At 33.9% G+C, this 57,671-nt stretch carries 53 protein-coding genes and 1 pseudogene (1 of these 54 running past the window's edge); 21 read left to right on the forward strand and 33 right to left on the reverse strand.

The window, feature by feature from the left end; all coding sequences use genetic code 11:
- The 6 genes and pseudogenes from QO182_RS14670 to QO182_RS14695 all read left to right on the forward strand — a co-directional run.
- Positions 1-1,712, forward strand: a pseudogene (locus QO182_RS14670) (hypothetical protein); the annotation flags it as partial.
- 48 nt (positions 1,713-1,760) lie between these two features.
- Complete coding sequence (locus tag QO182_RS14675; protein ID WP_371562377.1) at positions 1,761-4,265, forward strand: beta strand repeat-containing protein; 2,505 nt, start codon at positions 1,761-1,763, stop codon at positions 4,263-4,265.
- A gap of 34 nt (positions 4,266-4,299) precedes the next feature.
- Entirely contained in the window at positions 4,300-9,078 is a 4,779-nt protein-coding gene (locus QO182_RS14680; RefSeq protein WP_371562380.1) for a BspA family leucine-rich repeat surface protein, read from the forward strand.
- Between the two features lie 83 nt (positions 9,079-9,161).
- Complete coding sequence (locus QO182_RS14685; protein WP_371562383.1) at positions 9,162-9,440, forward strand: transposase; 279 nt, start codon at positions 9,162-9,164, stop codon at positions 9,438-9,440.
- A 23-nt stretch (positions 9,441-9,463) separates the two neighbouring features.
- A complete protein-coding gene (locus QO182_RS14690) occupies positions 9,464-10,279 on the forward strand; it encodes an IS3 family transposase (RefSeq protein WP_371562385.1) in 816 nt (271 codons plus the stop codon).
- Between the two features lie 246 nt (positions 10,280-10,525).
- Positions 10,526-11,095 (forward strand): hypothetical protein, encoded by a 570-nt coding sequence (locus tag QO182_RS14695; RefSeq protein ID WP_371562387.1) that lies wholly within the window; start codon positions 10,526-10,528, stop codon positions 11,093-11,095.
- 219 nt (positions 11,096-11,314) lie between these two features.
- Here the strand turns inward: QO182_RS14695 and QO182_RS14700 are convergent, their stop codons facing one another.
- The 3 genes from QO182_RS14700 to QO182_RS14710 form a co-directional block, all read right to left on the reverse strand.
- A complete protein-coding gene (locus QO182_RS14700) occupies positions 11,315-12,259 on the reverse strand; it encodes a tRNA dihydrouridine synthase (RefSeq protein WP_371562388.1) in 945 nt (314 codons plus the stop codon).
- 192 nt (positions 12,260-12,451) lie between these two features.
- Positions 12,452-13,237, reverse strand: coding sequence for an anti-sigma factor domain-containing protein (locus QO182_RS14705; RefSeq protein WP_371562391.1), 786 nt, complete (start codon positions 13,235-13,237; stop codon positions 12,452-12,454).
- On the reverse strand, positions 13,237-13,767 hold the full coding sequence (locus QO182_RS14710; protein ID WP_371562393.1) for an RNA polymerase sigma factor: 531 nt from the start codon (positions 13,765-13,767) through the stop codon (positions 13,237-13,239). Before QO182_RS14710 ends, QO182_RS14705 begins: the two co-directional genes overlap by 1 nt.
- Positions 13,768-13,999: 232 nt before the next feature.
- On the opposite strand from QO182_RS14710, the gene QO182_RS14715 reads away from it, so the two are divergent.
- The 5 genes from QO182_RS14715 to QO182_RS14735 all read left to right on the forward strand — a co-directional run bounded on the left by QO182_RS14715 (position 14,000) and on the right by QO182_RS14735 (position 19,573).
- Positions 14,000-14,650 (forward strand): DUF4331 family protein, encoded by a 651-nt coding sequence (locus QO182_RS14715; RefSeq protein WP_371562395.1) that lies wholly within the window; start codon positions 14,000-14,002, stop codon positions 14,648-14,650.
- A 28-nt stretch (positions 14,651-14,678) separates the two neighbouring features.
- On the forward strand, positions 14,679-15,230 hold the full coding sequence (locus QO182_RS14720) for a DUF4331 family protein (protein ID WP_371538283.1): 552 nt from the start codon (positions 14,679-14,681) through the stop codon (positions 15,228-15,230).
- Between the two features lie 77 nt (positions 15,231-15,307).
- On the forward strand, positions 15,308-16,606 hold the full coding sequence (locus QO182_RS14725; protein WP_371562397.1) for a hypothetical protein: 1,299 nt from the start codon (positions 15,308-15,310) through the stop codon (positions 16,604-16,606).
- A 9-nt stretch (positions 16,607-16,615) separates the two neighbouring features.
- The gene (locus tag QO182_RS14730) at positions 16,616-18,829 is read left to right on the forward strand and encodes a TonB-dependent receptor (RefSeq protein ID WP_371562399.1); all 2,214 of its coding nucleotides are present in this window, start codon (positions 16,616-16,618) and stop codon (positions 18,827-18,829) included.
- A gap of 156 nt (positions 18,830-18,985) precedes the next feature.
- Positions 18,986-19,573, forward strand: a complete 588-nt coding sequence (locus QO182_RS14735; RefSeq protein ID WP_371562401.1) for a glutathione peroxidase — start codon at positions 18,986-18,988, stop codon at positions 19,571-19,573.
- Positions 19,574-19,615: 42 nt separating this feature from the next.
- Here the strand turns inward: QO182_RS14735 and QO182_RS14740 are convergent, their stop codons facing one another.
- Together QO182_RS14740 and QO182_RS14745 are read right to left on the reverse strand one after the other, a co-directional pair.
- Positions 19,616-20,080 carry a hypothetical protein gene (locus QO182_RS14740; protein WP_371538293.1) on the reverse strand — a complete coding sequence of 155 codons (465 nt, stop codon included), beginning with the start codon at positions 20,078-20,080 and terminating at the stop codon, positions 19,616-19,618.
- A 15-nt stretch (positions 20,081-20,095) separates the two neighbouring features.
- The gene (locus tag QO182_RS14745; RefSeq protein ID WP_371562402.1) at positions 20,096-20,593 is read right to left on the reverse strand and encodes an N-acetyltransferase family protein; all 498 of its coding nucleotides are present in this window, start codon (positions 20,591-20,593) and stop codon (positions 20,096-20,098) included.
- 144 nt (positions 20,594-20,737) lie between these two features.
- Between QO182_RS14745 and menD the strand changes: the two genes are divergently transcribed.
- Both menD and QO182_RS14755 read left to right on the forward strand, forming a co-directional pair.
- A complete protein-coding gene (gene menD, locus QO182_RS14750; RefSeq protein WP_371562405.1) occupies positions 20,738-22,399 on the forward strand; it encodes a 2-succinyl-5-enolpyruvyl-6-hydroxy-3-cyclohexene-1-carboxylic-acid synthase in 1,662 nt (553 codons plus the stop codon).
- Between the two features lie 235 nt (positions 22,400-22,634).
- A complete protein-coding gene (locus QO182_RS14755) occupies positions 22,635-22,976 on the forward strand; it encodes a DUF2853 family protein (protein ID WP_371562407.1) in 342 nt (113 codons plus the stop codon).
- 64 nt (positions 22,977-23,040) lie between these two features.
- Here the strand turns inward: QO182_RS14755 and QO182_RS14760 are convergent, their stop codons facing one another.
- Positions 23,041-24,393, reverse strand: coding sequence for a M28 family metallopeptidase (locus QO182_RS14760; protein WP_371562408.1), 1,353 nt, complete (start codon positions 24,391-24,393; stop codon positions 23,041-23,043).
- Positions 24,394-24,716: 323 nt separating this feature from the next.
- Here QO182_RS14760 and QO182_RS14765 point away from each other — a divergent pair, with 323 nt between their 5' ends.
- The 8 genes from QO182_RS14765 to QO182_RS14800 all read left to right on the forward strand — a co-directional run bounded on the left by QO182_RS14765 (position 24,717) and on the right by QO182_RS14800 (position 33,487).
- A complete protein-coding gene (locus QO182_RS14765; RefSeq protein ID WP_371538317.1) occupies positions 24,717-25,571 on the forward strand; it encodes a S1 RNA-binding domain-containing protein in 855 nt (284 codons plus the stop codon).
- Positions 25,572-26,184: 613 nt separating this feature from the next.
- Positions 26,185-27,015, forward strand: coding sequence for a 1,4-dihydroxy-2-naphthoyl-CoA synthase (locus QO182_RS14770; protein ID WP_074724270.1), 831 nt, complete (start codon positions 26,185-26,187; stop codon positions 27,013-27,015).
- An 80-nt stretch (positions 27,016-27,095) separates the two neighbouring features.
- Positions 27,096-27,611, forward strand: a complete 516-nt coding sequence (locus QO182_RS14775) for a PH domain-containing protein (protein ID WP_371562411.1) — start codon at positions 27,096-27,098, stop codon at positions 27,609-27,611.
- Entirely contained in the window at positions 27,611-29,113 is a 1,503-nt protein-coding gene (locus QO182_RS14780) for a PH domain-containing protein (RefSeq protein WP_371562413.1), read from the forward strand. The genes QO182_RS14775 and QO182_RS14780 overlap by 1 nt, the downstream gene beginning before the upstream one ends.
- Positions 29,114-29,171: 58 nt before the next feature.
- Complete coding sequence (gene menA, locus QO182_RS14785) at positions 29,172-30,134, forward strand: 1,4-dihydroxy-2-naphthoate octaprenyltransferase (protein ID WP_371562416.1); 963 nt, start codon at positions 29,172-29,174, stop codon at positions 30,132-30,134.
- A gap of 14 nt (positions 30,135-30,148) precedes the next feature.
- A complete protein-coding gene (locus QO182_RS14790; RefSeq protein WP_371562419.1) occupies positions 30,149-30,826 on the forward strand; it encodes a metal-dependent hydrolase in 678 nt (225 codons plus the stop codon).
- A gap of 128 nt (positions 30,827-30,954) precedes the next feature.
- Positions 30,955-32,157 carry a tetratricopeptide repeat protein gene (locus QO182_RS14795; protein ID WP_371562421.1) on the forward strand — a complete coding sequence of 401 codons (1,203 nt, stop codon included), beginning with the start codon at positions 30,955-30,957 and terminating at the stop codon, positions 32,155-32,157.
- A gap of 274 nt (positions 32,158-32,431) precedes the next feature.
- The gene (locus tag QO182_RS14800) at positions 32,432-33,487 is read left to right on the forward strand and encodes an o-succinylbenzoate synthase (RefSeq protein WP_371562423.1); all 1,056 of its coding nucleotides are present in this window, start codon (positions 32,432-32,434) and stop codon (positions 33,485-33,487) included.
- Here the strand turns inward: QO182_RS14800 and QO182_RS14805 are convergent.
- From QO182_RS14805 to QO182_RS14935, 27 genes are all read right to left on the reverse strand, one after another.
- Entirely contained in the window at positions 33,471-35,204 is a 1,734-nt protein-coding gene (locus QO182_RS14805) for a response regulator (RefSeq protein WP_371562426.1), read from the reverse strand. The genes QO182_RS14800 and QO182_RS14805 overlap by 17 nt on opposite strands.
- A gap of 191 nt (positions 35,205-35,395) precedes the next feature.
- The gene (locus tag QO182_RS14810) at positions 35,396-36,625 is read right to left on the reverse strand and encodes a cation:proton antiporter (protein WP_371562429.1); all 1,230 of its coding nucleotides are present in this window, start codon (positions 36,623-36,625) and stop codon (positions 35,396-35,398) included.
- A gap of 2 nt (positions 36,626-36,627) precedes the next feature.
- On the reverse strand, positions 36,628-37,527 hold the full coding sequence (locus tag QO182_RS14815) for a mechanosensitive ion channel family protein (RefSeq protein ID WP_371538328.1): 900 nt from the start codon (positions 37,525-37,527) through the stop codon (positions 36,628-36,630).
- Positions 37,528-37,530: 3 nt separating this feature from the next.
- A complete protein-coding gene (locus QO182_RS14820; protein ID WP_371538329.1) occupies positions 37,531-38,340 on the reverse strand; it encodes a mechanosensitive ion channel family protein in 810 nt (269 codons plus the stop codon).
- A gap of 58 nt (positions 38,341-38,398) precedes the next feature.
- Complete coding sequence (locus QO182_RS14825) at positions 38,399-40,141, reverse strand: APC family permease (RefSeq protein WP_371538330.1); 1,743 nt, start codon at positions 40,139-40,141, stop codon at positions 38,399-38,401.
- A 222-nt stretch (positions 40,142-40,363) separates the two neighbouring features.
- Positions 40,364-40,720, reverse strand: a complete 357-nt coding sequence (locus tag QO182_RS14830) for a DUF1572 family protein (RefSeq protein ID WP_371562493.1) — start codon at positions 40,718-40,720, stop codon at positions 40,364-40,366.
- Positions 40,721-40,812: 92 nt separating this feature from the next.
- The gene (locus QO182_RS14835; RefSeq protein WP_371562430.1) at positions 40,813-41,286 is read right to left on the reverse strand and encodes a nuclear transport factor 2 family protein; all 474 of its coding nucleotides are present in this window, start codon (positions 41,284-41,286) and stop codon (positions 40,813-40,815) included.
- Between the two features lie 134 nt (positions 41,287-41,420).
- Positions 41,421-42,479 carry a class I fructose-bisphosphate aldolase gene (locus QO182_RS14840; protein ID WP_371562433.1) on the reverse strand — a complete coding sequence of 353 codons (1,059 nt, stop codon included), beginning with the start codon at positions 42,477-42,479 and terminating at the stop codon, positions 41,421-41,423.
- 54 nt (positions 42,480-42,533) lie between these two features.
- Positions 42,534-43,622 (reverse strand): alkene reductase, encoded by a 1,089-nt coding sequence (locus QO182_RS14845; RefSeq protein WP_371538334.1) that lies wholly within the window; start codon positions 43,620-43,622, stop codon positions 42,534-42,536.
- Between the two features lie 194 nt (positions 43,623-43,816).
- Positions 43,817-45,847 carry an outer membrane beta-barrel protein gene (locus tag QO182_RS14850; protein ID WP_371562436.1) on the reverse strand — a complete coding sequence of 677 codons (2,031 nt, stop codon included), beginning with the start codon at positions 45,845-45,847 and terminating at the stop codon, positions 43,817-43,819.
- Positions 45,848-45,918: 71 nt separating this feature from the next.
- Positions 45,919-47,700, reverse strand: a complete 1,782-nt coding sequence (locus tag QO182_RS14855; protein WP_371562438.1) for an Ig-like domain-containing protein — start codon at positions 47,698-47,700, stop codon at positions 45,919-45,921.
- 360 nt (positions 47,701-48,060) lie between these two features.
- Positions 48,061-48,750: a diguanylate cyclase gene (locus QO182_RS14860; protein ID WP_371562441.1), complete on the reverse strand. Its 690-nt coding sequence runs from the start codon at positions 48,748-48,750 to the stop codon at positions 48,061-48,063.
- A 180-nt stretch (positions 48,751-48,930) separates the two neighbouring features.
- Complete coding sequence (locus QO182_RS14865) at positions 48,931-49,266, reverse strand: hypothetical protein (protein ID WP_371562443.1); 336 nt, start codon at positions 49,264-49,266, stop codon at positions 48,931-48,933.
- Position 49,267: 1 nt separating this feature from the next.
- A complete protein-coding gene (locus tag QO182_RS14870; protein ID WP_371562445.1) occupies positions 49,268-49,615 on the reverse strand; it encodes a hypothetical protein in 348 nt (115 codons plus the stop codon).
- Between the two features lie 41 nt (positions 49,616-49,656).
- Positions 49,657-49,950, reverse strand: coding sequence for a YtxH domain-containing protein (locus tag QO182_RS14875; protein WP_371562448.1), 294 nt, complete (start codon positions 49,948-49,950; stop codon positions 49,657-49,659).
- A 36-nt stretch (positions 49,951-49,986) separates the two neighbouring features.
- Positions 49,987-50,139 carry a lmo0937 family membrane protein gene (locus QO182_RS14880; RefSeq protein ID WP_371538348.1) on the reverse strand — a complete coding sequence of 51 codons (153 nt, stop codon included), beginning with the start codon at positions 50,137-50,139 and terminating at the stop codon, positions 49,987-49,989.
- A 71-nt stretch (positions 50,140-50,210) separates the two neighbouring features.
- Complete coding sequence (locus QO182_RS14885) at positions 50,211-50,843, reverse strand: porin family protein (protein ID WP_371538350.1); 633 nt, start codon at positions 50,841-50,843, stop codon at positions 50,211-50,213.
- 207 nt (positions 50,844-51,050) lie between these two features.
- Positions 51,051-51,236, reverse strand: coding sequence for a hypothetical protein (locus QO182_RS14890; RefSeq protein ID WP_371562450.1), 186 nt, complete (start codon positions 51,234-51,236; stop codon positions 51,051-51,053).
- Between the two features lie 258 nt (positions 51,237-51,494).
- Positions 51,495-52,232, reverse strand: a complete 738-nt coding sequence (locus QO182_RS14895; RefSeq protein ID WP_371538354.1) for an MlaD family protein — start codon at positions 52,230-52,232, stop codon at positions 51,495-51,497.
- 23 nt (positions 52,233-52,255) lie between these two features.
- Complete coding sequence (locus tag QO182_RS14900; protein ID WP_371562453.1) at positions 52,256-53,035, reverse strand: ABC transporter ATP-binding protein; 780 nt, start codon at positions 53,033-53,035, stop codon at positions 52,256-52,258.
- 1 nt (position 53,036) lies between these two features.
- Positions 53,037-53,795: an MlaE family ABC transporter permease gene (locus tag QO182_RS14905; RefSeq protein WP_371562455.1), complete on the reverse strand. Its 759-nt coding sequence runs from the start codon at positions 53,793-53,795 to the stop codon at positions 53,037-53,039.
- Between the two features lie 93 nt (positions 53,796-53,888).
- Positions 53,889-54,338 carry a DUF2383 domain-containing protein gene (locus QO182_RS14910; RefSeq protein WP_371538360.1) on the reverse strand — a complete coding sequence of 150 codons (450 nt, stop codon included), beginning with the start codon at positions 54,336-54,338 and terminating at the stop codon, positions 53,889-53,891.
- Between the two features lie 220 nt (positions 54,339-54,558).
- Complete coding sequence (locus tag QO182_RS14915) at positions 54,559-54,942, reverse strand: hypothetical protein (RefSeq protein ID WP_371538362.1); 384 nt, start codon at positions 54,940-54,942, stop codon at positions 54,559-54,561.
- Between the two features lie 249 nt (positions 54,943-55,191).
- A complete protein-coding gene (locus tag QO182_RS14920) occupies positions 55,192-56,103 on the reverse strand; it encodes a YihY/virulence factor BrkB family protein (protein ID WP_371562458.1) in 912 nt (303 codons plus the stop codon).
- Positions 56,104-56,385: 282 nt separating this feature from the next.
- Positions 56,386-56,829 carry a hypothetical protein gene (locus QO182_RS14925; protein WP_371562461.1) on the reverse strand — a complete coding sequence of 148 codons (444 nt, stop codon included), beginning with the start codon at positions 56,827-56,829 and terminating at the stop codon, positions 56,386-56,388.
- Positions 56,830-56,946: 117 nt separating this feature from the next.
- On the reverse strand, positions 56,947-57,420 hold the full coding sequence (locus QO182_RS14930; RefSeq protein ID WP_371538368.1) for a Dps family protein: 474 nt from the start codon (positions 57,418-57,420) through the stop codon (positions 56,947-56,949).
- A gap of 117 nt (positions 57,421-57,537) precedes the next feature.
- Positions 57,538-57,671: the 3' portion of a hypothetical protein gene (locus QO182_RS14935; protein WP_371538370.1), read on the reverse strand. 79 nt of this gene lie beyond the right edge of the window; 134 of the gene's 213 nt are visible here — the last part of the coding sequence; its start codon lies off the right edge, out of view; its stop codon occupies positions 57,538-57,540.

A 57,671-nucleotide genomic window follows, 5' to 3' on the forward strand; every position in this document is an offset into this window, starting at 1 on the left:
CAAATAAAAGTACCGATGTAAGTACTGATGGAACTTCAGATACGAAATACCCAACTGTAAAATCGATAAAAACCTATGTAGATGCAAGTTCAACTTCAGGTTCAACAGCATTAACAGCAGAGATTTCGAGAGCTAAAACAGCAGAAATCGCTAATGCAGATGCTATTGTAACAGAAACTTCTAACCGTACCACTGCAGATGCAACTTTAGCAAGTAACTTAGCTTCGGAAGTATCAACGGCGAGAGCTGCAGAATCTACAAACGCTACGGCAATTGCAACAGAAACTACTAATCGTAGTACTGCTGATTTATTAAAAGAAGATTTAGCTAATAAAAGCACTGATGTTTCAACTGATGGAACTTCTGATACCAAATACCCAACAGTAAAATCAGTAAAAAGCTATGTTGATGCTAGTTCAACTTCAAGTTCATCAGCATTAACTGCAGAAATTTCGAGAGCGAAAACAGAAGAAACAGCTAATGCGAATGCGATTACAGCAGAAACAACCAGAGCGACAAACTCAGAAAATAGTATTTCCGCAAACTTGGTAACAGAAACGAATTCACGTACCACAGCCGATGCAACCTTAACAAGCAACTTGGCAACAGAAGTTACTAATCGTACTACTGCGGATTTATTAAAAGAAGATTTAACTAATAAAAGCACTGATGTTTCAACAGATGGAACTTCTAATACCAAATACCCAACAGTAAAATCGGTAAAAAGCTATGTTGATGCTAGTTCAACTTCAAGTTCATCAGCATTAACTGCAGAAATTTCGAGAGCTAAAACAGCAGAAATAGCTAATGCAGATGCAATTGCAACAGAAACTTCTAACCGTACTACTGCAGATGCAACTTTAGCAAGTAACCTGGCTTCGGAAGCGTCAACTGCGAGAGCAGCAGAATCAGCAAACACTGCAGCAATTACAACGGAAACTACTAACCGTAGTACTGTTGATTTATTAAAAGAAGATTTGGTTAATAAAAGTACCGATGTAAGTACTGATGGAACTTCAGATACGAAATACCCAACTGTAAAATCGGTAAAGAGCTATGTTGAAGGAAAAATCAGTACTTCTGAAACAGCTACACAAACCGCTTTAGATTTAAAAGTAGATAAGGAAACAGGCAAAGGATTATCAACCGAAGATTATTCGACAGTAGATAAAACAAAATTAGCATCAATAACTGGTACCAATACAGGAGACCAAGATTTGAGCAGTTTTGCTACGAATAGCAATTTGGATTTAAAAGCAAATATAGCTTCGCCCACTTTCATTGGTGTGCCAAGTGCACCAACAGCGGTAGCGACAACTAACACCACTCAAGTTGCAACAACTGAATATGTAACTGATGCAGTTTCAACTTCAGGCGCCAATTTTTTACCATTGACAGGCGGGACATTGACTGGGACATTGATCGGGACTTATGGGGATTTTTCTTCTAATTTTAGAGTTTCTTCTTTAACTTTAGTAGGTAATACTAGTTCATGGGATTTTGGCCCTAATGGAAATGGGATTGCATTGGTTCAAGGGGGTTGTTGCAGAAGACTAACCATTGATACGGACGGTAGATTTGGAATAGGTGCAAATTATACTCCTTTATATCAATTGGATGTTGAAGGAGAAGGTCGATTTACTGAAAAAGTTATAGCAGAATCATTTAAAAAAGATGGAGGGACTTCTTCTCAATTTTTAAAAGCGGATTGAAGTATAGACTCCAATAATTATATAACAACTAGTGATAATGCTGAAAATGTGACTGGCATAGTTGCAATTGCAAATGGAGGAACAGGATCAGCTACTCAAAACTTTGTTGATTTAACAACAAATCAAACAATTGCGGGAGCTAAAACATTTAGTAGTGCCGTTACTGGAGCATCCTTTGTTAAATCAGGTGGTACATCTTCACAATTTTTAAAGGCTGATGGTAGTGTTGATTCAAGTACTTATCTGACAAGTAGTGGTAATGCCACCAATGTTACTGGTATAGTGGCTGTTGCTAACGGTGGAACAGGAGTGACTACTTCAACAGGAACAGGATCAGTCGTTTTATCGACTTCACCTAGCTTGGTTACACCAGCTCTAGGAGTTGCAACTGCTACGAGTGTAAATGGAACTTCAATTCCTACCTCAAAAACATTGGTTGTAACTACAGATAAATTAAGTGTATTATCATCAACTACATCGACAGAATTGGCTGGAGTTGTTTCGGACGAAACAGGAACAGGAAGTTTGGTCTTATCAACTTCACCTACATTAACAGGAACACCAATAGGACCAACAGCGACAGCAGGAACGAATACCACGCAACTTGCTACTACCGCTTTTGTTACTAATGCAGTAAGCATTGCTACTAGTGGGGCTTTTGTAGATTTAACAAACAACCAAACGGTCGGAGGAACAAAAACGTTTAGTTCACCTATAACGGTTCAGAGCAACACCTTAAAAGGGGATGGTTCAGGTTCTGTTCGAAACGTAGGTTTAGGCTTGGCTGTATTTAATGCAACTGTATCCGGAAGATGGAACACAGCTATGGGAGCCTATGCTTTTGAACGACTTACGTCTGGATCAAATAATACGGCAATTGGTAATGAAACTCTGAGCTTTGTAACTACTACTTCCAATAATACGGGTATTGGGAACAGGGCAATAATGAATACGACAGGTTCAAACAATACTGCCTTGGGAAGTAATGCGGCGGTTCAACTAGCAACTGGGGATAACAATTTAGTTCTTGGAAATTCGTCAGGTACTCAAATTGCAAGCAACTCCAACCTGACAAGTTTATCCAATAGTGTTTTAATTGGCTCTGGTGCCAGAACATCAGCAAATGGAGATACTAATGAAATTGTAATAGGTTATAACGCTGTTGGAAATGGCTCTAATTCTATTCAACTAGGTAATTCAAGTATTACCAATGTCAATACTAGTGGTTCATATGAGGGTTCAGGATTCAAAACGCCTTCAGGAACTTCCTCACAATTCTTAAAAGCAGATGGATCTGTAGATAGTTCAACTTATTTAACAGCCTTAGGAACAGCATCAAACGTTTCTGGAGTAGTTGCAATTGCAAATGGTGGAACAGGATCGTCAACTCAAAATTTTGTAGATTTAACAACTACTCAAACTATTGCAGGAATCAAAACTTTTAGTACTGATGTAAATATAAACGGACTAACAATAGGGCGAGGTAATTTTAATGAAAATTCAAATACTGCAATCGGACTTGGTGTTTTAGGAAGTAATGCTGGTTATGCAAATACAGCAATTGGTAGGGCAGCCTTAGAAAAAAATGTTGATGGTGGAGGAAATACGGCACTAGGTTATACAGCATTACAGAATAATACTTCTGGTACTGATAATGTCGCAATCGGAACTCAAGCATTAGTTTCAAGTAGCTCTGGTTCAGAAAATACAGCTATTGGTAAACATGCAGACGTCGCTTCTGATGGAATTTCAAATTCAGTCGCTATTGGTGCAAATGCAATCGTTACAGCCTCTAATACAATTCAGCTAGGGAATACTAGCGTAACTGAAGTTAAAACCTCAGGAACTGTAACCTCAGGAACTGTAACTTATCCTAAAACACATGGGACCAATGGTCAAGTATTATCCACAACAGGTAGCGGAACACTTTCTTGGATAACTCCAAGTACAACAGCTACAGCATATAGTGGAACATTACCAGTTGCTAACGGCGGATCAGGAGCAACTACATCAACAGGTACAGGGTCAGTCGTTTTATCGACTTCACCTAGCTTGGTTACACCAGCTCTAGGAGTTGCAACAGCAACAAGTGTAAATGGAACTTCAATTCCAATCTCAAAAACATTGGTTGTAACTACAGATAAATTAAGTGTATTATCATCAACTACATCGACAGAATTGGCTGGAGTTATTTCGGACGAAACAGGATCAGGAAGTTTGGTCTTATCAGCTTCACCAACATTAACGGGAACACCATTAGCTCCAACGGCAGTAGTTGGAACCAACAGCACACAAATTGCAACAACTGAATTTGTAAAAGCGGCAGAAATTACTGAAGTTGCAGATGAGTTTGCTGCAATCGCTTCTCAAACTAGTTTTGCGTTGACAAAAGCACCTGCTACGAAAAGCAAAGTAAAAATGTATGTAAATGGAATCCGAATAAGTAATACCGCTTATTCTGTTACTGGTTCAACCTTAACTTATGTTCCATCAAATAATGGCGGATATACATTGTCAGTTAATGATAGAATTCAGTTTGATTATTTTTATTAAAAGCATAAATTCCAAAATTAGAAAAGAAAATAGGATGATAAGATTTCGTAATTTGATAAGGTTAACTAAAATAATTAAAGGCAGCGTATTTTATTTCTGTTTTATTTTCTTGTTGATCTCGTTTTCTGGAAAGGCGCAGACTCCATTCACAACTACTTGGCAAACAGATGGGGCAAATAACATAATCATACCGTTAACTGGAAATGGTTACGATTTTACAATAGACTGGGGAGATAGTTCTATAGAGACTAAAGTGGGATCATTTGGAAATATTAGTCATACTTACAGTACGGCTGGTATAAAAACAGTTAGTATTACACCTAATGTAATAACAGGGTTTCCTAGGATTTATATAAATAATTTTGGTAATAGAAATTATTTGAAATCAGTGGATAATTGGGGAAGCGGACAATGGTCAACAATGGCAAATGCGTTTTACGGTGCCAGTGTTATGCAAATTACTGCCTCAGATATTCCTGATTTATCTAATGTTTCAAGTTTTTCTAATGCATTTATAAATTGTACTGCATTAACTGGAAATAGTAGTATGGCTGACTGGAGATTTACTACTGATATAAATAAATCGATTGATATGTCTGCTATGTTTCAGTCAGCTTCTAATTTTAATCAGGATATTAGTAATTGGAATATGGAACGGGTAACTAATTTAAGACAAATGTTTAATGGAGCATCAGCATTTGATCAGGATTTAAGTTCTTGGGAGGTTTCTAACGTACTAAGTATGTCCTATTTATTTGGTAATACAACAAAGTTCAATAATTTAGGTAATGATTTAAATTGGGGGGCTAAATTAGCTAATGTTACAGATATGAATAATATGTTCAATAACGCACAAGCTTTCAATAATAATATTAGCGGGTGGGATGTAGGAAACGTGACTAATATGAACGCTATGTTTCAGTCTACTAAAGTCTTTAATCAGGATATAAGTAGTTGGAATGTTGGTAACGTGACTAATATGGCGAGTATGTTTTATGCAGCTCAAGCTTTTAATGAAAATTTAAGTACTTGGGATATTGCAAATGTCACCAATATGAGTAGTATGTTTAGACAAACATTAGTTTATAACCAGCCTTTGGATGCTTGGGGAGTAAAAACTGCTAAGGTAACTAATATGCAAGATTTATTTAGAGACTCAAAAGCCTTTAATCAAACAATCAATAGCTGGGATGTTTCTAAAGTTACTAATATGCAATACATGTTTTATAATTGTGTATTTGATCAAGACCTTAATTCATGGGACGTTTCTAGTTTAACGAATGGGTACGGTATATTTCAAAATAATACCTTATTTAACGGGAACATTAGTGGGTGGCAATTTACCACTGATGTATCAAAATCAGTGAATTTAACTAATTTGTTTGCTAGTGCAGTTAAGTTTAATCAAGACATTACTAACTGGAATGTAAGCAGGGTCACTAATATGAGTGGCATGTTCAATAATGCACAAGCCTTTAGTCAAGATATTAGTGGTTGGAATGTAGCGAATGTTACTGACATGAACAATATGTTTAATAATACTCAAGTATTCAACCAAAATATTAGTGGATGGAATGTCGGCAACGTAACCAATATGAGTTCTATGTTTCGAAATGCAGATGCTTTTAATTTGGATATTAGTGTATGGAATGTGTCAAATGTTATGAACATGTCTTATATGTTTGCTGATAACAATATATTCAATCAAGATTTAAGCAATTGGGATGTTTCAAGTGTTATAAATATGTCGAATATGTTTGATAATGCATCTGTTTTTAATTCTCCTCTAAATTGGGGTTTAAAAACGGGTAATGTAACCAATATGGTAAGAATGTTTGCACAGGCACCTCAATTTAATCAAGATATTGATGGTTGGGATGTATCAAAAGTGACCAGTACAAATTGGATGTTTTATAGAACAAATAGCTTTAACCAAAGTTTAAATTCTTGGAATGTAGGAAGTCTAATTGACCCGCGTCAAATGTTTCAAGAGTGTACTTCTTTTAATGGAAATATTTCTAGTTGGGTTTTTACAACAGATCCTACAAAGAATATTAATGCATCCTCCATGTTTCAAAGCACAACCTCTTTTGACCAAGATATTTCCAACTGGAATGTTGAACGATTTACAAATATGTCTGGAATTTTTCAAAGTGCAACTTCTTTCAATCAAAATATTGGTAGTTGGAATGTTGCGAACGTAACCAACATGAATGCTATGTTTAATAATGCTATAGTATTTGCACAAGACATAAGCGGATGGAATGTTGGCAACGTAACGGTTATGAGTTCCATGTTTCAAAATGCGGATGCTTTTAACATAAATATTAGTGGCTGGAATGTTTCTAATGTTACCAACATGGTTAGCATGTTTAATTCCAATAATATATTCAATCAAGATTTAAGCAATTGGGATGTTTCAAGTGTTACAAATATGGAAGGAATGTTTCAACAAATGCCTTTGTTTAATGCGCCTTTAAATTGGGGAACTAAAACAGGAAATGTAACCAATATGCGTTATATGTTTTATAACACCCCTCTTTTCAATCAAGATATAAATAGCTGGAATGTTTCAAATGTAACTAACTTTAGGCAAATGTTTCATAATGCATTTAAATTTAACCAAAATTTATTCAATTGGCAATTTACTAACGAATCCAGTAAAACAATTGATATGGATTATATGTTTTATAATGCAACGTCCTTTAATCAAGATATTAGTACCTGGAATATTTCAAGAGTAACTAAGTTATACTTTTTTTTAGCAGGCGGTAAATTATCAAGAGCTAATTATGATGCATTGTTACTAAGTTGGTCTACTTTAGATTCTGGCGAAACCTTAGTACCAATAAATTTAAATGCTCATTTTGGTAGTAGTAAATATTCGGATACAGCCTCTGTTTTAACAGCCAGAAATACAACATTAATTGCAAATAAAAACTGGACAATTACCGATGGAGGTATAGATGCGGATGCTATTGTACCTTTTATAGTAAGTAATTCTTTAACATCTAATAATACAACCATTAGTATAACTTTTAGCGAAAATGTCTACAGAACGGATGTAGGTAGTGGCTCATTAGAAACTACCGATTTTTTATTTTCATTATCGGGAGGAACGGCTACATTAAACACAACGGTACCAAGTAGTATTTTAGCCTCTAATAATCTAACTTTTGTGCTAGGACTTGATATTAATGGAACCCCTAATGGCGCAGAAGTACTTACTGTGACTCCGGTATTAAATTCTGTTTTTGATGTTTCTGGGAACGCGGCATCTACTACACAAAGTAATAATACGGCCCAATTAAATGATTTGTCCAATCCCATAATCACCGGCCCAAATAGCGAAACCGGAGTAAGTAGTTCCATTGCGATCAATGAAAATACGGCAGCTGTGCATACTTTTTCGGCAAACGAAACCATAACCTGGACTTTGGGGAATGTCTATGACGAAGCTTTATTTGGAATTGACAGTAGCGGGAATTTAGTTTTCACAACAGCTCCTGATTTTGAAAATCCTTCAAGCACTTTAAATTCAAATACCTATGTTGTAGAGATAGTTGCGACAGATGCTGCAAACAATAGCGCTACACAAACTCTTACCATCACAATTTTAGATATTGCAAATTCTACCTTTGGAACCTTTGCGGCCATAACAAAGCAGTATTTTACAGGGACTCATATTATTGTTCATCCAACTACAAACAATACCAACCCGATTGTCTATACCAGCGATAATTCGGTGGTAGCAACCGTAAGTGGTTCAGTGATTACGTTTACAGGTGTGGGGACCGCAAACATAACTGCCACGCAAGCAGCCGATGCAAACTATGAAGGAAATACTGTCTCTACGTTACTAACGGTTTTAGGAAAAGATTTAGTGTCAAAATACGGAGGCATTTCAAGCACTGGTGTTAATTATATAAGTGCTAATGGAAATGTAGGAGGCGCTTTTGGAATTGATAAATACGGAATGATTAATAACATATATGATAATGCCGATGCTCCAATTATAGGAACTGCCGTGGCTGGAAATACCAAGGCATCAGTTTCGTTTACTGCGCCAGCAAATACTGGTGGTTCACCAATTACTTCCTACACAGCTATGTCATCTCCTGGTAGTTTTACCGGGACTTTAATTCAGTCAGGGAGCGGAACCATAACCGTAAACGGGCTTACCAATGGAACAGCTTATACGTTTACTGTTACAGCTACCAATGCTGTTGGGAATAGTGTAGCTAGTGCAGCATCTATTTTAGTGACACCTCTTCCTCCACCTTCAATAGGCGATTTTAGAGGTGGTGGTGTGGTGTTTTATGTGGCGCCAACCCCTACGGATTTAGATGGGGATGGAGATTTAGATACGGCTTTAGTTTGCTCGATTGTTGACCAAAGTAGCGGCATACAATGGTATAATGGTGTCTATACTTCAACAGGAGCAACAGTTAGTGTAATTGGTTCAGGAGGTGCAAATACAGCAGCTATTATAGCTAGTCAAGGTACTACAACAACAGATTATGCGGCAGGTATTGCACATGCTTATAGCGGAGGTGGTTACACCGATTGGTTTTTGCCGAGTAGTTATGAGATGGCAACAATAATCACTCATAAAGGTGTAATAAGTAGCAAATCGGTTGCTAATGGAGGTGCAGTGGTTAGGACAGATTATCCTAATAATTTCTATTGGTCCTCCACTGAGACAAGCAATACTACAGCAATAGTGTTTCGTATTAACCCGTCTGGTACGCCACCTACATATGGTTGGAATAAAAACTTACTTTATCGTGTGCGTGCAGTAAGAGCATTTTAAGTATTATTATGGTGACCCCCAAAATTCGGACAATATATCCCGACTAATTTAGATAGGAATAAAAACCTTAAATTAGCACAATTATGTCAAGAACAAGAAGAACCTTCGGAAAAGACTTCAAAGCCAAAGTTGTTTTGGAAGCCTTAAAAGAGAAAGATACCATCGAGGTATTAGCAAAAAAATACGAGTTGCTGCCCAATCAAATTTCAATGTGGAAGTCCGAAGCCACACGGAATTTTTCTGCGGTTTTTTCTGTAGAAAAAACGCTCGTTGCCAAAGATGAAATTCCAAGAGAGAAACTCTATGCTCGAATAGGTCAGCTGACTTTGGAGAATGACTTTTTAAAAAAAAGTCTGGGTTAGTATCGATTAGTGAGCGAGTGAAAATGGTCGATACCCAAAATAAATTGAGCATTGTCAAACAATGTAGATTATTAGAAATTCATCGTGGCGGTCTTTATTATAAAGCAAAACAGGAAAGTTTAGAGAACTTGAAAATAATGCAATTACTAGACCAACAGTATTTTAATACTCCATTTTATGGCTGCAGGAAACTGACGTTCTGGCTCAAAGATTTAGGTTTTAAAGTGAATCGCAAAAGGGTAAGACGATTGATGCAAATCATCAATTGGCAAACCATTTATAGGGAACCTAAAACAACAATGAGTAATAAAGAACATAAGAAATACCCTTATTTACTCAAAGATTTGAAGATTAGCCATAAAAATCAGGTGTGGGCAACAGATATCACTTATATTCCTATGGCAAAAGGATTTATGTATTTAACTGCGATTATTGATTTGCATACAAGATTTGTTTTGAACTGGAGCGTAAGCAACACAATGAGTGCCGATTGGTGTGCCGATATTTTGCAAGAAACGATACAAAAGTATGGTGTGCCTGAAATTTTTAATACAGATCAAGGAAGTCAATACAGCAGTGAGATTCATACCAATGTATTATTAAATAATGGAATAAAAATTTCTATGGACGGTAAAGGAAGAGCTATTGACAACATTTTTATTGAAAGATTATGGAGGACAGTCAAATACGACAATGTATATTTACAAGCGTATACTGACGGAATAAGCCTTTACAGAGGACTTAAAGATTATTTTGAATTTTATAATACACGGCGACTACATCAGTCATTAGATTATGGAACGCCTTATAATAATTATTACAAAAAAGAAGTGGCATAAAATCAGAATAACTTTTTTTGGCTTTTTAAAATAGCCAAAAGTTATCTCCGATTTTAACCAAGATAATAGAATATCAAACTAAAAACCTATCTTAAATAGTTGAGATTTCTGTCTGAAAAAAGGGTACAGCATATTATAATAATTAACTAAAAACTTGAAAAACACTTTCATAATATTTTCTTTTAAAAAAATCATCTGTTTAGGACTGATTTTTTTACTATACAATGTTATGGACAATTCACTCCTTTGGGGTTTGAAACTGTTTTTTATGAAGGGTTTGATTATCCTGCAGGTCAAGATTTGTATTATCAAAGTGGTGGAAATGGTTTTACATCTAATTGGAAACAATCTTATCAAAATAAATATTTAGGTGTTCAAAGTAGTGGGTGGACATATCCAAATCTTCAAACCACTGGGCTTAGAGCCGCTTATGATGATACTTGTTATGGTACTTGTAACGTTATTTCTTCTTCAGGAAGAGATGTTCCATCACAAGCAACCGGCATGTTATACTTGCAGTTTTTAGCGAATTTTGGCACTCAATTAAGTGGCGGGACGCCTCATTTGCGACTTTATGATGATTCTGGTTTAAAATTGATTATAGGTGGTAATACCGCTAATAAAGTAAACGAAACTAATTTGACCAATGACAATAGTGGAAATTTCACAAGTCATAAACCGCCTCTATCATCTAGGGCTGGCTCTGGTATTTTTTTTAATGGAACTATTGCCCAAGTATTAATTTATAAAAGAGTACCTACTGCCGAAGAAATTCAACAAAATTTTAATGCTTTAAAATTAAATTATGGACTTTAAAATTAACAAAAAGGGATGTTTTAACCCTTGTAAAAAATGAAGTTTAAAAGTGTTTCAACGAGTACAATAAATAAAAGTAGAAAGCTAATTTTTAATGGAATGAGCTCGATACAATCAACATCGAGGTCCTTCCATTATTAAAAAATTGTCTAAAATTTTGGGTGCAGTCTAATAGGTTTAACATTTTGATTTTAAGATGATTTAAGATTTCAATGAATATTAACCCGCTTTTATAACCTCCTTCACAGCCGCTTCATAATTCCGGATACTCTGTGTCTTTTTTATCTTTTTATGTACTTTGTGTGGATTCGAAAAGATAACCGAGAAGTATTCCCATAAATGATGCATTTTTAAAAGAATGTGAGTGGATCCTGATAAAGATTCACTGTATCCTTGGTACAAAGTGTCATGAAACTCACTTAATAACTCCATTTTGTTTTTGGGATATTCAAACGAATTATTTTTAATCATAGTAGGCAAAAAAGGATCGGCAATTAATCCTCTTCCTATCATCCAGTGGTCGATAGATGGGAAACGCTCTTGCATCTCTTTAAATTTAGCCACAGTAGTAATGTCGCCGTTATAATACAATTTCAATTTGGTGTTGTCAACGCATGCCTGGAATGCATCTAAGTGAACGCCTCCTTTATACAGTTGTTTTCCAATACGTGCATGAATGGCTACATTCTTTATAGGGTATTTTTCTAATATCGGAAAAACATCCAGAATTTCCTCAGTTGTGTCGTATCCCAAACGCATTTTCATCGAAACTAAGATGTCAGATTCGTTGTGTACTTTATGCAAAATCTGGTTGATCTTTTCAGTATTACTTATCAGTCCAGAACCCATTCCACATTTGGTTACCATAGGATAGGGACAGCCTAAATTCCAATTCAATTCTTTATAGCCTAATTCCTGAACATACTTCGATACAAACAAAAACTCATCAGCATCATTAGTAATTATTTGCGGAATTACTTCAAGGGTATTATTGTTCTCTGGTAATAAATCACGCTGATAAGAGGATTTAATAACCATTTTTCCGTTTAAGCGAATGTAAGGAGCATAAAAAGTATCAATACCACCAAAAATTTTATTTTGGGCATTTCTAAAACGAAAATCAGTAAACCCTTGTAAGGGAGAGGAAAGTAGGGTGTAGTCCATGTATTATTTAAAAATGCAAATATAATACACTTTAAACTGTTATGGTTTGCATTTAGCAGATATGTTATTATAAGTCCTTTTAAGCTCTTTTTTTATCATTTCCAAAGTTTGGTTGTGTGGAATAAAAAAACCAGACTTTCATGTGAAAGCCTGGTTTTAATATGAATTGAAATTTATATTTTTAGAATTAAATTATACTTTTCCTAAGGTATATAATTGCTCCATTGTAGGGCTTAAACTTCCACCAGCAGGTTCCAACGTAATTCCAAAGGCTTCTGCATCACCAGTACTGTTAACAGCAAAAATGCGTTGGTTGTTTTCATCAAACTTGTCTAGTAGTCCAATGCTTGTTGGAGTTAAAGGATTCAGTTTTAAAGCCCAAACTTGATACACCATCCCTTTTGGAGGGGCTGGTAATCCAGCTGCATCAACATAAACTACTTGGGTTTCTTTGTTCCAATATACTTTGGCAGATGATTCTGGCGCTACCGCTTGTCCGCCTAGGGCTACAACAGTATTCTTAGTATCTCGTACCACAGCAAGACCAATTTCACTTTGCTTGTTTTTAAGTTCTAATTGATTAAGTTCTTTTTCAACTTTTGCTTTTTCAATTTCAGTACTTACAACCTGATTACTGGTTTGTTGTAATTGATTGTATTGAAAGCCAATACCAATCATTAAAAGAATGGCAGCTGCCCATCCAATGTATTGTGACCAGTTTCTTGATGTTTCCATTTCTATTACTGGCGTATGTTTTAGTTCTAGCTTGGCCTTAATTTTTTCGTAATTTGCCACCGAGTGAAAAGGGGAGAAGCTAGAAGACAAGGCCACAATTGCTTTTTCAATGGCAATAATTTCCTCCTTAATTTCAGGATGCGTATTAGCCATAGTAGTAACTTCTTCGTTTTCTGTTTCGCTTAGCAAACCATAAACGTAAAGTTCTAATATTCCGGATTCGATATATTCTTTTGTTTCCATTATACTTTCAAATAGTTTCTTAGATCATTAATACAATTTCGATTGTGCGTTTTTACCGTTCCTAAAGGAATTTCCAACTCTTCTGAAGCTTCTTGTTGGGTATATCCTTTAAAGAACAATAAATCTATTATTTGTATACATTTTGGTTTAAGTCTTTTGACAAACTCTTGTATTCCAATTGTATCCACTTTGTTGACCAGTTTGTTACTGTCGTCTAATAGATGTACGAAATTATCTGAGGAAAGGTTTTTTTGACTGTTGTTAAAATTTTTAGATCGCAGTTTATCTATAGAGGTATTCCTTGCAATATTAAGGATCCACGTATAGAATCGTCCTTTACTTTCATTATAAGAATCAATATTTTTCCAAATCTTAACGAATACTTCCTGAAGTACATCTTCAGCTTCTTCTCTATTTCTTACAAGAACGTTAATAACTGAAAATAAACTTTTAGAATACATATCATAGAGATGTGTAAAAGCTCTTTCGTCCTTCTTATATATTAATACTAATAACTCTTCTTGGGTCATATACTTTATGTTTTACTCTTACAAACTTATACAAACTTATTTACAAATGAATAAATTATATTCATTGTGTGTGCAATAATTAAAATAGTTTAAAATAATTGTGTTTTTATTTACATTTTAAATTACTGTTAATCAGATATTTATAAAATATATTAACTTTTTTTTAATTTTTTTAAAACCAAAAGGAAAACATTCCCGTAAATGCTTTTATAACCTTTTAAATTATAACAAAATGAAAAAAACAAAAATGGTATTAGGTCTTTCGCTAATTGCGCTTTCAGGCTTAATCTTAGTAGCAGCGGATCACGTAGATGCTCCATCAGTAACAGGTAATGCAGCAGACATTACAGACATGTACACTTTTCAAGGACAAGAAACTAATAATTTAGTTTTTGCAGTTAACACTCAAGGGCTGTTAAGTCCAAATGCAACGGGTGCAGCAGTATTCAATGAGAATATGATGATTGAAATTAACATCGACAACACGGGTGATAATGTGGAAGACTTGGTTATCCAAGCAATTAAAAAGGGAGATAAGATGTACTTCTTTGGACCATATGCTCCATCAACAACTGGAATATCTAGTACAATTAAAACTACTGAGGCATCTGGAAGTGTTGCAATATCTAAATACGGTGCAGCAGCAGTAACCTCTACTGAAAACGGAATGAAATTTTTTGCAGGACCTAGAGATGATCCTTTCTTTTTTGACTTAGGACAATTTCAAGCAATTCTTGGAGGAACAGCTACAGCGTTTAAAAATCCAGGTACAGATACTTTTGCAGGTTCAAATGTATTATCAGTAGTTGTTGAAGTTCCAAAATCAATGTTAGGTACTGCCGCTTCTTTGAATGTATGGGCTGAAACTAAGAAAAAACAATAATAAATTTTATTCTAAAAAACTCAAAATTATGAAGACAAATAAATTCAAAATCATAACTCTAGCACTTGTATGTGCAGTAGCTACAGTAAGCTGTAACGATGACGACAATAATAATGACTCTATGGCAAGTGCAGACTTCTCTGGAACATATGTACAACAAGATCAAATGGCAAGACCAGCAATAAACACTGTTTTTATTGCTTCAGGACAACCTAAAGATGATTTTAATGCGGCGATTCCTTCTGCAATGGGAGCAAAATACCAATCTATTTTTCAATCTAGACTGTTGGCTTTAAATCCTGCATTTACAACTAATGCACTAGGGCAAACAGCTGCTCAATTTACAGGATTGTTAGCAACAGATGTGTTAAATGTAAAAACTTCAGGTAAAACAACTTTCTTCGACGGAACAAATGTGCTAACAGGTAGAGCTTTGGCTGATGACGTTATTGATGTGGAATTACTATTAATCTTTGGAGGTACAAATGGTGCGGCTAACCCTGGACTTACTTCAGATCACGTAAATGCAAATGATAAAGCATTTACTACTTCTTTTCCTTATTTGGCAGCAGCCTGGTAATATATTTTATACATAATACAGAGCTCAGTCATAATTATTGAGCTCTGTTTTTTTTCTAACAACAAAACACATAGATTATGAAACCTTATAAAGTTATCCCCGTCCTGGTTTTTACAATCCTTTTTATTTTCGCTTGCGATACTAAGAAACAAAACCAAATTACAAATACTTCTGATTATAATAAATACTTGCATGTTGATGGAAATGAATCATTGGATTTTGCACATAAAGAAATTGATTTTTGGCAAAAAAAATACGATGCAGCTCCTAATCAAAAAAGTTACTTAGGTATAATAGCCTCAAAGTATGCCACTCTTTTTGAATATACGGGAGACATTAAAAACTTATATAAAACAGAAGATTTATTGACACAATCGAATGAAGCTAGTAAATATTCGAGAGTATCAACATTACGTTCTTTGGGACGAAATTATATTGCTCAACATAGATTCAAGGAAGCTTTAGTTTTAGCCAATAAAGCTTTGGCTATTGGCGAAGGACGTAAAGAAACTCAAAAATTGCTGTTTGATGTCCAAATGGAATTAGGGAATTTTGCCGAAGCGGAAAATAATTTGAATGCTTTAAAAGACATGAACGATTATGATTATTTAATACGTTTGGCCAAATGGAATGATCATAAAGGCGATCTGAAAACCGCGATTACTTTCATGGAAAAAGCGAGAGATATAGCAGAAAAAGAAGATAATAAAACACTGAAAATATGGTCTTATTCTAATCTGGGTGATTTTTATGGTCACGCTGGTAGAATTCAAGAATCCTATGATAGTTACTTAAAAACATTAGCAATAGATCCCAATTATTCCTATGCATTAAAAGGAATTGCTTGGATTGTATTTTCTCATGAAAGAAATACTAAAGAAGCGAAAAGAATTGTGGAAGCTATTGAAATCACACACAATACTCCCGACTTTTATTTATTAAAATCTCAAATTGCTCAATTTGAAGGGAATGATGCAGCAGCTTTAGAAAATCGAAATGCTTATTTCGCAATGCTTGAAAAGAATAATTACGGGGCAATGTATAATAAATACAACACTCTGATTTATGCTGATGCAAAAGAGACAGCGCCTAAAGCATTAGAAATTGCAAAAATAGAAGTGGATCACAGACCTACACCAGATTCTTATGATCTATTAGCCTGGTCTTATTTGAATATGGGGCAAAAGGATAAAGCATTAGAAATTGCAAAGAAATATGTGGTAGGAAAATCATTTGAGCCAAAGGTACAATACCACTTGGCAATGATTTACAAGTCTAATAATGAGAAACAAAAAGTAGCACCTATAAAAGAAGAACTACTTTCTAGCATGTATGAATTAGGTCCTAATCTAGAGAAAAAGGTAAATCAATTATAAAAGCCCGCCATGAAATATTTTTTTACAATAGTACTTGCCTTTTTAGGGTTGGTATCGTACAGTCAAATCCAAAAAGGAGTTGTTGTAGATGAATTTGGGAATGCAATTGAGAACGCCTATATCGTAAATATGAATTCGGAGGCACATGCACATACTAATGAGTTGGGAATGTTCAGCATTGATAAATCTGTAGTAGGAAATGTTTTGATAGTAACTGCCTTGGGACATAAAAAGTCTAGCTATACTTTAGGTAACGCTGAAAATAGAATTCTGCTGGAAGGAGATATCTTTAGATTAGATGAAATTGTGATTCAACAACAGCTATCTGCAATGAATGTTATTTCAAAGATCGATTTGCAGACTACGCCTGTTAATTCCTCTCAGGAAATCTTACGAAAAGTTCCAGGGTTGTTCATTGGTCAACATGCCGGTGGAGGTAAAGCAGAACAAATATTTCTGAGAGGTTTTGATATAGATCACGGTACAGATATTGCCATTTCTGTGGATGGAATGCCAGTAAATATGGTGTCTCATGCTCATGGTCAGGGATATGCCGATTTACATTTTGTGATTCCGGAAACGGTAGAAAAGATAGACTTTGGAAAAGGGACGTATTATGCCAGTAAAGGGGATTTTGCAACGGCAGGATACGTTACCTTCCAAACTAAAGAAAAACTAGAGAAGAGTAGTATAAGCATAGAAGCCGGTCAGTTTAATACGTTAAGAACGGTAGGGATGTTTAACCTTTTGGGAAACCAAAAAAAACAAAGCGCATACATCGCAACAGAATATATACTGACCGATGGGCCATTTGATTCCCCTCAAAATTTTAATAGGGTTAATTTATTAGGGAAGTATTCGGCTGTCTTGGATGATAATAGTAAGTTCTCAGTATCTGCTTCTCGTTTTTCCAGTACTTGGGATGCATCTGGACAAATACCACAACGATTAGTAGATAATGGAACTATTTCTAGATTTGGATCAGTTGATGATACCGAAGGAGGTACGACATCGAGAACAAATATTAATGCGTCGTTAAGCAAGCCTATAGATGAAAATACGTACTTGAAAGCGAATGCTTTTTATTCTAAATATGATTTTGAACTGTATTCGAATTTCACTTTCTTCTTAGAAGATCCTATAAATGGAGACCAAATCAAGCAAAAGGAAAACCGCTCGATTTACGGTATGAATGCAGAATTAAATAGAAAAGTAAAAAGTAATGATTGGGATGCGTTATTTCAATTAGGCGTAGGTTTTCGTGCTGATGCGACTATTGATACTGAATTGTCACATACGTTGAATAGAAGCATTACTCTAGAAAATATTAAATTAGGTGATATTGATGAAACGAATGCGTTTACGTACTTAAATTCAGAATTCAAATTCGGTAAACTGACTATCAATCCGGCAGTACGACTAGACTATTTCAAGTTTAATTACAGAGATAAGTTGGCTCCTATTTATAATACGCAGACAGAAACGGAAGTGAAAGTATCACCCAAACTTAATTTTATCTATTCCCAAAATAACAATTTACAATTTTTTGTAAAGTCAGGAATTGGGTTTCATTCGAATGATGCTCGCGTTGTGGTTCAAAATAATGGAAAACAAATTTTACCTACCGCTATAGGAACTGATGTAGGAACGATTTGGAAACCTTTTCCAAGATTGATTGTGAACTCAGCATTGTGGTATTTATACCTACAACAAGAGTTTGTCTATGTGGGTGATGCCGGAATCATTGAGCCTAGTGGAAAAACAAGACGTATGGGAGCTGATTTAGGATTGCGCTATCAATTAAATGATTGGTTGTATTTTGACGCCGATGCTAATTATACCTACGCCAGAAGCATTGATGAACCTAGCGGGCAAAACTACATTCCGCTTGCACCAGATTTTACTTCGACTGGTGGATTGAGCTTTCAAAAATGGAATGGACTTTCGGGAGGGTTGAGATATCGATATCTAAAAAGCCGTCCTGCTAATGAAGACAATTCAATTGTAGCCAAAGGATATGCGATAGCTGATTTTAATATTAATTATGAATTTAAAAGTGTGACTTTTGGCATTTCGATAGAGAATTTATTGAATACTAAATGGAATGAAACTCAATTTGCTACCGAATCAAGATTAAAAGAAGAGTCTGAGAGTGTTGAAGAAATTCATTTTACCCCTGGAACCCCTTTTTTTATGAAGGCTAGAATAACCTATAAGTTTTAGTAAAGAATAATGATTTTGTTTGTTTTGTTAGAAAGACCTGGCGTTACTAATTTGTTTACGTCAGGCTTTTTTATTTAACGTTTGTTCAATTAAAATCGCAGTCTTGAATAGACAAAAGTAATTTTGAAATTGTTTAATTTTATCAAAAATATAATTATGAAAAAACTATTATTTGTAGCTTGCACAGTACTATTGCTTTTTAGTTGCCAGAATCAGGCGCAAAGCAAAAAGTCAGATAAAAATAAAAACGAAATAGCTATGACAAAACAAAATATCTACCAATATAAAGTAGAAGATTTATCAGGAAACACTTTCGACTTTGCAAGTCTTAAAGGGAAAAAAGTAATGATCGTAAACACGGCTTCAAAATGTGGACTAACCCCTCAGTACAAGGATTTAGAAGCGATTTATAAAGAGTATAAAGATCAAGGGTTTGTGATCGTGGGATTTCCTGCAAATAATTTTGCGTCGCAAGAACCGGGAACTAATGCCGAAATCGCTTCTTTTTGCCAAATGAATTATGGAGTAACTTTTCCTATGATGGATAAAGTATCTGTGAAAGGAGATGATATGTGTGAGATATACCAATTCTTGACGCAAAAATCTAAAAACGGTGTGGAAGATTCAGAGGTGTCTTGGAATTTCCAAAAATACCTAATCAATGAAAACGGAGAACTAGAAAAAGTGATTTCTCCACAGACGCTACCTACAGATCCTTCTGTGATTGATTGGATTAAAGCGTAATATATAGAAAGTAAAAGAGCCTTATAATGGCTCTTTTATTTTTTAAGTTTTAGCGGTATATTTTTTCAAAAGTTCAATTAAAGTATCTTGCGCTATTCCGTTTTTTCGGGCATTTAGGAAGCTACTGATGTCCCATGTTACGGTAGAACCATCATTCAAATATAATTTTACACGATCGTTAGCCCGTCCAGACCACACTTTATGCTTATTTGCTAAATTTAGGTCTATTGTTTGTTCTTTAATGTTCGAGAGAATAACTTTTTTCTCCCAGCGCACAGTCGCTGTGTTTTCTTCTTCATTAAAGATGATTTCAAACGTCCCTGTAAAATATTTAAATGCACCATAAAACGAAACAAAATTCAGTACTAAAAAAGATAGGTATAAAAATAGGTGATTACTAACATTAAAAATTAGTGCAAACAACAGCATCGATATAAACCAAGATACAATTGCAGCTAGTACCGATATAGTCTCCATTTTAATAATTGTAACTTTTGCTTTGTTCATAATGGTGTTCTAATGTTACTTCAAAATAAGTTGCACAAAAACAGAGTGCAACCAGCGGTCAAATTTAAACCCCGACTCTTTTATGATTCCTGTGGTTTTGAATCCGAATTTTTCATGAAACGTTATACTACTTTGATTTTCAGCGTCAATGACCCCGATCATGGTATGTAATCCTTGTTTTTTAGCTAGTTCAATCAATTCAAGTAGCAATAGTTTCCCAATTCCTTTGCCGTGAAAATCATTGTTCACATAAACGGAATGTTCTACCGTATATTTATAAGCTTCTCTGAACCGGAATTCACTGTACATTCCAAAACCAGAAACAACCCCATCTAATTCAGCTACAATTACAGGGAATCCTTTATTGATTTTATCCTCTAAAATTGTTTTTTGCTGTTCATAGCTTCGCACATTATAGTCATATAAGGCCGTTGAATTTAAGATGTTATAGTTTATGATATCTAATATCGCTTGGGTATCCTCAGCGCGGTATGGTCGAATTTTGATTTCCATTTTGATAAGTAAATTTTGTTGTCAAATTTAATAAAAATCAGTTAAAATGAGGCGAAAAGAGGGAGCAAGTTTGTAACTTTGCTTGGCTTGAGGTTTTGAAGAATTTTACAAACTTCGAAACCTTAAACTTTAAACTAAAATTGAATGATTTACCCCAAAATACCTTTAGCGCAAAGCATTATTCAAACATGTTTAGCCAAAGGAATTACCACCATAATAATTTCTCCAGGATCGAGAAATGCCCCTTTAATTATAGGTTTTACAAATAATCCTGCATTTGAATGTTACAGTATTGCCGATGAGCGATCTGCTGCTTTTTTTGGGTTGGGTATAGCTCAACAAACTAAAAAACCAGTAGTGCTGATTTGCAGTTCTGGGTCGGCATTATTGAATTATTATCCTGCGCTTGCAGAAGCTTTCTACAGTCAGATTCCGTTAATTGTTATCTCTGCTGACCGACCGCAAAGCAAGATTGATATTGGCGATGGACAAACGATTCGTCAGGAAAATGTATTTGCGAATCATTCGTTGTACAATGCCAATTTGAATGAGACGGTTTCTGCTGAAAATGACACTAAGATAAAAGAGGCGATCGACATTTCAATTGCTCAAAAAGGTCCTGTACATATCAATGCCCCTTTTGAAGAGCCTTTGTATGAAACGACGTCGGAACTTGCTGTGAATGTTACTGCTTCCGCTTCCGCAAAAGAGTCGCAGTCACTTTCACACGATGAAGTAGCTGAATATGCGAAGATTTGGAACAAGTCCACAAAAAAAATGGTTTTAGTGGGCGTGAATGAACCCGATGCGATTAGAAATAGTATCGTTGAAGCTTTAGCTGCTGATGAATCAGTAATGGTTTTGACTGAAACGACTTCGAATTTGCACCATCCTAGCTTTATCAATACCATAGATACTTTAATTACTCCTTTTACTAGTGAGGATTTTGAGGCTTTTCGCCCTGAAATATTGGTCACTTTTGGAGGGATGATTGTTTCTAAGCGGATTAAAGCTTTTTTACGAAAATACAAGCCAAAACACCACTGGCATATCGATTCTTTACGAGGATATGATACGTTTAGTGCGTTAACAAAGCATTTTGAAGTAGAACCCAATCTATTCTTCGATGTGTTTTTACCGTTGACTAAATCACTTGAGAGTGACTATTTTAAGAAACTGAATGCCGTGAATGACTTGCGAGAACTAAAAAGTAAAATCTATCTGGATGCAATTCCTTTTTCAGACTTCAAAGTTTTTGAAAAAGTGATTCCCAGTTTACCAATAAATTCGCAGTTGCAAATCAGTAATAGTTCTGCCATTCGTTATGCACAGCTGATTGCTATTGATCCATCGATTGAGGTATATTGCAATCGAGGAACCAGCGGAATTGACGGAAGTACTTCTACCGCTCTTGGTGCGGCTGTAGCCAATATAAAGCAAACGGTATTTATAACAGGTGATATTGGTTTTTTATATGATAGCAATGCCTTGTGGAACAATTACATTCCTAAAAACTTTAAAATTATTTTGATTAATAATGGAGGTGGAGGAATTTTTAGAATTTTACCAGGACATGAAGAAACGCCTGTTTTTAATACTTTCTTTGAAACATCTCATTGTTTGACGGCGGCGCATTTAGCAACGATGTACGGATTTGAGTATACGACTGCTAGTGATGAACTGAGTTTGTCAAACGGTTTAGCAACCTTGTATGGTCAAAATGAAAAGCCAGGAATATTAGAAGTTTTTACCCCCACGCTTAAAAATGATTCCATCTTGTTGCAGTACTTTAAAGAGTTACTATAATACTTAGAATAGATAAAAATTTGTTGAAATAAAGTAGAATGACTTAGTTTTAGAGGTTAATTGATTTTTTTTAGTTAAAAAGAGTTCTATTACATCTTTTTTATCGTTTTCGTAGTATTTTGACTCTTTTGGTTGTGCGTTGCGTAATTTATTAAGAAAACCAAGTACTCTTATAAATAATTGTTTAAATTTGAGAGTGTAATTAACTATCAACCAATATTTTAAATTTTTATTTATGAGCAAGAGAGACGAATTAATTGAAAAATATGCTGCAGATTTAAAAGATAAGTGTGGTGTAACTCCAGATATGGATTTATTGACAAAAGTAACTATTGGTTGTGGCCCGTCAATTTACAACGCAGATGCTGCAACAGTCGCTGGAAGCCAGCAATCAGAATTAGATACGGTAAAAAATAACTTTTTAATCAAAAAATTAGGACTTAAAGAGGGTCCAGATTTAGATACAGGAATTGATGCAGTTATTGAAAAGTATGGTCGCTCAAATACAAATAAATACAGAGCAGTTGTATATTATCTATTAGCTGTTCACTTTAAAAAGGAAAGTGTCTACAATTAGTAAATTGATATAAAAATATAAAAGCGCCTTTTGGGCGCTTTTATTATGAGTAATGTATAGGTTTTTAACGAATTGGTGTAGGAAACACTGGTAAACTTGCATGTCCTAATTCATCAATTGATTGCACGGCAAAAAGAAAATTATCTTTTGAATAGGGTATCGTTGTTTTTGTATCTGATACAAAAATTGATTTTTGCCAATTGGTGTCAGAAGTTTCTCTTACTAATACTTGGTAACCATATACTTTTTTACCTTCTGGAGCTTTCCATACCAAAGTAGAAAAATTAGTAAGGTCTTTTACTTCAATTCCCACATTTGTTGGGGCTTTAGGGGCTGAAGCCAAATTAGCTAATGTGGCCAAATTTGAAGCTGCTATTTTTCTAAGGTATTCAAAATCCATAAATTCAGGAAGGTCACCATATTTAATCTCATTTTCTGTTCTTAGATCTTGATGCTGGTGGTCGTGATTTTCATTCATTTCGCAAAAACGAATCGCTGTAAAACCATTTTGACTAAAAGGAGTGTGGTCACCCCCACGTAAAAAACGATCATTTCTATAAACAAGATTTATTTCTAGCTGGTCTACGTATTGATCAGTAGTTGTTTTAATGTAACGTGCTAATAATCTTGATGGGCTATCATTATCTCTGTTGATTAGCTTTCGCATTTTAGCTTCGTCTTCTGTTTCTAGATAAGGGGTGGCTTCGCTAAAAACTCTCACCTTAGTATTGTCTCTTAAATTTGTTCCGCTTGATAAACTGTTTCCTATCATGTCATTGTTTAGCATGGCAATAATATTCCAATTTTCTTTTTTGGCTAGTTCAGCCAAATGTCTTGCGCCGTACAATCCTTGTTCTTCTCCTGTAACGGCAACAAAAAGGATTGTATAAGGAAAACTTCTTTTGCTCATAATCTTGGCGAGCTCCATCATGGCGGCTACTCCTGAACCATCATCATTTGCGCCTGGTGCATCTGATTTAGCGTCCATAACATCAGTAACTCTAGAATCTAAATGACCACTAATGATAAGTACGCGATCATCTGTAGGATCCGTTCCTTTGAGAGTAGCCATAACATTTCCTAGTTGGCTATCAACTGCAATGCGTCTGCCATCTGCTTTTATGGTGAAATAATCAATGGCTGAAGTTAGTCTCCCACTGGATTGCAAGGCGTATTTATCAAACTCTGATTTGACCCATTGCTGTGCTGCGCCAATGCCTCGCGTTTTACTTTTGGTATCGCTTAAGGTATGTCTTGTTCCAAAGGAAACGAGTTTTTTTACCGTATTTTCTAGGTTTTCAGCTTTGACCTCGGTAATCATTTTTTTGATTTCGGGATCATCGACTGTAATTTGAGCAATGCTAATTTGAGTAAAAAAAAATAAGGCAAAGAGGAGGCAAAAAGGATTTGGTTTCATTTGATTTTTGGTATTTAATTTTCAGATTTTAAAATTAAGTAAAAAAAGAAAGTTAATGGGTAGTAAAATAAATTTTAATAGTTGTTTAAGACTTTTTTTGATGGTTTTATAGAAAACGAAGCGCTCTAATTTAGCCCTGATAGGAGCGAGTATCCTTTTTGGGCTGGGGTTTAGCCCAAAAGATACTGTGGATAGCAGGACTAAACATTCTGTGAGGCTGAGGTGTTTTTGCTTCTAATAAGGAAAATATATGGGAATTGTAAGATGGTGTAGGGTTACTATTTTCAAACTTCGTACCTTTGCGCTTTAGAAAATACAAGAAAATGATTGAAATAGGAAAATACAATACGCTTACAATACTTCGTGACACAAAAGTTGGTTTATTTCTGGGAACACCAGAGACTGATCCTGAAGGGATACACGACATACTTTTACCCAATAAATATGTGCCTAACGAATTTGAGATAGGTGAGGAGTTGATTGTTTTTGTTTATTTAGATCATGAAGAACGTCCAGTTGCAACCACATTAGAACCTTATATTTTATTGAATGAATTTGCACTTTTGCGTGTGAACTATGTCAACCAGATAGGTGCTTTTATGGATTGGGGAATGGAAAAAGATATTTTGGTTCCGTTTAAAGAGCAGGCTCGTCCTATGGAAAAAGGAAAGCGCTACTTGGTTTATCTTTATATGGATGAGAAAACGAACCGTTTAGTAGCTTCAAGTAAGACGAATCAATTTCTTAAAAATGAAGAGCTTACTGTTGAAAAAGGAGAAGAAGTAGAGTTGATCGTTTCGCATATTACAGAGATAGGAATCAATGTAATTATCAACGAGCGTCACAAAGGATTACTTTATAAAGATGAAGTGTATGATGATGCAATTCGTACGGGAGATCGTATGCGAGGATACATTAAAAACATTCGTCCTGATAATAAAATCGATGTTTCATTACAGATTCAAGGATATGAAAGTATCGAACCAAATGCAGATATAATTTTGGATGAACTAAGAGCGAGTCGTGGTTTCTTACGATTAACAGATAGCTCTCATCCTGAAGACATTAAAACGGTTCTGAAAATGAGTAAAAAAACCTTTAAGAAAGCGATTGGAGCATTATACAGGGAGAAATTAATTGAAATTAAGGAAGACGGGATTTATCTCGTTAAGGAATAAAAAAAAGAAAGACTAATCGAGATGATTAGTCTTTCTCTTTTTTAGTTTGTTTCGAGTAATCGAAGTACAAAGCTAAAAAATAATCTAGGGTAAACATTTACTTACATGCTAGACTTATATTGTAATAAAAACCATTTGGTTTCTTTTTATTGTATAAAGATAGTAAATCCAAAATTCTACTGTGATGTAACTTTGTTATTGCAGCGGTATGGTTTTCATAATCTTTCTTTTAACCGTAGGTGTTACTATAGTCCTTTCACAATTTCGGTAAATTGCTTTCCCGTTTTCTCGCTTTTTCTGTTGTTATTATTTAAAACCACAAAATAAGGAGCGACAAAATTTTTAATTGAATTCAAATCATTCTTTTTTTAGGTTAATAAATCAGTTAAATTTTAACGCTAAATCTGCATAATTTAATTGTATTCTGCTGATTAGCTTGGTTTAAAATTAGTGATTATAATAGTTACCCACTGTTAATATTTTGTTTTTTTTTAAATTTTAACACTTTAAAACGGTTATATAAAGGAAGGATTTCCAAAGCTTCCCCTAATAGAATAGTATAAAATGCAAAAAATGATTTATTTTTACACTTGAATAATTTAAATCAATTATAATGGATTGGATCACTGCCAAAGAATATGAAGATATCACCTATAAGAAATGCAATGGGGTCGCTAGAATAGCGTTTAATAGACCTGATGTTCGCAATGCTTTTCGTCCCAAAACAACAGCTGAGTTATACAACGCATTTTATGATGCACAAGAAGACACTTCTATAGGGGTTGTTTTGCTGTCTGCTGAAGGTCCTTCATCTAAAGATGGAGTATACTCTTTTTGTAGTGGTGGAGATCAAAATGCGCGTGGTCATCAGGGTTATGTAGGAGAGGACGGTCAGCATCGTTTAAATATATTAGAAGTACAACGTTTAATTCGTTTTATGCCGAAGGTTGTGATTGCTGTAGTTCCAGGTTGGGCAGTAGGTGGTGGTCATAGTTTACATGTTGTTTGTGATCTAACTCTAGCGAGCAAGGAACACGCCATCTTCAAGCAAACGGATGCTGATGTGACCAGTTTTGATGGTGGTTATGGATCTGCTTACCTTGCAAAAATGGTAGGTCAGAAAAAAGCACGTGAAATCTTTTTCTTAGGACGTAATTACTCTGCTCAGGACGCAATGGATATGGGAATGGTAAATGCCGTTATTCCGCATGCTGAATTAGAAGATACTGCTTATGAGTGGGCACAAGAGATATTAGGAAAATCACCTATGGCTATCAAAATGTTGAAATTTGCCATGAACCTGACTGATGATGGGATGGTGGGACAACAGGTTTTTGCAGGTGAAGCCACTCGATTAGCCTATATGACAGAAGAAGCTAAAGAAGGTAGAAATGCATTCCTTGAAAAGCGTAAGCCTAATTTTGAAAAAAAATGGTTGCCATAAAAGGTTTAAAGTTTAAGGTTTGAAGTTGTCTTAGTAAAGACCTTTAAATTGTCATACATTAAATTTTAAACAAAAAATAAATGGAGAATTTTACAAATGAAATAATTGATACGACAGCGCTTCCTAAATTTGAGGAAGTGCAGTTCTCTGTTTTACATGCTGATTATTGGAAAGTGACTTTGCTAAATGTATTTTTCTTTTTCTTGCTAATGGGAGTTGGCTTAGGAGTATTGCTATTTTTTAACCGTGGATTATTGGTTTTTGCGGTTGTAATTTCAGCGGCTTATTTTGTTTTCCTTTTTCTTGTTTTGTTGCTTTCGAGAATTAGCTTTAAGAAAAAAGGATTTGCCTTCAGGACGCATGATGTTCTTTTTAGGCATGGTGTGATAGCGACAAATACAATTGTAATTCCTTATAATAGAATACAACATGTAGCTTTACATGAAGGGTTTGTTTCACGTTATTTTGGATTGGCAAAAATTGAAATTTTCACTGCGGGTGGTAGTTCAAGTGATTTAGAAGTTCCAGGAATAGCTATAGGACAAGCAGAAAATATTAAACAATTGTTGATGGGGAAAATACAAAAGCAATTGTAATGGAGGAGCAGCTTAATCAACCTCAAAGACAGTCCTCTATTGGGATAGTTATACTTTTTTTTGATACTGTACAAAAATGGGGGCGCGGTTTGTGGCCCATTTTGCTGGTCTATGTTGTTAAATTCGATGAATTAAATAAGTACTACATTTTTTTAGGAATAGGTGTTTTTTTAATAGTAACAGCGGTAGTAGCGTATTTAAAATACTTGAATTTTACTTTTTATCTACAGGATGAAGATGAAGAGTTTATTATTAACGAAGGAATTTTAAATAAAACTAAAACGATTATTCAGCTGGATAAAATTCAGCAAGTAGATATAAATCAGTCTTTAATACAGCGATTTATCGGTGTTTATGAGTTGAATGTGGATACGGCAGGAAGTGCTAAGGAAGAAGGGAAAATTAAAGCAATTTCGCATCAGTTAGCTTTGGCTTTAAAGGCTCGACTATTGTATAATAACAAGAAAATTAATATTTCATCTGATCAGCAAACGGTTGTGGAAGAGGAAGGTGTTGAGAAAGAGTCCGTTGTCAAGATTAGCTTTTTGAGTTTGTTAAAAGTAGGGATTACTTCTAATTATGTGAAAACGCTGGGTTTAATATTGGCTTTTTTTACAACTTTATATGAACAAAGTAAAAGCTTTATAGCGGAATCAGATTTTGATGAAGAACAGTTTGATGCTTATTTAGAGCAACGTTCGGTGATAAGTTCGATTGTGTTTTTTTTCGTCTTGATGTTTGCTTTGGTTTTGATCATCAATTTAATTCGGGTAGTCTTTAAGTATTTTGATTACAAGGTAGCGAAGCAAAACAATTCATTATTGCTTTCTTTTGGCTTGTTAAGCACTAAGAATACTATTGTGAAGCCGGAAAAAGTACAAATTGTCACTGTTACCAGAAATTATTTTCAAAAGAAAATGAATATTCTGGAAATAAAGATAAAACAAGCGACCAGCAGTGATAAAGAGGATCGTAAGTCTGTAATAGAAATTCCGGGTTGTAATGAAAATGAAAAAGAGGCTGTTTTTAAATTGTTGTTTCAAAAAATTCCCGTTAAAGGAATTGTTTTAAAACCAAATTACCGCAAACTTGTCTTTTCTGTGTTTTTGTCAATGATACTTCCGGTAGCGGCTTTTTTTGCTTTTGCAAAATATGTTCAGCCAGTATTTTTTGACTATTCATACGCTGTAGTGTTGTATGTGTTATTTGTAGGGCTGATTGTTTATTTTGGATTTCAAAATAACAGACTTTATATTAACGATGACTTTATAATTAAACAAAGCGGTGCTTGGGATATTGATAACAAAATAATTGAGCCTAGTAAAATTCAGGCGATTACTACTTCACAGTTGTTTTGGCACAAGAAGGCAAATATTGGCTCGATAATAATACATACAGCAGGAGGGAATCTTACGTTTCAATTGGCGAATTTTAGTACTGTAAAACACTATGTTAACCTATGGTTGTACAAGGTGGAAACGTCAAATGAGAATTGGATGTAAGCAAACATTGTGCTTAGAATAGAGAATGAATTATAAAAATATAGTAAAGTAAAATAAAATGAGACATTGGATTGAAGCAGCAAGAATAAGAACATTACCATTATCTGTTTCTGGTATAATTGTGGGAAGTATGTATGCCTTGGCAAACCCAACGGATAATATACTTACACCAACAGAAGTGTTTAACTGGAGGATTTTTGGTTTTGCCATTTTAACTACGCTTGGATTGCAGATTTTATCAAATTTTGCCAATGATTATGGTGACGGGATCAAAGGGACGGATAATGAGGATCGTGTGGGACCAAAAAGAGCGATTCAAAGTGGTGTGATTACGCCACAAGCAATGAAAGTAGCGATTATAATTACGTCCTTGCTTACGCTGCTTTCAGCAATACTATTGATTTATTTTGCATTCGCAGATACAAATCTATTTTATTCCTTGTTCTATTTGGTATTAGGTATACTAGCGATCTTATCGGCAATCCGATACACAATTGGATCAAAAGCTTATGGATATCGTGGGCTTGGTGATGTATTCGTATTTGTGTTTTTTGGACTAGTGAGTACCTTAGGAGTAAATTTTTTGTATTCAAAACAAATAGATATCGAACTCTTTTTGCCAGCAATGGCAATTGGATTTTTGAGTGTTGGTGTTTTAAATTTGAATAATATGCGCGATGAAGCGTCAGATAGAAAAGTAGGCAAAAATACTTTAGTTGTTAAAATGGGTGGTAAAAAAGCAAAGTTATATCATTACTTTTTAGTAACTTTTGCTATGGCTTTGGTGGTTGTTTTTGCTCTTATTAATAATTTTAAGTTTGACCAGTACATATTTTTATTAGCTTACATACCTTTAACTAAACATTTGAGTAATGTTTATAAAAATAAAGAGCCTAAGGCATTAGATCCAGAATTAAAAAAATTAGCGTTAAGTACATTTGCGCTTTCAGTACTATTGGCTCTATGTATGATTTATTTCTTTTCAGATATCATTGTAAATACCCTTTTAGGAGGACGATAAATAAACTATAAATTATGAAAATTACATTTTACGGACACGCCTCTCTTGGAATCGAGGTAGGCGGAAAACACATTTTAGTAGATCCATTTATTTCGGCTAATCCATTGGCAGGAGATATTGATATTACTACAATAAAAGCAGATTATATTTTACTGACGCATGCGCACGGCGATCACATTTTGGATGTGGAAGCAATTGCAAAGCGTACGAATGCAGTCATCGTTTCAAACGCTGAGATTGCGGGTCATTATGCCGCCAAAGGGTTTCAGGCGCATCCTATGAATCACGGCGGAAGCTGGGTTTTTGATTTCGGGAAAGTGAAATACGTAAATGCTATTCATTCTAGTTCGTTTCCTGACGGGGCAAGCGGTGGTAATCCAGGAGGATTTGTTATCGAGGGCGAACACAAAAACATTTACATCGCGGGAGATACAGCCCTGACAATGGATATGAAGTTGATTCCAATGCGTACCAAACTTGATTTAGCAATTCTTCCTATAGGCGACAACTTCACTATGGATGTTGAGGATGCTATTTTGGCTTCAGACTTTGTGCAGTGTGATAAAGTTCTGGGGTATCACTATGACACCTTTGGTTATATCGAAATTGATCATAAAGCGGCTATTCAGCAGTTTTTCGATAAAGGAAAAGATTTGATGTTGCTAAAAATAGGGGAGAGTATCGAATTATAAAATAATTTAGGAGCTATTTCCAGCTGTTTGCTACAATCTTATGTGCCGTCCCGAAGTGTCGGGACCAGCACATAAGGATTTCCACTTCCATCTGGGCTAGTTTCGTATAGTTAACACAAAACACACCAGTGAATAGAATAGTTTTTCTGCTATTGATTAGCATTTTTTATCAGTCGGGATTTGCTCAACAAGACGGTTATTGGGATAAAGACAGAGCGACAACAAAGGAAATCATTGTTTCTGCACGTGATAGAATTGTCATTAAAACAGACGATTTTCCCATAGGAACGACCGAGTTAATTTACAGAATTACCCTTTTAGATGATAATCAAAAAATGGCGGGTAGTTTAGTTTCTCTTTTAAAAGCAATTCCGGACCCTACGGGAATCAGTCAAGGCTCTGCGGGTGCAGTTTTCTTGCTTTCTCGTATTTCAGGTGAGGACAAAAGTAAGTATGCAATTTTCTCTTCTAATGAACTGGCATTAGCGTATCAAAAGAGCGGTAAAATGGATCAAGGGTGCTTAGCGCAAGAGACGCCATTAAGCAAAGACGCAAAACGATTGTCGATTGATAAGTCTTCTTGTTTGAAAAACACGACTGGGAATCTGTGGTTTGGTTTCGAAAGTTCAAATTGGATTATGAAACAAAAAATCATTCTTGAGGTAGTGCCTTGGGTAGATGCTAAATTAAGCAGAGGTTGGACTTTAGAAAATAGAAAATTCATTATCAATCAATGCAAAACGTCTGCATTAGCTCGAAAACTGGCAAACTCTGATGATTTTTGTATTTGTATTGAAGAGAAAATTCAAAAAAAGTATAAGTTTCAGGAATTTCAGAGCCTTCTAGCTATAGAACAAGCAAAAGTATACAAGGATAATGGCGAAAGTTGTATTAACGAAACAAGCGTTTCTAATGGGGTCTATAGTGATTTGCGTAATCAGACATTAAATTTTGCTAAGAAAGGCGAATATGGGCGTTCAATAGAGGCGTATGCAAGGATTATCAATGAAGGAAAGTCGACTGCGGTAGATTACTGCAATATTGGGTTTGGCTATATTGTTACTAAACAATATGGGAAGGCAATCAAATTTCTAAAAGAAGGAGAGAAGCTAGATGATACAGAGTTGTTAGTAAAGCTCAACTTAGCGCATGCTTATTTACTGAATGATGAATTTAGAAATGCAAAATCCATCTACAAGGAATACCAATCTCAAAATGTCAACGACAGCGTAAGTTGGACTCAAAAAATAAAACAAGATTTTGCAGTATTTAAAAAAGCAGGTATTCAAAGTGATGATTTTGATAGGGTTTTAAAATTGTTAGCACATTAGAAAATATGAAAAAAGCAATTGGTTATATGCGATTAGTAGGTTTGATTTTTCTTTTTGTAGGGGTGATTTTAAATCTCCAAATGTACATTTATGAGGAAACGCCGCATTATTTATATCTTATATTCTGTCTTTTCGGAGTTTTATTAATTGGGCTATCTTACTTAATAAAACGAAAGCAATAATTTAATTTATCAATTAGAACGCAGTTGAGAAGCGTTCAAAAACGTAGTTAACCTTACTAAAATGGCAAGGGTAATTGCAGTTAAAGCAAAATATGAAAGCAACCTATCATAAATACATGTTGGATTTTAAACGCCCTTCTGGAACTTCTCGAGGCGTTATGACCGAAAAAGAAACCTGGTTTTTAGTACTTGAAAAAGACGGAAAAACAGGAATAGGCGAGTGCGGAATTTTGAGAGGATTAAGTATCGATGATCGGCCAGACTATGAAGAAAAATTGCAGTGGACTTGCGCTAATATTCATCTTGGAAAAGACCAACTTTGGGAAGTATTAGTAGAGTTTCCTTCTATACAATTTGGAGTCGAAATAGCGTTTCAATCTCTGTATAGTGAAACCCCTTTTTTATTGTTTCCGTCGGAGTTTACAAATGGTACAAAATCAATTCAAATCAATGGTCTCGTTTGGATGGGTGAAGCCTCGTTTATGAAGCAACAAATAGAAGAGAAGTTGGCACAAGGATTTGCTTGTGTGAAACTTAAAATTGGTGCAATAGATTTTGGTGTAGAACTGGATTTATTACGTTATATCAGGCAACATTTTACTCCGGAGCAGGTTGAAATCAGAGTCGATGCTAACGGTGCTTTTGGTTCAAATGAAGCTTTAGATAAGATAACACAATTATCTGAATTTAAGTTGCATAGTATAGAGCAACCGATACAAAAAAACAATACTGACAGGATGGCAGAGCTGTGTAAAATCACTCCCATGCCTATTGCTTTAGATGAAGAATTGATTGGTGTGTTTTTATTTGAAGAAAAGGAACAATTATTGCAAAAAATCAAACCGCAATACATCATTTTAAAACCTAGTTTTATAGGAGGTTTTAGAGGAACACAAGAATGGATTTCATTGGCTGAAAAACACCATATTGGATGGTGGATTACCTCTGCTTTAGAAAGTAATATTGGTTTAAATGCCATTGCTCAATGGACTTTTTTACAAGATAATTTGATGCCGCAAGGCCTTGGGACAGGTGCTCTTTATACCAATAATTTTGAGTGCCCTCTAACTGTTTCTAAAGGGCAGCTTTGGTATGAAAAAGCTAAGGAATGGGAATTCAGTTTAAAGGAGATTATGAGAGATTTTTAGTTTGTGATTTACTTCTAGAAGTAGTTATTTGTTTATTGATATGATCAATTAATTGATTTTTATCAATAGGTTTTGAAATGTATCCGTTGCCTCCAACTTTAATCGCTTTTTCAGCTTCGTCAGTAAATACAAACGCACTTTGCGTAATTATAATTACCTCTTCATTAAACTCCCTTATTTTTTTAATAGCTTCATATCCATTCATCACTGGCATTTGAATGTCCATTAGAATAATATCGATATCAGGATTGTTTTTACATAAATTAACCGCTTCAAATCCATTTCTAGCTATTAATAAGTTTTCTCCAAATATTTTTAAAATTTTAGAAATAAACTTTAAAGAGATACTATCATCTTCCGCTACAAGAATTTTTAATTTTTGTGGTTCATAAGGAATGGTTAATAAGGAATTTTGAACTTCTTTGTAAGTTTCGTAGGGCTCAATAATTGGTATTTTGAAATAAAAGACCGCACCATTATCTGCATTGTTTTCTGCCCAGATGGAACCACCTAAAAGGTCAGCGTACGATTTAGAAATATATAAACCCAATCCAGCACCATCATAATTTCTGTTTAAAGAATCATCCAGCTGTCTAAAACGTTCAAAAATGATTTCTGTTTTAGTAGAATCGATTCCTATGCCTGAATCCTTTACATAAAAAACAATAGAATTATTCTCTTTAAAACATCCTACTTCTATTATTCCATGGTCGGTAAATTTTAAGGCATTGCTAAGTAAATGTGATAATACAGTGTAGACTTTTTCTTCATCTGTGTGTATTAAATTATCGGCTGTACCTAAAGTATTGTTTATTGTAAGGAGGATATTTTTTTGCTTGGCTTTAGCTTTAAAAACTGCATAAATAGAATAAATTTGATCTTTCACTGAGGTTTCTTTGTAGGATAGGTTCATTTGTCCTGATTCTATCTTAGAAACACTAACGATATCATTTATGATATTAAGCATTCTTTCACCGCTCTTTTCAATAACACGGATATATTCGCGTTGTTCTCGCCCAGTTAGTTTTGGCTCCTTTAAAAGCGCTGTAAAGCCTAAAATACCATTCATTGGAGTGCGAATTTCATGACTCATGTTCGCGAGGAAAGAAGATTTTAAACGGTCTCCCTCTTCTGCTTTCTCTTTTGCATATATTAATTCCCTATTAATTTTTTGAATTTGGATAATACTGTCGTAGAGTTCTCTATTTCTGACCTCTAGTTTTGTATTCAAATTTTGAGATTTCTTTTCAGCTAATTTGCTTTCTGTGATATCCTTAAAAAAAATAACGATCCCTTCTTTACTAGGTATTATACGATTTTCAAACCAGCGGTTCCATGGAACATAATAATCTTCAAAAAAAACCTCTCTTTTGGTTTTCATCGCTTTGTAATACACTTTATAGTATGGTGTTTGAGTAGAATCGGGGAATATAACCCACGCATTTTCACCAATGAGGTTTTCTGGTTTCTTTCCAATCATCACGCCTGCTTTCTGGTTTACAAAAGTGTACTTCCAATCCTTGTCGATGGCAACAAAAGCATCTGACATGTTTTCTAAAGATATTGTCAGTTTTTCGTTTATGTGATCAATTTGATTTTCGTTATTTTGATTCTTGTCTGTTAATGTATCAAACTTTTCTTTTAATGAATTATAATCTTGTTGAAGTTTGTGAAAATCGGTGGCGATTTTAGTGGTATTTAAATTCTTATGATTCATCACTAATAAATTCAAATTAGGAATACATATAAATATATTCCGTATCAATTTTAAAAATATAGAAGTATTTAATATATAGTAGATTAGGAGGAGAGTAAATCTAATAAATAAAAATTGATAAATTTAAAGTTTTTGTTTTTTTTGTGATTTGTTTTCAATAATAATAGGGTAGTTATAGAATAAAGTATAATTTACTGCATTTTTTTTGCGAATTTACCTATTGTCATTCCTTGTACTAAAATGGAGAAGCAAACAATTACATACGTGATGGTAACCCAAATATCCTTATTAAACTCAGGAGCGATAGATAAGGCAAGTGCGATAGAAATTCCACCTCTTAATCCACCCCAAGTTAATATAAGAATGGTTTTTTGAGTGATCCTTTCCTTTAAACGAACGGCGATAGAAGGGATGTAAATTGAAATGTACCTTGTAATCAAAGTTATTAATAATAGAATTACCGCTGCAAAAAGTATTTTTTCATTAGTTTGTATGATTAATAATTCTAAACCTATCAGAACAAACAATACAGCATTTAAAATCTCATCAATAAGCTCCCAGAATTTATCGATATATTCAGCTGTTACGTCTGACATTCCTAATTTTTTACCTTGATTTCCGGTAATCAATCCTGCAGCAACCATAGCAAGTGGTCCAGAAACATGTATATAATGAGCTAGCGTATAGCCTCCCATTACAATGGCTAAGGTAATTAATACTTCTACCTGATAATTGTCAATACTGGCTATCAATTTGTATCCTATATAACCAATTCCAAGTCCTAGTAGTAAACCGCCGATAGCTTCTTGCCCAAATAATAATAAGATACTGCTTATTTCTAAATTAGCTCCTGGTTGTGCTAATTTTAAAATGGTTATGAAAACAACAACAGCTACTCCGTCATTGAATAATGATTCACCGGCTATTTTAGTCTCTAATGATTTACTCACACCAGCACTTTTTAAGATACTCAAGACGGCAATCGGATCAGTAGGGGAAATCAGTGCGCCAAATAACATGGCATGAATTAACTGTACATTAACGCCCATAAAAGTCAATAAATAGTAGCTCGCAAATCCGATTATGAAAGTACTAATTAATACACTAATAGTTGAAAAAAGTAAAATACTCAGTTTTTCATTATTCAAGTCTTTAAATTTGATATGAATCGCTCCTGCAAATAACATAAAGCTTAGCATTCCTTCTAACAATAGTTCGCTAAAATTAATATTGTCCATTTTTAGTGCTATACTCTCTTTAAACGAGGGGAAGTAGTAGCCAAGAATTAGTATTATGAATGAAAAAATTAAAGAGACCAGCATCAGTCCTATTGCATTTGGTAATTTTAGGATTCTAAAATTGATATAAGCGAAGCCTGCTGACAGAACAATAAGTATTGAAAAAAGATGAAATAGATTCATTTTTATTTTTTGATGTTAACGTTAAAATCTGGTGCTTGTACTAATTGGAATGTTGCAGAAGCCATTTTTACGGCTCCATTTGTTTTTTCAATTTCAGTTAAGATTTTTGTAAACAATTCTGATTTTGTAGCTCTTCTTCTTTTATATCCCACAACGTAACGGAGGGTGTATTCGGCCCAATTATCATTGGCAATTAAGGAGATCATTGGTTCAGTCTGTGCATCTTCTAAACGGTATTTGTTTTGTAAGGAAGTCCATTTTTCTTTGGATCTAACAGTTAAGTCTCCAGCTACTTCAACTCCCGCTTTTAGAATTATTTGCTTTGCTTTTTCATAATCACTTCCATACTGAATAGGGATTTTTATTTCATCCCATAAAAAAGGGAAATCACCTGAATAGTTAAATACCGGTTCCTTAAAAACATAGCTGTTAGCTATTAATACAATTCGACCATTATAGAGATCGCCATCAACCCATTGCCCTGTTTCCATTATGGTAGTTCTTAAAACACCAATATCCATTACGTCGCCTTTGATTCCACCAAGCTGAACGCGATCCCCAGTGTTGTAAAACCCTCCAAACATGATAGCTAACCAACCTGCAAATGAAGCAATTACTTCTTGGAGAGCAAAAGCGATACCCGCACCTGCAACTCCTAAAGCAACAGTTAAATTGCCGAGTTTATCACTGAATATGACTGTTAAAAGAATTATGGTTAAAAAATAACCAATGAAACTGCTGAATTTTTTCGCTTTGTAGCGATTGTTATTGTCTTTAATCTTCGAAAAAAGGTTTTTTTGAATAGCATTTATTAGCATCCAAATTACTGCGATGCCTATAAAAAAGCTTACAATTTTACCAACTGTAGGGTTGTAAAGGTATTCTTGAATTTGCTCTTCCATTTGTTATTTGTTAATGTGAACAACGCGCTGAGGGAAAGGAATAGTAATGTTATTATTTTTAAACAATTCGAAGATCTTTATTCTCATTTCGCTTTTGATGTTTTCAACGCGAAATAATTCTTCAGACCAGAAAATTATTGAAAAGTTTAATGATGAATCACCAAAATCTGTAAAACGAATAAATGGACTAGGTTCTTTCAAAACGCTACCTTGATTATCTACAGCTTCTTTTAGTATCTTCATTACCTGTGTAACATCCGAAGAATAATCTACTCCTACGGTTACTTCAAAGCGAGAGGCATGATTATTATGTGTCCAGTTGATTAATTGATTTTTTGTTAAATCAGAATTAGGTAAAATGATATATTTGTCATCTCTAGTTAGAACTGTCGTAGTACGTAAATTAATTTCTTGTACAGTACACACCATTCCGTTTAATTCGATAACATCATTTACTTTTACAGAGGAATCAAGCAGCAGTAAAATTCCAGAAATAAAATCACTAAAAAGATTCTGAAGCCCTAAACCGATCCCTACTAAAAGAGCTGCTGATCCCGCTACAAGTACTGATAAATTAAAACCAAATAATTGTAATCCAGCAATAATCGATACTAGAATAATTAAATATCGAACTAGTCTATATATAGAATACTTTTTGGCTACATCAATTTTATCGACTTTATAAATCGCCTTTCTAATAAGCTTTAAAACGAGTAGGACTAGGATTATAAAAACAATCAGCTTTATTAGACTAATAACCTTAATGCTAAAACCACCATCTTGAAAAAGAGTATAGTCGATTATTTTCTTCATGTATTTTATTTTTATATAGTCTTTTGATCCTAGTTATTTATGGCAACTACAACTAAAGTTACATAATTAATCGAACACCACCTAATTCAGCAACTCTATAGGAGAAACGATCTCCTGGCGAACCAATAAACATGAAATTTTTTGGTATATTCCATTTTTGTGAAAGTTCATCAATAATATCCGGTCCAAAAACACCTTCTAGCTCAATGAATTCAATATCAATTTCAGGATATGCTCTATCTAATACTTTCAAATCAGAAATCAATAAGTCATTATTATAGTGGTCTTTATTTATGTTTACGATTTTTAATTTCTTTGTAGATTCATTATTTTGAACATATTGCATAACTTTATTAATAATTGCAACATCATCCCCTTTAGTGAAAAACACAAATTCTTGTGATTCAATTTTTAGGTTCATTTTTAACAAATAACGATTAGTAAAGATGACCATTTTACGTAAAGGTCTGTAAAAATATTCTAAAGCATCGATTAAAAGTCTAATTAACAACGTACGGTTAAGCATAATGGCTACAAAACCAAAGGCTGGAACTAAATATTGTAAAAAGGTATAAAACGACGTGATATTTAATTTTATATTTCCCACAAAGGCGGTAATGATTAATGCAACAGCAATTACAACCGAAATACCACGAGCTTTTTCTGGTCTTGGTAATTTTTTTCTTTTGAATTTCAATAATAGATTTCCAACTCCAAACAATCCCATCACTGCCAAAAATGAAAAAGTATATACACCCGCAAGTGCTACGATATCACCTTTAGTAACTAATAGTACAGAAATACAAAGGATTAAAAAGCTAATGATAATGCGGTAATTAGATCCTCTATTATTTTGCTTTAAAAAGTAATTTGGCAAAATACGGTCTAATGTCATACGGTTTAACAATCCAGAGACTCCTACAAATGAAGTCAACACAGCACCACATAATACTAAAACCGCATCAATCGAAATTAAATATGCTAACCATGAACCTCCAGTTGTAGCACCTAAATGGGCTAAAAGTGACTCTTGGTGTTCTCCAACCTGTGCTAATGGAATGATGCAGATAAGTAATAAAGCAATTACTGGGTTAAAAAAACTAACTATTGCCCACATGTTACGAAGGGTTTTAGGAAATACGCCTTGTTCTTGTTCTTCAACAAAGTTGGCAGAACTTTCAAAACCAGAAATTCCTAACATCGCTGCAGAAAACCCTAAAAATAAAGCGTTAACAATGGTTCCGGAAGTAATTGGTAGGCTCCAGTTCAAATCAAAAACTTCTAATCCGTTCATGAAAATGAACCAAACGGAAGCTAAAACTAACAAGCTTAAAGTGGTTAAGTGCGTGATAAAAATCACAACTGCGACAATAGCGGATTCTCCTATACCAATTATTGCTAGTCCTGTGAAAATTAACAGTATAATGACCGTTGCTATTGTAATGTTAATTCCAGGAGCTATATTATGTAGGTAATGCATTCCTTCTGAGGCAGAAATTACGGCCGTTGCCATATAAGACAAAACAGTCAGGGTGGCTGCTACAGAAGCAAGTCTTTTTGAAGACGTATTTAAAAGTACGTTGTACGCTCCCCCATTTAAAGGTAAAGCTCCAACTACTTCACCATATATTTTTCTGAATAAAAATAAAACAACAGCTACAAATAATAATGAAATCCATGCATACTGACCAGCATACATGATGGTAAGAGCCGAAACATATAAGCAAGAAGAGCTAATGTCATTTCCGCAAATAGCCGTTGCTTGTAACTCATTTAATTTTGGATGTAATACCTTTTTCATTGTATATTATTTGGATTTATTTCAATTTGCTCCGCAATATAAGCATTTGTGATAAAATGCCAAATAACAAAGCTATTTCCTTCTCCTATAATATCGTGTATGCGATTGTTTTATTTTAAAGTTATTGATTTACAAGTAATTATCTGTTTTTTTTTTTAATTTGTAAAGTTTTAAGCTAAGTGCAAAGAAAGAAAAATACGCTATTAAGTAAGAAATTGCGGGTTATTCTTCTAGTTCTAATAATCTTCTGTGGTAATTTATTTGTCCAAGATGATAGGCGAGGTGAGTAGTGAGATGAATCAACATGAATTCGGTTGACGTTTTTGTTTCAAAAACCAAAACAGGAAAATCCATTCGTAATTCCTTTTCAGATAGCTTATCTAATGCACAATCCACTACGATCATAGTCTGTTCAATTTTACAAATGAGTTGCGTTTTTGGAATGTCCTTCAATGAAAATTCAAGTTCTCTATTTCTAAAATAATCAGTGTTCCCAAGAATGGTACCGATGTAGGTGTTAAGATTTCCTATTAGATGTAAGCAAAGGTTCCCGGCAGAATTAGTTATTCCTTTTTGAATCGTCTAAATCTGATTTTCATTTTGATATAGCTCTATTTCTTTTTTTAGCCGATTTAAATCTCTGTTAAAAATTGTTTTTAAAGCTTGAACTATCATAAAGTTGACTTTTGATACTTTTTGAGTGATTGTAGTGCGTTTTGATGTATTTTCTTTTGCATGTAACCAGTCCAGCCCAATAAATGTCCTGATAATCCTAATGCCTGCTTTGACCATTTCCAGATATCAAAATCATCAGTATGTCTCATAATCAGATCGTCTTGAAAAAAGAACTCTGCTCTAATTTTATTCACAACCTCTCTATTGTTTTTGCTAAAATTATAGGTAGCTTCCCAAAGTGCAGACCCATGGTAGTCATCTGCTTTTACTTCTGAAAACTTAATGTTCACATTTCCATTACTTTTTGCCATTAGCATTTCCCACATTTTGCATACATCATTTCCTTTCAAAGCGCCGAAGATTGGGTCTCTGAATTGAATATTAGGATGGTAGCATTCACACATTTTTGTAGCATCACCATTAGCAAAAGCATTGTAAAATTTAGTAATGGTTTTTTCGTTTTGAGTCATATTTGTATAAAAAGTAGTTAAAAATACTAAATTTTTCAGTTCGAAGCTATTTGTTTTCAAAACATATAGGAAATAGACTGTTTTTATTAGTGAAATAAAATGTTTTATAACTTTAATTTATTAGTAATAAGGAGCTAAGCTATAGAAATAGTTTTTGAAAGATAGATGTCCTGTACTGCATTTATAATTTTCACTCCGTCGTTAAAAGGGCGTTGAAAAGCTTTTCGTCCCATAATTATGCCCGAGCCACCAGCCCGTTTATTCACGATCGCAGATTGTATCGCTTGTTTTAAATCGCCTGAACCTTTTGATTCACCTCCAGAATTTAGCATACCAATTCGTCCAGCATAGCAATTCAGAACCTGATATCTGCACAAGTCAATTGGATGGTCACTAGCTAATTTAGTGTACATTTCGGGGTCCGTTTTTGCAAAGTCAATCGCTGTAAACCCACCGTTATTTGTTGGTAATTTTTGTTTAATAATATCCGCTTGCAATGATACTCCTAAGTAATTTGCTTGAGCGGTTATATCTGCCGCTGAATTATAGTCTACCTTGTCTTTTATAAATGCATTATTTCTGGAATAGCACCATAGAATAGTTGCCATACCCAAATTGTGCGCCTCTTCAAAGGCTTTTGAAACTTCGATTATTTGTCGATCAGATTCGGCTGATCCAAAATAGACAGTCGCGCCTACAGCTATGGCACCCATATTCCAAGCATCTTTTACACTCCCAAACATTATTTGGTCGTTTTTTTTTGGGTAAGTCAATAACTCGTTGTGATTTAGTTTTACGATAAACGGAATCTTATGTGCATATTTTCTAGAAAGCAGAGCTAAGCCGCCCATCGTAGAAGCTATAGCGTTACAGCCCGCTTCAATGGCTAACTTCACAATGTTTTCAGGATCAAAGTACATTGGGTTTGGAGCAAATGAACTTCCAGCAGTATGTTCAATCCCTTGGTCTACAGGTAAAATCGAGAGATAGCCCGTGCCGGAAAGCCTGCCATGGTCGTAAATCTGTGTTAAACTTCTTATGGTTTGTCCATTTCGATTGCTTTGTAAAAAAGAGTCTGTAAAATCCGGATGGGGTAAATGAATTTGCTCTTTAGCAACTGTTTTGCAAACATGGTTTAAGTAAAAATCCTTTTTGTCTCCTAATAATTCCAGCAATAGGTCTATATTTTCCATTTTATATTTCGTTTGAGTAATACAACTTTTAGTTAATCAAATAGTTAAATTGAATTATGGTTTAAAAGAAGGATAATCAGTATATCCTTTTTCATAAGGAGTGTAAAATAAATCGGTATTGAGATTTTGTGAAAGGGGCCAGCCATTTTTAAACCGCTCCACAAGATCTGGATTATTTATAAACGGTCTTCCAAATGCTACGAAGTCAGCCAATCCACTTGCAATGGCTAGTTCGGCGCTTTCTTGGTCAAAACCACCGCAAAGGATTAGTGCGTTTCTAAAGTTTTTCCGAATTGTTTTTTTTATTTCGATTGGGACAGGGGGCGCTCCCATGGCCGAATGATCAACAAGGTGGATATAAGCAATACCAATTTTATTAAGTTCTTTTGAAAGGTAATCATAGGTATCATCTATTTCTGGATAATGTGGCATATCACTTGCGACGCCATAAGGAGACAAACGAATTCCAGTTTTGTCTTTGCCAATAGATTCAGCCACGGCAGTTACCACTTCGATGATAAACCGACATCGATTTTCGATACTGCCACCATAAGTATCAGTTCTGATATTGCTAATGGGTGAAAGGAATTCTTCTAGTAAATAGCCGTTTGCACCATGCAATTCAACACCATCGAATCCCGCAAACAAGGCGTTTTCTGCGGCGGCAACAAATTCTGTTTTGGCATGTATAATATCTTGTAAACTCATTTCTTTTGGCACAACAAAATCTTGTAAACTCTTTAAGTCGGTCCACATCTGCCCATCAGCTTTAACAGCAGAAGGGGCAAGTATCTCACTTCCAAGAGGCATATTCAAAGGATGGCTGATTCTTCCGGAGTGCATTAATTGAACAACAATCTTTCCCCCGCTTTTGTGTACTGCTTTTGTTGTTTTTTTCCAACTAGTCACTTGTAGCTCATTAAATATTCCTGGAATCCGGGCATAACCAAGTCCATTGAGTGAGGGCGATGTACCTTCGGTAATTATTAAACCAGCGCTGGAGCGTTGCTTATAATAATCAGCCATAAGATCATTTGGGACATTTTTGATAGCTCTGCATCGAGTCATAGGTGCCATCACAATCCGATTCTTTAATTCTATAGAGCCTATTTTTCCGGGAATGAATAATTGTTTGTTTTTCATTTTTTTTACCGTTAAGTTGTTGTAATAAAGGTAATTATATTTTTTGACTTAGGGGTTTAAAATAGTTGTAGAATTGATTATCATAGCCGCATAAATACATTGGGCATAAATTTTAAACAAAAAAAGAGGATAGACTGTTTAGTTTCTATCCTCTTTTCTAAAATTAAAAAATAAGTTTGTCTTTAATTGACGTATTATTTTGCAGCTACAATATCAATTATAACGGTTCTGTTGTAAGAACGTTCCTCTGGAGTTGTATTCTCAAAAGGAGAGTTGCTTTCATTCTCGCCAAATCCATTTAATTCAAATTTAACATCATTTCTACCTGCTTTAGATAATGCACTTTCAATGATAGTTTTTACATCATTTGCACGAGCTAAAGATAAATCTTGATTGTGAACAGAGTCACCGATAACATCAGTATGACCGTGAACAATTACTGTCGCTCCAACAGGGATCTTTGGTGCAATAACATCCGTTAAATATTTTTCATAGATGGCAATAGCTTTCGATTTATTGAATTCATAAATAATGCTATATCTAAGACCTTCTTCTGTTTTAGCGGGAGTCCAAAGTACAACATGTAAAGGAGCTTCATTTTCTATAACAGTACCACTTTTAGTCTGACCTATCATTTTTACTTTGAAATCTCCTTCAAGGCGATTTCCTAGAATTGTTTTTCCGGGGATACTAACTTCCTCTTGAGTATATGGTCCAAAAGACTGTGATTTACCTTGTTCATCAGTGATTTTTAATGACCATGTAGATAAAGCTTCGGCAGCTCCCTTATTGTTGAAAGTTACATAACTAGAAGCAGGAGCCTCTTGAAGTGGAACAATTTTTACTGGTTTCAATTGCGCACCAGGCCCACTTTGAAATTCCATTAATAAATCTGAAGAAGTACTTTCGATAGATACTCTACGGTCTCCTTCACGAAGAAGTTCTAATTCAAGTGTTCCACCTGGTTGTTCTGACGGAATGTTTGGTTTAGTTTGACCTTTAGTACTTATTCTAGAAGGGTTTATTGCAAATACATCAACTAAGTATGTTTTAATTGACTCTGACATAGCTAACCCATCTGCTGGGCCTTCAGCTGAAGAACCAACTAAGGAAATAGTTGCATTTGGATTTTTTTGCATACGGTCACCAAGGATGTTTAAAACATTATAATAAACAGTCATCTGTCTTTTTGAACGATCTGATAAATTTTTTGGTGCAAAAACCTCTATTTGATCTTCTTTGAAATTTTTTACCTGATCTTTATTCAATAAAACATAACGGTTTGGTATTTCATTCGATCCAGCGTTAAAATACACATAGTTTCTAAGTGGAAAAATTTCAGTAAGTCTAGCGTCTCCTGGAACATTGCTAGGAGAATCTATAGAAAACGAAACTTCTTTATCTGCTTTGATATCAGTAGCTTCCTGAATATTTTTTCCCTGTCCAAATTTAAGTGCAACACCTGCTCTAACAGTTGTATTGTTCCATGTTTCTGTTGAACGTGGATCTTGACCAAAATAAGGTTGGAAAGAAACAAAAGGAGACAATACAAATTGAGTTTTGTTTGCATCCGTTGAAAGTGGAATATCATAACCTGCTCCAATTTGCATTGAAATAATTGTTTTTTGGATATTATCAAAATCACCTTTTACTGCAGGAGTAGCTTCTTGATCTGGATATGATGGGTTGATCCCTAATTGGTATGTAAATGATTTATCCAAGTTGAAAGCCAAACGTGGACCACCATATAGATAGAAATTAGATTTAAACGGTGCAAAACGTACACTTGGTTCCACTGTAATGTAACTTAAGTCAGTTGTTAAATCAGCAGGACAGTCACATGCAGTAATCACTTGGTCAAAATCAGCTTTACGACTATCATAACCGGCTTGTAACATAACACCCCATCTTGAATCAGCAGGACGATACTCTAAAAGTGGAGCAATGAAAAGTCCGGCACCAAATCCATCATGAAATGTTTTTGGTGAAGTGAAACTGGCATTCATTTGTTGCGTTGAACCACGGTAAAAATTAAAATTTGCTCCACCCGCTACACCAAAGTACCAGGAAGGTTTTGCGTATTTAACTGCAATAGTTTCCTGCGCTTGGACAGCTGTTTGTAAACTTAACCAAGCTAAAGCAATCATTCCGACGCTTTTGATGGTAAGATTAGTAGGACACCATGCATTAGATGGTTTCTCTGTATAAAAAGTTTTTGATTTCATTTTTTTTATTATTAGGTTTTATTTTAATATATCCCGCCCTTAGACGGGATATGTAAAACTTGGAGTATTACTTAATTAGCAGGAACATTAATAATGGTATTAACCATAGTTACTGAGGATACTAATGAAATAGCCCTTCCGTTTAATACTGTTTCTGCACCAGGTAGAGTAGTGCTATTTGCAGGTGCTGACAATGTCACACCATTATTAGCAATAACATTTCCAACCATTACACCACCACCGGCGTAGTTAATAACTGCTGAGCTACCTACGTACCAGTAAACATTATTTGCTTTGGCACCATTTATTAATTTAACATTTCTAGATGCTGCTGGAGAACCTACTGTTAATGAAGATGCTGATTGGAAATACCAAGTTGCATTTTCATTACCTTGAGCATCTAATGTTAAATCACCATTTGTAATTTTGTATGTACCACTTGCTGATTTATAAACACCTGGCGCTAAAGTTAACGCTCCAAGTTCTCCTGAACCTTGATCGCTACCGCCTGGTTTGTTAGCTGGAGAAATACTGTTATAAAGATCTCTTGCTGCATTTAATCCTTCTAGTGCTTTGGCTGCTTTTGTCGCATTTCCTGGTGCAGGAGCATCGGTAAAAATACCACCATTAACTAACCCATTATGAAGAGGAGTAATGGTATATACTTCGAATGGAGATGCCATAGTATCGGTGAAACCAGTTACTAAAGATGATGCAGCAGTTGTACCGATAGCTCCGTTAACTCTGGTATTTAGTCCTTGATTCGTTATTCCTGCATTTCCTCCAAAAACTCCGAAGAATAAACCTGAAGGCGCAGGGACAACTAATGCCGACAATGTAGTGAAGTTCCATACATAGTTATTTGCTAAAGCAACTCCAGCAGCATTTTTTGCAGCAGTTGTAATGGTTGCTGTATATACTTTACCTTCTACTAAAGCGTTTGTTGGTTTGAATGAAGCAGTAGTTCCTGAGTAAGTTACAACTCCCGTGATAGCTGTTGTACCTTGTTTCAATGTGAAATTAGTCGCATTGATTGTTAATGGATCCATTACCATACTAAAGTTAGCGGTAATGGTTTTATTAAGTGCAACACCTGTCGCATTACTGATAGGATCTGTAGAAGTTACTGTTGGGGCTACTATAGCTCCAGTGGTAAATTTCCACACATAGTCACTTGGTAAACGTGTGTTGTCTAGATTTGTTGCAGCTGCTGAAATAGTTGCGGTATAGACTGTATTTGCAGCCAATGCTACTGTAGGAGTAAATACAGCTGTTGTTCCGCTATATGTTACAATTCCTGCAATGGCAGTATTTCCTTGTTTTAAAGTATAGGTGGTTCCAGTAATAGTACTAGCTTTCATTGGCATATTGAAAGTCACACTTACAAATTTATTTAAAACTACGTTATTCTCGTTATTTGCTGGATCAGTTGACGCAACCATTGGAGTAACGGTTAAGCCAGTACTAAACGTCCAAATTTTTTCTGTTTGTATAGCGTTACCTGTAAGGTCTTTTACTGTTCTCTTTATTGTAGCAGTATACGTTGTGTTAGGAGAAAGTAAAGCAGATGGTTTAAAGGTTGCTGTTTTACCTGAGTATGTAATTACACCAGCTACCTGTGAAGTACCGTTTAAAGTAAAAGAAGACTGATTTATAGTTTCAGGATTCATCTCTTCATTAAAAGTTGCTGTGATCAATTGATCCAAAGGAACATTAGTAGCTGCATTTAATGGAGTAGTACCTAGCACTTCCGGACAAAGTCCATCGATTTCTACAAAATCGTCTTTTGCACAACCAGAAATTAAAGCAATAAATAATATTGCAAAGGTTAATAGTAAATTTTTTGTTTTCATTTTATTGAATATTAAGGGGTTATTTTTTGATGAAGCAAAGGTTGGTTTTATAGCTTGTAGAAGTATTATATTATTAGGGGGGATATTTGTATAATTCACGCATATGAAATGTTAATATTTAAATTAACTTTCTTTAAATGAGTGTTTTGAATTTTAGCGATAGTTAATACTATGTTATTTATCTAAAATAAAAAAGCATAAAAACCGTGTTGTAAAGGGGGTGTAAATTGGTGTTTAAGAAAGGAATATCTTAAAGTATGGTTTGAAACCTGAAATATAGGTTGCTCCTAATTAGAAAAATTACTTAAGAATAGTATTTTTTTATAAGTAATGTAGTGTAGTGGAAAGTCTTGAAACTTTTTAAAGTAGCATTTTCTTTGCTTTTTGTTGAAGTTCAATGATATACATATTGAGTTCCCTAGTTAATATATCAAGGGATAAGGCAGATGTTTTTATGTAATCTAAAGACTGTTTAATGTCTAGCTTTGAATCTTTTGATAAATCTAATAATTGAGATAGTCCTAGAATATTGGCTATAGGTTGCCTGACTTTATGAGAGGTCATAAAAATCACTTTTTCTAATCCTTTTATATATTCTCTTTGATATTCTTCGGCCCTTTTTAGTTCTGTGAGAGCGTTAAGTAATTCTTCTGCTCTCTTTTCTTTTTCTTTGTTTTGAAAAAGAAGTTCGGCATTAGCAATAATTAATTCTTCTGCTCTTTTTTGCTTTTCCTGATTTTGAAAAAGAAGTTCCACATTGGCGACAATTAACTCCGCAGCTCTTTTCTCTTTTTCTAGATTTTGATAGGCCAGTTCTTTGTTCGCAATAGATAATTCAGCGGCTCTTTTTTCCTTTTCTTGGTTTTGATAGGCAAGTTCTATGTTAGCGATAAATAATTCGGCAGCTCTATCTTCCCTTTCTTGGTTTTGGAAATTAAGTTTTTTATTGGCAATAATTAACTCTGCCGCTCTTTTTTCCTTATCTTGATTTTGAAAGACAGGTGTTTTGCTTGCAGTAATTAATTCTTCTTTATTTATTTTTTGGCCCATCACTCTATATTTAGGTTTTTAGAGAAAAGTTGAATTTGAAGTAAAAGAAATATAGGGGGCTATATACTTTAAGTAATTTTCTTCTAAATAATATAAATTAATAGCTTTATACTTATCATGAAAAGAAAATAAATTTATTACAAATATATTGTAAAAATTGTAGTGAAAAAAAATATTTTTTTAATTTCTATTATCAATGCGTTTAGAAACTACATTTGTTACAACAAATTGGAATACGTTACCCAGCACTCTTTTCAATGGATTATGAGTTGAGCCTAGCAATAACTTCTTTGATATATAACCAGTAGATAAACCAATAGCTGTGTTAAGAATATTGTGTTTTATTTCTGGTGAAGTTGTCATTATTTTTAAAGCACTTTTCATTAATTTTAAAGGCTTTACACTTTCATGCAAGACAAGGTATTGTTGTTGGAGGGATTGCAATTCTTTAGCTTTTTTTTGTTCTAATAGTTGAATATTTTGGCTCAAAGTTTCTGTTGCGTTGAATTTTTTCATGCTATTTATTTTTTAGCATTTTGGTAATAATGAAATTACTGACTGGCATTTTAATCCATTGATCTTTATAAGAATATAATACAATTGACAGTATTAAATAAAGTGAGGCCATTATGAAGAATCCAAAATAAAAACTGCCCAAAAGTTCACCAATCCAAAACGAAAGGCCAAAGTTTAAGAGTAGAATAAACATAGCAAAAACAATAGCAATTGTTAGTCGTGATATCAGTGAAGATGCAACATCTGCTGAAGTGTCAATAACTTTTAGTTTTGCCAATTCCACAGTTGTGCGTGTATAGTCTTCTACTTTTTCGAAAAGAATTTCTATTGTTGTTGCTTTGCTACTCATAATTTTGTTTTTAAGCCAATTAAAGTTTAAAAATTTTATTATTAGATATTTACATTTTTAATATCTAAATTTTCAATGTCTTTTTTAGTTTTTTCAAATTTTGATCTTCCTTCATCAAAGAGACCTTGTCCTTCTTCTTTAAGAACATCATATTTTTTTGAAATAGTTTCTAATGCAGAATCAAACTTTTCTTTTAATTCATCTTTGTAGTCGTTACCAACGTTTTTACTTTTCTTTCTTGTTTTCTTTCCTTTTTCTGGAGCAAACAATATTCCCATTATTGCACCTGCTGCAAGACCACCTAAAACACCTAATATTACTTTATCTGTTTTCATAATTTTATTTTTTTATTATTTATAATTGTTTATATATTATAATCTTCTTCCTTGGATAAGTCTTAATAATACTGCAATTACTGCAATAACAAGTAAGATATGAATGATTCCTCCTGCGCTAAATGCGAAGAATCCGATTGCCCAAAAAATGATTAAGATTACTGCTAATGTGTAAAGAAGATTGCTCATGATTTCTATTTTTTTATTGATTAATTATTGTTTTAATATCCGTGATTCTCTGTAAGAACCTCTTTTTATTTTTAGTTTAGTCTAAGACCAACATATACATTAAACACACTGTTTTTAGCATCTGGATCTGCAAAGCTTCCTTCTTTAAATACATGTGTTAAACCATAGTTGTAACGTACTCCAAAGTTTACAGTCTCTAAGTCAACGCCTAAACCTCCTGAAATTCCAGCGTCAAACCTTTCAAAATCATTAGTGTCTAATTCAGTTTCAGAGGTAAACAGGTTTGAATCGTTTGTTGTTTTACCGCTTACCATATAAGCTGCATACGGTCCCACATGTACATTAAAAGCATCTGTAAGATTGAAAACTAATAGTACAGGAACTTCAATATAGTTTGTTTTGAAAGTTGCTTTTCCTTTTGCAAAAGCATTATCGTAGGTAAGTTCCGCACCTTTAGTAGTGTAAGAGATTTCAGGTTGTATGGAAATAGAATTTGTAATTGGGAATTTAGCATACAAACCTGCATTGAAACCTGTTAATATATTATTATCATCTACGTTATCAGTGTAAAGATTGGAAAAGTTAAGACCACCTTTGAATCCAAATGCTGGAGTTTTTGATTTTATATCTTGTGCATTTGCTCCATTAAATGCAAAGCATGTTAGCAAAAAAGCAGCTAACGTAAGTTGTTTTGTTTTTTTCATTTTGTCTGTTTTTAATTTTAATTTTTGCTTCTATATTGTTTTACAAATATCGGTTACATCGTGAGGGGATTTCTTATATAACTTTTTATAAATGTTACATTATTTACGGTTAGCTACTTATTATGTAATGAATTAGAACTAGATAGCTTTAATTAGTGCTATTTAAGAACGTAAATAATCGATTCGTTTATTTACTTCAATACCTCTTTAAAGGCCATTGATAATTTGGTTTAACTCCTGCCTTGTTTTACCAAGTTTTAGTTGAAGTTTTACCATCATCTCTTCTTTTTTGCCTTCGAGAAATAATACGTCTGTGTCAGTCAAAGCGGCAAATTTTTGTTTTAGACGTTCCTTTTGCTTTTTCCATGTCTCTTTAAGATCTTTCTTTTGCATTTTAGTCTAATTTATATTCGATATTCAGTGCCTTACAAAGGTCGAACGTTATCACTAAAAATAAGTTACATAACTTTTAGAAGAACTTATATGATTCACTTATTTTAGAAATAATTTATGATAATTCATACGAAAGAACCGAAGAAAAATGGCATAAAAAAACACCTCAATTTTTTTAAGATTGAGGTGTATTAAAATTTTCAGCTTCTTCTTTTATGACAAGTCTCCCGCTTCAGTAATTTTTTAAATTATATTGATTTACTTTTTCTCTTGTTCTTTTTCCTTCAATTCTTTTTCCTTTTCTAACTCTTTAAGTTTCTTTTCTTCTTCTTTTTTCTTTTTATTAAAATATCCTTTCAATAAAAAATTATGTTTTGCCGCTTCCATATTGTCACTCAATCCCTTAGACCCGGTTTGGAGATTGGTAAGGGTTTTTGTCATACTATTTGCAAATTTTTCATCAGTGATTAATTTTGATAACGCACCGTTCCCATTGTTCATTTTATAAGTGAATTCAGCAAGCTCATTAGTAATGATACTGGCATTGTCCATACTCACTTTAACGCTTCTCATGATTTCATCCATTTCAATTGCTTGGATTGATTTTATGGTCGCGTTATCTTTTACGATACTCTTAGAACTAGTCCCTGGAGATATGGTAAGGACTTTATCTCCCATTAACCCATCAGACCCTATACTGGCAACAGCATCGCTTTTAATGAATTTTTGTACTTCTTTTTTTATTAATAACCGAACTACTACTGAAGTATCCGTTACTAATTGTATTTCACTTACTGTACCTACATTTATTCCGGAAAAAAGGACATTATTTCCTATTTCTAATCCGCTAACGTTTTTGAAATTTGAATTTAAATTAAATGTAGAGCCAAACATGTTTTTTTGCTTTCCAACAAAATAGATTGTGGACGTAAAAGCCACTAATCCTATTATAACAAACATTCCTAATTTCCAAGTGCTCCCTGATTTGCTGCTCATAACTAACTTCTTAAATTAAATAATTATATAAAAAAGGATCGAACCCATTTGTCTTCACTCTCTTCTAATTCTTGATAACTGCCCTCTGCATGGATTACTCCGTCTTTCAGAATCATAATGCGGTCAGCAGTAAGTTTTGCACAGGCCATATCATGTGTAATAATAATTGACGATGTCTTATTCTTTTTCTTAATGTCTAAAATTAACTCACTTATTTCCCTTGATGTAATTGTATCAAGACCGGTAGTAGGTTCATCATAAAGAATAATCTCAGGTTTTAATATTAAGGTGCGGGCAAGAGCAATTCTTTTTTGCATTCCGCCTGATAATTCTGAGGGCATTTTATTTATGGCTTCAGCCAAACCTACACTTTCTAATACCGTGTTAATCTCTTTTTCGATTTCTTTGGTTGTTAAACTAGAGGCATGACGTTTTAAGGTAAATGCAAGGTTTTGTTTAACAGTCATAGAGTCGTATAAAGCAGAGTTTTGAAATAAGAAACCAATTCTAATTCGAACTTCATTAAGCTTATGAGTGGCTAAGTTCAATACATTTTGACCAAAGACCTTGATTTCTCCTTGGTCAGGTTGAACTAGACCTACAATACATTTTATAGTTATTGATTTACCAGAGCCAGACCTACCTAGTATTACTAGATCCTCTCCTTTATTTAGGGATAGATCTACTCCTTTTAGAACATGATTGTTTGCACCAAAGGTTTTAAAAAGTCCTTTAATTTCTATGACGGGTCCTTTTTCTTCCATTGTTACTTGAGGAAGTGTAGTTGTTGATTCTTGCTCCATTTTAAAAAAGTAAATCAGTTAATTGAACGGCTAACATATCGATAATGAAAATAGTTAGGGATGCTGTTACTACAGCTGAATTTGCTGCTTGACCTACACTTGCGGTTCCATTTTCAGCATTGAATCCTTTATAACATCCAATCATTCCAATGAAGAAACCAAAGAAGAATGTTTTAATTGTAGCTGGAATTATATCCACGAATGCTAATGAATCAAAAACCTTTGATATATAACGAAAAAAACTAACATCTCCATGCATATTTATACCAATGTACCCACCAAGCATACCAATCCCGTCAGCAAATATTACCAGAAGAGGAACCATAAGCATTGTCGCTAAAATTCGAGTAACTACTAGGTATTTGAACGGATTAATTGCTGCTACTTCCATGGCGTCTATTTGTTCTGTTACTTTCATGGAGCCCAGCTCAGCACCTATTCCTGATGAAATTTTTCCAGCACATATTAAAGCTGTAATAACGGGGGCAATTTCTCTAATAAGTGAAAGTGCTACCATACCTGGCAACCAAGACTCAGCTCCAAATTTAGCTAGGGTAGGGCGTGATTGAAGAGTTAGTACTAATCCCATTATAAAACCTGTTATAGCTACTAAGGGAATTGATTTATACCCTATAATATAACATTGTTTCATGAATTCTTTGAATTCGTACGGAGGAGAAAAAACCTCTTTAAAAAACTTCGTTGCAAATAATGTTACATTACCTACATCAGTAAATATATTTTTTAGATAAACGGTCAAAGCTTCATTTGTTATATAGATTAATAATTAGTAGTTGCTGTAGTTTTGTTTAATAATTGAAGGTTTTAACTTGAGAGTAATTTTTGTTATAATTTAAATAGCTCTTTTATAAGACTTCATTTTAGCATAATCAACATTTATTAATAAATATTGTTCGTTTAGCATTATTTGCTGCTTAGTCGAAAGAGATTCAAAATTGTTGTAAATCGCTTCATAGTAAGACTGTATTACAATAGTTTCATTTCTTTCACTGGAATATATGACGTCATCGAGATCCTTATAAACAAATATGTTTTTAAGATTAAACCAGATAGAGTAGAAATATCTTTTATTGGTTTGATTTTCTACTGGATTTCCTCCTAACTTTATAATTTCTTTTTTAAGTTCAGTTTTAATTTTTTCACTTGTTACTTGAAAATTGCTAAATACTTTTTTTAAATGTGATTCTTCAGTATCTTTTGCAGCCTCTTTATATCTTTGGATTCGGGCATTATTAATTGAAATAAATGAATTTAATACTATAATCGATTTTTCTGTATCCATAATATTCTAATTTTAAAATTAAAGTAGTATCGCAGTTCTCATAGTGTAAATGTATTTAGTCTGTCAAAAATTACTGTTGTATAATTTTTGCATAAATTTATATTTTTCACACTTTTTCAATAGTGAGTGAAAGGAAACAACAGCACCGTTTTAAAATCTATTTTACAGTACTAATTCTAATTTTTTATTTGAAAGCAAACTCCGTTTATCATTTGCTGTATTAATTTTCTGCAAAATATTTATTGATAAAAGCATGCTGTTGATTTACGCTCATTTTTTCAGTTTCTTTTATCTCCACTTTCATTTTCATAAATCGATGGTCTTCACTTAAAACATCAAATAATTCGACTTTTGCATCCGCCGGCCCAAAAAGAACAATTTGTTTGTAGTTTTTAATTGCTTCTCCTATTTTGTTATAATAGGCATATAAAAGATGTTGATCCGTATTTATTGATAAATCGGTTTTTTGTGATAGAATAAGTTCGTTTTTGCCTTCAATAAATTGAGATTCAATTGTTTTAATTTCAAAGGGATTGTTAGTGAACTCCATTAAATATGCAATAGAATGATCCATCCATACTCCTAATTTTTTTACTCTTTTCATGGTATTTAATTGTTTAAGGAAAATCTAAAAAATTTTTATAGAAACCTTTTGTTTGTAATACGTTAAAATTCAGTATTTTAATGTAAAATCATGTTACGCAACTATTGAGAAAGCTTACATATTGAACTTACAGGAAATTAAAGTTATGACGAAGTTAAATTTGGCAGAGTATTAGTTAATTAGTGCTAATTGAATGATGATTTGCTATCAAAAGGAGATGATATAAAGAAGGAGATAAGAAAGAGGCAATTAATTTTTTTTGCTGTTGACTGATTCTTTTTTTGCAATTGCGGTAGGAGGAACGGTGCCAGAGTAAAATTTGGCATAGGCCGCAGTAAATTCAGCACCAAAAAACAGAATCATCGATGAGTAAGAAACCCATAATAGAATTAAAATGACTGAACCTGCAACTCCGTAAACTGATTCGGGATTTGCTGTACTGAAATAAAAGGCGAGTATCGTTTTACCAACGGTAAATAGAATTCCGGTCACTATAGCACCCAGCCAAACATGTTTCCATTTTATTTTGGCATCGGGTAAAATTTTAAACATTAGTGCAAAAAGCACCGATATTACCGCAAAAGAAAATAAAAAGTTTAATACGTTGAAAATGATAACAGTGGAATCATTCGAGTATATTTTGATCCAATCTGCCATACTGGATAGTGCCGTACTGACAACCAATGAAACCAGAAGTAAAAAAGCGATTGCTAATATTAATCCAAATGAAAATAATCTAGCTTTTAGAATAGTAAAAATTCCTTTCGAGGGTAGTACTTCTACTTTCCAAATTAAATTTAGCGATTTCTGTAACTCCACAAATACACCTGTTGCTCCAACAAGTAAAATAATAACTCCTATTATCGATCCCCATACTGTAGATTTTGATTCAGTAGACTTAATAAGAATTTGACTAATCTGGATCGATGTTTGTGATCCCATTGTACTAGAGATTTGTTCTAAGATATTTCGATTTACAACTTCGTTTCCAAAGAAATAACCAGCAATCGAAATAACTAAAACTAAAAGTCCTGGTATGCTAAAAATGGCATAGTATGCAATAACAGCACTTTGTCTAAATGGATCTTTGTCATTCCACGAAGTGAAAGTCGTCGATATTAGTTTGGTTGTATCCTTAGTTTTAAATTGTGTTTTTTGCATTTTTATAAAAATTATTATAAGGAATAAAGGTCAGTTTTTCAATGACTTGAATTGTTATATAACTTTTTAAATAAATTGTAATATTCACATTTTTAGTACACAGTATTTTTTTATTCAAAAACAAAAAAATTTAGTCCAAAAAAAGGGTTGCATTTTACTGCAACCCTTTAACCAAACCAAACCAAAAAAAAGTTACTGAAATTCTGCTGCTTTTGTAATCTTCTTTAGAAGAGCAACAACCATTTTAATCTTATGTCTACTAATTTGTACTTTTTTAAAGTACTAAAAATTTCTTGTACCAATAATTATTTCTTTATCAGGGTACTGCACTGCTGGATCTTTCTCAGCAGTTATGAAAATTTTTGTGGGTTTCATTGGAGTAACTGTTTCAAAATTGGCTTTCAGTTTTGAAGATAAAAATTTTGAATCACTTTTTATCTGGCCAATATTTTTAACCATTGAATCATCTGTTTCCATCCATACTACATAGGCTTGTTTAGATGACTCTAGTCTCTTTACCTCTGCAAGGTTCTCCAGTTTAATGTTGATTACGTAGTTCTTATTATTATCTTTTGTTATTTTCACTTCACCGCGTGCGGCAGGAACAATAGTTGAAGTTTGGAAGGCAATATTTTTAGAGCAAGAACTAAAGGTTGCTGTTAGCATGATTGCAAACACACCCAAAATTAAACTCTTTGTAAATCGATTAAAAGTATTTTTTTTCATTGTAAAAAGGATTATCTGTTATATAAAGTTTTATAAAAAAGAACGAACCTTCACTCCCAATTAAAACGAATTTCACAAGATTTTCGTTTTGAATAAATAGGAGTGAAGATTTGTTTTCTAGCTTAAATACCTTCTTAATATCCAGGCTATTGTTTCGTGTTCTTGTAACAATCCCGTTAGGAAATCAGCAGTACCAATATCTTCATTTTCATCTTCAGATACTTCGATTCCTTTACGTAGTGCAACAATTACTGTTTCATGATCATTTAATAATTCAGTCAACATTTCTTTTTTAGCGGGGTACTTATTTGGGGATTCCTTTAGATTGGTAAGTTTAGAAAACTCTTCCATTGTCCCTATTGTTTTTCCTCCAAGTTTGTTGATGCGTTCTGCAATTTCATCTACACTTTCTTCTAATTGTTTGTATTGGTCTTCAAACAATTTATGTATTTCCATGAAACTTTCTCCAGAAACGTTCCAGTGAAATTTTCTCGTCTTAATATACAAAGTCATTGCATCTGCTAAAACGGATGATAGTAGTGTAACGCTATTTGCTAAATTTTTTTCTGTAATTCCAATTTGTGGTTTCATAATGTTAAATTTTTATATTTTAAGTATGAATAGTGAACTAAATCAGTAGCCATTTTTAAATTTTAATTACTATCACCTAGTAATAAAATTTGTGAGCTGATTTAGAATTTAAATTAATTATTTTTTATCTTTTACGACAAGGACAACACCTCCCATGATTAGTACTACACCAACGATTGGCGACCATTGTACTGGATGGTTTTCTTGTTTGTTTATTTCTATCGGGCCTATATCTACAACTTTTTCTGTGG

It is taken from the genome of Flavobacterium sp. Arc2 (assembly GCF_041431385.1).
Lineage (GTDB): Bacteria > Bacteroidota > Bacteroidia > Flavobacteriales > Flavobacteriaceae > Flavobacterium.

What these genes read in the sequence shown, in the direction of transcription:
- QO182_RS14680 (WP_371562380.1), top strand. Translation starts at nt 4,300, where the DNA reads ATGATAAGATTTCGTAATTTGATAAGGTTAACTAAAATAATTAAAGGC.
- QO182_RS14685 (WP_371562383.1), top strand. Translation starts at nt 9,162, where the DNA reads ATGTCAAGAACAAGAAGAACCTTCGGAAAAGACTTCAAAGCCAAAGTT.
- QO182_RS14690 (WP_371562385.1), top strand. Translation starts at nt 9,464, where the DNA reads ATGGTCGATACCCAAAATAAATTGAGCATTGTCAAACAATGTAGATTA.
- QO182_RS14700 (WP_371562388.1), bottom strand. Translation starts at nt 12,259, where the DNA reads ATGGACTACACCCTACTTTCCTCTCCCTTACAAGGGTTTACTGATTTT.
- QO182_RS14705 (WP_371562391.1), bottom strand. Translation starts at nt 13,237, where the DNA reads ATGGAAACAAAAGAATATATCGAATCCGGAATATTAGAACTTTACGTT.
- QO182_RS14710 (WP_371562393.1), bottom strand. Translation starts at nt 13,767, where the DNA reads ATGACCCAAGAAGAGTTATTAGTATTAATATATAAGAAGGACGAAAGA.
- QO182_RS14715 (WP_371562395.1), top strand. Translation starts at nt 14,000, where the DNA reads ATGAAAAAAACAAAAATGGTATTAGGTCTTTCGCTAATTGCGCTTTCA.
- QO182_RS14720 (WP_371538283.1), top strand. Translation starts at nt 14,679, where the DNA reads ATGAAGACAAATAAATTCAAAATCATAACTCTAGCACTTGTATGTGCA.
- QO182_RS14725 (WP_371562397.1), top strand. Translation starts at nt 15,308, where the DNA reads ATGAAACCTTATAAAGTTATCCCCGTCCTGGTTTTTACAATCCTTTTT.
- QO182_RS14730 (WP_371562399.1), top strand. Translation starts at nt 16,616, where the DNA reads ATGAAATATTTTTTTACAATAGTACTTGCCTTTTTAGGGTTGGTATCG.
- QO182_RS14735 (WP_371562401.1), top strand. Translation starts at nt 18,986, where the DNA reads ATGAAAAAACTATTATTTGTAGCTTGCACAGTACTATTGCTTTTTAGT.
- QO182_RS14740 (WP_371538293.1), bottom strand. Translation starts at nt 20,080, where the DNA reads ATGAACAAAGCAAAAGTTACAATTATTAAAATGGAGACTATATCGGTA.
- QO182_RS14745 (WP_371562402.1), bottom strand. Translation starts at nt 20,593, where the DNA reads ATGGAAATCAAAATTCGACCATACCGCGCTGAGGATACCCAAGCGATA.
- menD (WP_371562405.1), top strand. Translation starts at nt 20,738, where the DNA reads ATGATTTACCCCAAAATACCTTTAGCGCAAAGCATTATTCAAACATGT.
- QO182_RS14755 (WP_371562407.1), top strand. Translation starts at nt 22,635, where the DNA reads ATGAGCAAGAGAGACGAATTAATTGAAAAATATGCTGCAGATTTAAAA.
- QO182_RS14760 (WP_371562408.1), bottom strand. Translation starts at nt 24,393, where the DNA reads ATGAAACCAAATCCTTTTTGCCTCCTCTTTGCCTTATTTTTTTTTACT.
- QO182_RS14765 (WP_371538317.1), top strand. Translation starts at nt 24,717, where the DNA reads ATGATTGAAATAGGAAAATACAATACGCTTACAATACTTCGTGACACA.
- QO182_RS14770 (WP_074724270.1), top strand. Translation starts at nt 26,185, where the DNA reads ATGGATTGGATCACTGCCAAAGAATATGAAGATATCACCTATAAGAAA.
- QO182_RS14775 (WP_371562411.1), top strand. Translation starts at nt 27,096, where the DNA reads ATGGAGAATTTTACAAATGAAATAATTGATACGACAGCGCTTCCTAAA.
- QO182_RS14780 (WP_371562413.1), top strand. Translation starts at nt 27,611, where the DNA reads ATGGAGGAGCAGCTTAATCAACCTCAAAGACAGTCCTCTATTGGGATA.
- menA (WP_371562416.1), top strand. Translation starts at nt 29,172, where the DNA reads ATGAGACATTGGATTGAAGCAGCAAGAATAAGAACATTACCATTATCT.
- QO182_RS14790 (WP_371562419.1), top strand. Translation starts at nt 30,149, where the DNA reads ATGAAAATTACATTTTACGGACACGCCTCTCTTGGAATCGAGGTAGGC.
- QO182_RS14800 (WP_371562423.1), top strand. Translation starts at nt 32,432, where the DNA reads ATGAAAGCAACCTATCATAAATACATGTTGGATTTTAAACGCCCTTCT.
- QO182_RS14805 (WP_371562426.1), bottom strand. Translation starts at nt 35,204, where the DNA reads ATGAATCATAAGAATTTAAATACCACTAAAATCGCCACCGATTTTCAC.
- QO182_RS14810 (WP_371562429.1), bottom strand. Translation starts at nt 36,625, where the DNA reads ATGAATCTATTTCATCTTTTTTCAATACTTATTGTTCTGTCAGCAGGC.
- QO182_RS14815 (WP_371538328.1), bottom strand. Translation starts at nt 37,527, where the DNA reads ATGGAAGAGCAAATTCAAGAATACCTTTACAACCCTACAGTTGGTAAA.
- QO182_RS14820 (WP_371538329.1), bottom strand. Translation starts at nt 38,340, where the DNA reads ATGAAGAAAATAATCGACTATACTCTTTTTCAAGATGGTGGTTTTAGC.
- QO182_RS14825 (WP_371538330.1), bottom strand. Translation starts at nt 40,141, where the DNA reads ATGAAAAAGGTATTACATCCAAAATTAAATGAGTTACAAGCAACGGCT.
- QO182_RS14835 (WP_371562430.1), bottom strand. Translation starts at nt 41,286, where the DNA reads ATGACTCAAAACGAAAAAACCATTACTAAATTTTACAATGCTTTTGCT.
- QO182_RS14840 (WP_371562433.1), bottom strand. Translation starts at nt 42,479, where the DNA reads ATGGAAAATATAGACCTATTGCTGGAATTATTAGGAGACAAAAAGGAT.
- QO182_RS14845 (WP_371538334.1), bottom strand. Translation starts at nt 43,622, where the DNA reads ATGAAAAACAAACAATTATTCATTCCCGGAAAAATAGGCTCTATAGAA.
- QO182_RS14850 (WP_371562436.1), bottom strand. Translation starts at nt 45,847, where the DNA reads ATGAAATCAAAAACTTTTTATACAGAGAAACCATCTAATGCATGGTGT.
- QO182_RS14855 (WP_371562438.1), bottom strand. Translation starts at nt 47,700, where the DNA reads ATGAAAACAAAAAATTTACTATTAACCTTTGCAATATTATTTATTGCT.
- QO182_RS14860 (WP_371562441.1), bottom strand. Translation starts at nt 48,750, where the DNA reads ATGGGCCAAAAAATAAATAAAGAAGAATTAATTACTGCAAGCAAAACA.
- QO182_RS14865 (WP_371562443.1), bottom strand. Translation starts at nt 49,266, where the DNA reads ATGAAAAAATTCAACGCAACAGAAACTTTGAGCCAAAATATTCAACTA.
- QO182_RS14870 (WP_371562445.1), bottom strand. Translation starts at nt 49,615, where the DNA reads ATGAGTAGCAAAGCAACAACAATAGAAATTCTTTTCGAAAAAGTAGAA.
- QO182_RS14875 (WP_371562448.1), bottom strand. Translation starts at nt 49,950, where the DNA reads ATGAAAACAGATAAAGTAATATTAGGTGTTTTAGGTGGTCTTGCAGCA.
- QO182_RS14880 (WP_371538348.1), bottom strand. Translation starts at nt 50,139, where the DNA reads ATGAGCAATCTTCTTTACACATTAGCAGTAATCTTAATCATTTTTTGG.
- QO182_RS14885 (WP_371538350.1), bottom strand. Translation starts at nt 50,843, where the DNA reads ATGAAAAAAACAAAACAACTTACGTTAGCTGCTTTTTTGCTAACATGC.
- QO182_RS14890 (WP_371562450.1), bottom strand. Translation starts at nt 51,236, where the DNA reads ATGCAAAAGAAAGATCTTAAAGAGACATGGAAAAAGCAAAAGGAACGT.
- QO182_RS14895 (WP_371538354.1), bottom strand. Translation starts at nt 52,232, where the DNA reads ATGAGCAGCAAATCAGGGAGCACTTGGAAATTAGGAATGTTTGTTATA.
- QO182_RS14900 (WP_371562453.1), bottom strand. Translation starts at nt 53,035, where the DNA reads ATGGAGCAAGAATCAACAACTACACTTCCTCAAGTAACAATGGAAGAA.
- QO182_RS14910 (WP_371538360.1), bottom strand. Translation starts at nt 54,338, where the DNA reads ATGGATACAGAAAAATCGATTATAGTATTAAATTCATTTATTTCAATT.
- QO182_RS14915 (WP_371538362.1), bottom strand. Translation starts at nt 54,942, where the DNA reads ATGAAAAGAGTAAAAAAATTAGGAGTATGGATGGATCATTCTATTGCA.
- QO182_RS14920 (WP_371562458.1), bottom strand. Translation starts at nt 56,103, where the DNA reads ATGCAAAAAACACAATTTAAAACTAAGGATACAACCAAACTAATATCG.
- QO182_RS14925 (WP_371562461.1), bottom strand. Translation starts at nt 56,829, where the DNA reads ATGAAAAAAAATACTTTTAATCGATTTACAAAGAGTTTAATTTTGGGT.
- QO182_RS14930 (WP_371538368.1), bottom strand. Translation starts at nt 57,420, where the DNA reads ATGAAACCACAAATTGGAATTACAGAAAAAAATTTAGCAAATAGCGTT.